46 protein-coding genes (1 of these 46 running past the window's edge) are annotated in these 57,671 nt (G+C 69.8%); 24 read left to right on the top strand and 22 right to left on the bottom strand.

The annotated features are described in order from the left end of the window. The 3 genes from ACFXJL_RS30885 to allB form a co-directional block, all read right to left on the bottom strand. Positions 1 to 102 carry the 5' end (the start) of a dihydrofolate reductase family protein gene (locus tag ACFXJL_RS30885; protein WP_329024688.1) on the bottom strand. Its footprint begins 513 nt before the window's first position, so the window shows 102 of its 615 coding nt (coding positions 1-102); it begins with the start codon at positions 100 to 102; its stop codon lies beyond the left edge, outside the window. Between the two features lie 173 nt (positions 103 to 275). Further along, positions 276 to 1,418, bottom strand: a complete 1,143-nt coding sequence (alc, locus tag ACFXJL_RS30880; RefSeq protein ID WP_384697866.1) for an allantoicase — start codon at positions 1,416 to 1,418, stop codon at positions 276 to 278. Between the two features lie 71 nt (positions 1,419 to 1,489). Further along, on the bottom strand, positions 1,490 to 2,836 hold the full coding sequence (allB, locus tag ACFXJL_RS30875; protein WP_384697863.1) for an allantoinase AllB: 1,347 nt from the start codon (positions 2,834 to 2,836) through the stop codon (positions 1,490 to 1,492). A 476-nt stretch (positions 2,837 to 3,312) separates the two neighbouring features. Here allB and ACFXJL_RS30870 point away from each other — a divergent pair, with 476 nt between their 5' ends. After that, positions 3,313 to 4,113, top strand: a complete 801-nt coding sequence (locus tag ACFXJL_RS30870) for an IclR family transcriptional regulator (RefSeq protein ID WP_358877924.1) — start codon at positions 3,313 to 3,315, stop codon at positions 4,111 to 4,113. A 26-nt stretch (positions 4,114 to 4,139) separates the two neighbouring features. Here ACFXJL_RS30870 and ACFXJL_RS30865 read toward each other — a convergent pair whose 3' ends face one another. Both ACFXJL_RS30865 and ACFXJL_RS30860 read right to left on the bottom strand, forming a co-directional pair. Beyond that, the gene (locus ACFXJL_RS30865) at positions 4,140 to 4,832 is read right to left on the bottom strand and encodes an alpha/beta hydrolase (RefSeq protein WP_358877925.1); all 693 of its coding nucleotides are present in this window, start codon (positions 4,830 to 4,832) and stop codon (positions 4,140 to 4,142) included. A gap of 141 nt (positions 4,833 to 4,973) precedes the next feature. Continuing rightward, entirely contained in the window at positions 4,974 to 5,258 is a 285-nt protein-coding gene (locus ACFXJL_RS30860) for a DUF5955 family protein (RefSeq protein ID WP_329024680.1), read from the bottom strand. 267 nt (positions 5,259 to 5,525) lie between these two features. Between ACFXJL_RS30860 and ACFXJL_RS30855 the strand changes: the two genes are divergently transcribed. From ACFXJL_RS30855 to ACFXJL_RS30835, 5 genes are all read left to right on the top strand, one after another. Then, the gene (locus ACFXJL_RS30855) at positions 5,526 to 6,131 is read left to right on the top strand and encodes an NTP transferase domain-containing protein (protein ID WP_384697859.1); all 606 of its coding nucleotides are present in this window, start codon (positions 5,526 to 5,528) and stop codon (positions 6,129 to 6,131) included. A 204-nt stretch (positions 6,132 to 6,335) separates the two neighbouring features. Continuing rightward, complete coding sequence (gene aceB / locus ACFXJL_RS30850) at positions 6,336 to 7,961, top strand: malate synthase A (RefSeq protein WP_384697856.1); 1,626 nt, start codon at positions 6,336 to 6,338, stop codon at positions 7,959 to 7,961. 44 nt (positions 7,962 to 8,005) lie between these two features. Beyond that, positions 8,006 to 9,229 (top strand): FAD-dependent monooxygenase, encoded by a 1,224-nt coding sequence (locus ACFXJL_RS30845; protein WP_384697853.1) that lies wholly within the window; start codon positions 8,006 to 8,008, stop codon positions 9,227 to 9,229. Between the two features lie 571 nt (positions 9,230 to 9,800). Then, positions 9,801 to 10,664, top strand: a complete 864-nt coding sequence (locus ACFXJL_RS30840; RefSeq protein ID WP_329024673.1) for a helix-turn-helix transcriptional regulator — start codon at positions 9,801 to 9,803, stop codon at positions 10,662 to 10,664. Further along, positions 10,634 to 10,840: a DUF397 domain-containing protein gene (locus ACFXJL_RS30835; RefSeq protein ID WP_384638718.1), complete on the top strand. Its 207-nt coding sequence runs from the start codon at positions 10,634 to 10,636 to the stop codon at positions 10,838 to 10,840. The genes ACFXJL_RS30840 and ACFXJL_RS30835 overlap by 31 nt, the downstream gene beginning before the upstream one ends. Positions 10,841 to 11,058: 218 nt before the next feature. Here the strand turns inward: ACFXJL_RS30835 and ACFXJL_RS30830 are convergent, their stop codons facing one another. Together ACFXJL_RS30830 and ACFXJL_RS30825 are read right to left on the bottom strand one after the other, a co-directional pair. Next, positions 11,059 to 12,009, bottom strand: coding sequence for a fibronectin type III domain-containing protein (locus ACFXJL_RS30830; protein WP_358877931.1), 951 nt, complete (start codon positions 12,007 to 12,009; stop codon positions 11,059 to 11,061). Positions 12,010 to 12,237: 228 nt separating this feature from the next. After that, entirely contained in the window at positions 12,238 to 13,776 is a 1,539-nt protein-coding gene (locus ACFXJL_RS30825; protein WP_358877932.1) for a YfcC family protein, read from the bottom strand. Between the two features lie 394 nt (positions 13,777 to 14,170). Here ACFXJL_RS30825 and ACFXJL_RS30820 point away from each other — a divergent pair, with 394 nt between their 5' ends. Further along, positions 14,171 to 14,773 (top strand): TIGR03086 family metal-binding protein, encoded by a 603-nt coding sequence (locus ACFXJL_RS30820; protein ID WP_384697850.1) that lies wholly within the window; start codon positions 14,171 to 14,173, stop codon positions 14,771 to 14,773. Positions 14,774 to 15,099: 326 nt separating this feature from the next. On the opposite strand, the gene ACFXJL_RS30815 is transcribed toward ACFXJL_RS30820, so the two are convergent. From ACFXJL_RS30815 to ACFXJL_RS30785, 7 genes are all read right to left on the bottom strand, one after another. After that, positions 15,100 to 17,235 (bottom strand): HEAT repeat domain-containing protein, encoded by a 2,136-nt coding sequence (locus ACFXJL_RS30815; protein WP_384697847.1) that lies wholly within the window; start codon positions 17,233 to 17,235, stop codon positions 15,100 to 15,102. A gap of 106 nt (positions 17,236 to 17,341) precedes the next feature. Further along, positions 17,342 to 18,718, bottom strand: a complete 1,377-nt coding sequence (locus ACFXJL_RS30810) for an 8-oxoguanine deaminase (RefSeq protein ID WP_384697844.1) — start codon at positions 18,716 to 18,718, stop codon at positions 17,342 to 17,344. Positions 18,719 to 18,871: 153 nt separating this feature from the next. Then, on the bottom strand, positions 18,872 to 19,780 hold the full coding sequence (gene pucL / locus ACFXJL_RS30805) for a factor-independent urate hydroxylase (RefSeq protein ID WP_358877936.1): 909 nt from the start codon (positions 19,778 to 19,780) through the stop codon (positions 18,872 to 18,874). A 5-nt stretch (positions 19,781 to 19,785) separates the two neighbouring features. Then, positions 19,786 to 20,193: a hydroxyisourate hydrolase gene (gene uraH / locus ACFXJL_RS30800; RefSeq protein WP_358877937.1), complete on the bottom strand. Its 408-nt coding sequence runs from the start codon at positions 20,191 to 20,193 to the stop codon at positions 19,786 to 19,788. Positions 20,194 to 20,311: 118 nt separating this feature from the next. Next, entirely contained in the window at positions 20,312 to 20,851 is a 540-nt protein-coding gene (uraD, locus tag ACFXJL_RS30795; protein ID WP_384697840.1) for a 2-oxo-4-hydroxy-4-carboxy-5-ureidoimidazoline decarboxylase, read from the bottom strand. A gap of 293 nt (positions 20,852 to 21,144) precedes the next feature. Continuing rightward, positions 21,145 to 21,558 (bottom strand): helix-turn-helix domain-containing protein, encoded by a 414-nt coding sequence (locus ACFXJL_RS30790; RefSeq protein WP_358877938.1) that lies wholly within the window; start codon positions 21,556 to 21,558, stop codon positions 21,145 to 21,147. Further along, the gene (locus ACFXJL_RS30785) at positions 21,555 to 21,806 is read right to left on the bottom strand and encodes a thiamine-binding protein (protein WP_358877939.1); all 252 of its coding nucleotides are present in this window, start codon (positions 21,804 to 21,806) and stop codon (positions 21,555 to 21,557) included. The genes ACFXJL_RS30790 and ACFXJL_RS30785 overlap by 4 nt, the downstream gene beginning before the upstream one ends. A 528-nt stretch (positions 21,807 to 22,334) precedes the next feature. On the opposite strand from ACFXJL_RS30785, the gene ACFXJL_RS30780 reads away from it, so the two are divergent. Both ACFXJL_RS30780 and ACFXJL_RS30775 read left to right on the top strand, forming a co-directional pair. Continuing rightward, positions 22,335 to 23,159 carry a hypothetical protein gene (locus ACFXJL_RS30780; RefSeq protein ID WP_358877940.1) on the top strand — a complete coding sequence of 275 codons (825 nt, stop codon included), beginning with the start codon at positions 22,335 to 22,337 and terminating at the stop codon, positions 23,157 to 23,159. 120 nt (positions 23,160 to 23,279) lie between these two features. Next, positions 23,280 to 23,786, top strand: coding sequence for a GNAT family N-acetyltransferase (locus ACFXJL_RS30775; RefSeq protein ID WP_384638751.1), 507 nt, complete (start codon positions 23,280 to 23,282; stop codon positions 23,784 to 23,786). Between the two features lie 107 nt (positions 23,787 to 23,893). On the opposite strand, the gene ACFXJL_RS30770 is transcribed toward ACFXJL_RS30775, so the two are convergent. After that, the gene (locus ACFXJL_RS30770) at positions 23,894 to 25,540 is read right to left on the bottom strand and encodes an AMP-binding protein (RefSeq protein WP_384697836.1); all 1,647 of its coding nucleotides are present in this window, start codon (positions 25,538 to 25,540) and stop codon (positions 23,894 to 23,896) included. After that, the gene (locus tag ACFXJL_RS30765) at positions 25,537 to 27,216 is read right to left on the bottom strand and encodes an AMP-binding protein (RefSeq protein WP_358877942.1); all 1,680 of its coding nucleotides are present in this window, start codon (positions 27,214 to 27,216) and stop codon (positions 25,537 to 25,539) included. The genes ACFXJL_RS30770 and ACFXJL_RS30765 overlap by 4 nt, the downstream gene beginning before the upstream one ends. Positions 27,217 to 27,325: 109 nt before the next feature. On the opposite strand from ACFXJL_RS30765, the gene ACFXJL_RS30760 reads away from it, so the two are divergent. Then, on the top strand, positions 27,326 to 28,180 hold the full coding sequence (locus tag ACFXJL_RS30760; RefSeq protein WP_384697834.1) for a response regulator transcription factor: 855 nt from the start codon (positions 27,326 to 27,328) through the stop codon (positions 28,178 to 28,180). Positions 28,181 to 28,406: 226 nt separating this feature from the next. Next, entirely contained in the window at positions 28,407 to 28,805 is a 399-nt protein-coding gene (locus ACFXJL_RS30755; protein ID WP_384697831.1) for an SAV_915 family protein, read from the top strand. Positions 28,806 to 28,848: 43 nt separating this feature from the next. On the opposite strand, the gene ACFXJL_RS30750 is transcribed toward ACFXJL_RS30755, so the two are convergent. Beyond that, positions 28,849 to 30,057 (bottom strand): winged helix DNA-binding domain-containing protein, encoded by a 1,209-nt coding sequence (locus tag ACFXJL_RS30750; protein WP_384697828.1) that lies wholly within the window; start codon positions 30,055 to 30,057, stop codon positions 28,849 to 28,851. Positions 30,058 to 30,756: 699 nt separating this feature from the next. Here ACFXJL_RS30750 and ACFXJL_RS30745 point away from each other — a divergent pair. Continuing rightward, entirely contained in the window at positions 30,757 to 31,362 is a 606-nt protein-coding gene (locus ACFXJL_RS30745) for a response regulator transcription factor (RefSeq protein ID WP_358877946.1), read from the top strand. Between the two features lie 175 nt (positions 31,363 to 31,537). On the opposite strand, the gene ACFXJL_RS30740 is transcribed toward ACFXJL_RS30745, so the two are convergent. The 4 genes from ACFXJL_RS30740 to lanKC all read right to left on the bottom strand — a co-directional run bounded on the left by ACFXJL_RS30740 (position 31,538) and on the right by lanKC (position 38,303). Next, the gene (locus ACFXJL_RS30740) at positions 31,538 to 33,373 is read right to left on the bottom strand and encodes an ATP-binding cassette domain-containing protein (protein WP_384638761.1); all 1,836 of its coding nucleotides are present in this window, start codon (positions 33,371 to 33,373) and stop codon (positions 31,538 to 31,540) included. Then, the gene (locus tag ACFXJL_RS30735) at positions 33,370 to 35,244 is read right to left on the bottom strand and encodes an ABC transporter ATP-binding protein (protein ID WP_384697825.1); all 1,875 of its coding nucleotides are present in this window, start codon (positions 35,242 to 35,244) and stop codon (positions 33,370 to 33,372) included. Before ACFXJL_RS30735 ends, ACFXJL_RS30740 begins: the two co-directional genes overlap by 4 nt. Before the next feature lie 156 nt (positions 35,245 to 35,400). Beyond that, the gene (locus ACFXJL_RS30730) at positions 35,401 to 35,532 is read right to left on the bottom strand and encodes a SapB/AmfS family lanthipeptide (RefSeq protein ID WP_329024628.1); all 132 of its coding nucleotides are present in this window, start codon (positions 35,530 to 35,532) and stop codon (positions 35,401 to 35,403) included. Positions 35,533 to 35,564: 32 nt separating this feature from the next. Next, the gene (gene lanKC / locus ACFXJL_RS30725) at positions 35,565 to 38,303 is read right to left on the bottom strand and encodes a class III lanthionine synthetase LanKC (RefSeq protein ID WP_384697823.1); all 2,739 of its coding nucleotides are present in this window, start codon (positions 38,301 to 38,303) and stop codon (positions 35,565 to 35,567) included. 746 nt (positions 38,304 to 39,049) lie between these two features. Here lanKC and argC point away from each other — a divergent pair. From argC to ACFXJL_RS30690, 7 genes are all read left to right on the top strand, one after another. Further along, the gene (argC, locus tag ACFXJL_RS30720) at positions 39,050 to 40,078 is read left to right on the top strand and encodes an N-acetyl-gamma-glutamyl-phosphate reductase (protein ID WP_384697820.1); all 1,029 of its coding nucleotides are present in this window, start codon (positions 39,050 to 39,052) and stop codon (positions 40,076 to 40,078) included. Further along, the gene (gene argJ / locus ACFXJL_RS30715) at positions 40,075 to 41,226 is read left to right on the top strand and encodes a bifunctional glutamate N-acetyltransferase/amino-acid acetyltransferase ArgJ (RefSeq protein WP_384697817.1); all 1,152 of its coding nucleotides are present in this window, start codon (positions 40,075 to 40,077) and stop codon (positions 41,224 to 41,226) included. The genes argC and argJ overlap by 4 nt, the downstream gene beginning before the upstream one ends. 26 nt (positions 41,227 to 41,252) lie before the next feature. Beyond that, on the top strand, positions 41,253 to 42,248 hold the full coding sequence (gene argB, locus ACFXJL_RS30710; RefSeq protein WP_384697814.1) for an acetylglutamate kinase: 996 nt from the start codon (positions 41,253 to 41,255) through the stop codon (positions 42,246 to 42,248). Next, positions 42,245 to 43,489 carry an acetylornithine transaminase gene (locus ACFXJL_RS30705; protein ID WP_384697811.1) on the top strand — a complete coding sequence of 415 codons (1,245 nt, stop codon included), beginning with the start codon at positions 42,245 to 42,247 and terminating at the stop codon, positions 43,487 to 43,489. Before argB ends, ACFXJL_RS30705 begins: the two co-directional genes overlap by 4 nt. A 190-nt stretch (positions 43,490 to 43,679) precedes the next feature. After that, the gene (locus ACFXJL_RS30700; RefSeq protein ID WP_384638783.1) at positions 43,680 to 45,107 is read left to right on the top strand and encodes a lysine N(6)-hydroxylase/L-ornithine N(5)-oxygenase family protein; all 1,428 of its coding nucleotides are present in this window, start codon (positions 43,680 to 43,682) and stop codon (positions 45,105 to 45,107) included. A 35-nt stretch (positions 45,108 to 45,142) separates the two neighbouring features. Continuing rightward, on the top strand, positions 45,143 to 48,097 hold the full coding sequence (locus ACFXJL_RS30695) for a condensation domain-containing protein (protein WP_384697807.1): 2,955 nt from the start codon (positions 45,143 to 45,145) through the stop codon (positions 48,095 to 48,097). A 47-nt stretch (positions 48,098 to 48,144) separates the two neighbouring features. Next, positions 48,145 to 48,354 carry an MbtH family NRPS accessory protein gene (locus ACFXJL_RS30690; protein ID WP_358877956.1) on the top strand — a complete coding sequence of 70 codons (210 nt, stop codon included), beginning with the start codon at positions 48,145 to 48,147 and terminating at the stop codon, positions 48,352 to 48,354. A 110-nt stretch (positions 48,355 to 48,464) separates the two neighbouring features. On the opposite strand, the gene ACFXJL_RS30685 is transcribed toward ACFXJL_RS30690, so the two are convergent. After that, complete coding sequence (locus ACFXJL_RS30685; RefSeq protein ID WP_358877957.1) at positions 48,465 to 48,965, bottom strand: GNAT family N-acetyltransferase; 501 nt, start codon at positions 48,963 to 48,965, stop codon at positions 48,465 to 48,467. 293 nt (positions 48,966 to 49,258) lie between these two features. Between ACFXJL_RS30685 and ACFXJL_RS30680 the strand changes: the two genes are divergently transcribed. From ACFXJL_RS30680 to ACFXJL_RS30660, 5 genes are all read left to right on the top strand, one after another. Continuing rightward, on the top strand, positions 49,259 to 49,537 hold the full coding sequence (locus ACFXJL_RS30680) for a phosphopantetheine-binding protein (RefSeq protein WP_384644881.1): 279 nt from the start codon (positions 49,259 to 49,261) through the stop codon (positions 49,535 to 49,537). Positions 49,538 to 49,790: 253 nt separating this feature from the next. Beyond that, positions 49,791 to 50,732 carry an ABC transporter ATP-binding protein gene (locus ACFXJL_RS30675; protein WP_384697802.1) on the top strand — a complete coding sequence of 314 codons (942 nt, stop codon included), beginning with the start codon at positions 49,791 to 49,793 and terminating at the stop codon, positions 50,730 to 50,732. Further along, positions 50,719 to 52,194 (top strand): enterobactin transporter EntS, encoded by a 1,476-nt coding sequence (entS, locus tag ACFXJL_RS30670; protein ID WP_384697799.1) that lies wholly within the window; start codon positions 50,719 to 50,721, stop codon positions 52,192 to 52,194. The genes ACFXJL_RS30675 and entS overlap by 14 nt, the downstream gene beginning before the upstream one ends. A 99-nt stretch (positions 52,195 to 52,293) precedes the next feature. Beyond that, the gene (locus ACFXJL_RS30665; RefSeq protein WP_384697796.1) at positions 52,294 to 52,452 is read left to right on the top strand and encodes a hypothetical protein; all 159 of its coding nucleotides are present in this window, start codon (positions 52,294 to 52,296) and stop codon (positions 52,450 to 52,452) included. Positions 52,453 to 52,584: 132 nt separating this feature from the next. Next, a partial coding sequence (locus tag ACFXJL_RS30660) for an amino acid adenylation domain-containing protein (RefSeq protein WP_384697793.1) occupies positions 52,585 to 57,671 on the top strand: 5,087 nt, incomplete at its 3' end.

The raw sequence follows: 57,671 nt of genomic DNA, 5'->3' as shown, positions 1-57,671 counted from the left end.
ACCGCCGAGGTCGAACCCGCCGCTGGTGTCCTCGCCGGGCCCGCCGGGCGCCTGGACGACGCCGTCGAGGGTGAGGAAGGTGGTGATCGAGAGCTTGGCCATGGTGCGTTCCCGCTTCCCTTGCGCGTCCGGCGATGCCGGTGGTGATGTGGTCATCAACAGAGACCGGATACGTGCCCGAAATTCATCGGTGGCCTCCGACCGGCATCACGTTGGAACCCGAACGGGTGCGCCGAGGCAGGGATGGACCGGTGGTCGAGAGTCGTCGGCTGGATTCAGCCGCCGGCCTCCCGGTGGCAGGTGCGGAGACGGGCGGCGCCGTCCGCGGTCAGGGCGCCGTGCAGCCGCAGCCGTGAGATCCCGCCGTCGGGGTGGATGTCCAGCCGTACCCGGTGGCCGACGACGGGGTGGGCGAGGACGAAACGGTGGTTGGTGTCGGGCTGGAGGCGGATCCGCGGCAGGACCGCGGTCCAGGGCTGGTCGGGCCCGTCCTGGACGAACAGCTCGGCCCAGCCCGCACTGTTCCCCTTGAGATAGGCGGTGTCGATCTCCACGGCCCGCACCTCGGCCCGTTCGACGAGTCGGTAGCGGATCCAGTCGTGGCCGTCGTCACGGCGTCTACGGGTCTCCCAGCCATCGTCCATCTTGCGCGAACGACCGGGACGGATGGTGTGGACGGGCGGCGAGTAGAAGCGGTCCGACGCATCCTCGATCCGACCGCCGTGTTCCAGGGCGACGACATCGAAGGTGCCGAGCGCGGTGAGCCAGGCAGGGTCGGGGACGACCTCGCCGTACACCCGAAGGCGCGCGATGCCGCCGTCGGGATACTGCCTCAGCCGCAGATGGGTGAAGCGCTGTCCGCCGCGGACGTGGAAGGCGTTCGCCGCGTGTCCGCCGACGGGCGTGAGGGGGACGAGTTCGGTCCAGGTCACACCGTCGGCGAGGAGTTCCTCGGGGCCGGGGCAGCCCAGGACTGCGGTCGCCTGGACGCTGACCGCCCGGGGGTGATTGCCCCGGAAGTGGGCGGTGTCCACGACGATCCCGTGGATGGTTCCGGGGGCGCCGAGCCGGATGAGCGCCCAGTCGTGGTCGTCGGCGACGGGGTGCGGTCGCCCGGCGTCGGGACCGCGACGGCGACGGGTCTCCCAGCCGTCCATGACCTTGCCCTTGTGACCGAAGCGGGCGGGATCGAACTCCGCCGGACCGGGATTGAGGAGGTTCTCCCGTTCGGCGAAGAACTCGTCGTTGGCGGCGATGACCGCGCCGCCGAGTTCCCGCGCCGCCAGGTCAGGATGGTGGAGGAAGGGGTGGTCGGCCGTGCGGTAGTCGGCGTAGGGATCGCCGCCCCGGAAGGGCGCGGCGGCGCCGGTGTACACGGGCAGCGGCGGCTCTGGGGGCTGGGAGTGCGCGTCGGGCACGTTCCGGTTCCCTTCTGCGATGGCTGGATCCGTTGTGGTGGAAGCGGTCGCGGCAGGCGAGCCCGGGCAGATCAGCTCGGGCTGCGGCGGTCGAGCAGTCGGCCCGAGGCTGCCGATGTCGATCCGGTGTCGATGCGGCGACCGCGCAGCCAGGTCGACCGCACCACTCCGGCGAGGGTGCGACCGGCGTAGGCGGTGATCTGATTGCGGTGGTGGAGGCGCGCGGCGTCGACGGTGAAGGTCTCGTCGGGTGCGAAGACCGTGAAGTCGGCGTCCTTGCCGATGGCGATGGCCCCTTTGCGGTCGAGCCCGGCCAGCGCCGCGGGCCCCGCGGCCATCCAGCGGACGACGTCGGAGAGGGTGTGGCCGCGCTGGCGGGCCTCGGTCCACAGGGCGGGCAGCCCCAGTTGGAGGGAGGAGACTCCGCCCCAGGCGGTGGCGAAGTCCGAGGTCTTCAGGGTGTCGATGCACGGGGAGTGGTCGGAGACGACGCAGTCGATGGTGCCGTCGGACAGACCGGCCCAGAGCGCGTCCCGGTTGGCGGCCTCCCGGATCGGCGGGCAACACTTGAACTCGGTTGCCCCGTCGGGTATTTCCTCGGCGGCGAGGGTGAGGAAGTGGGGGCATGACTCGGCGGTGATCCTCACCCCGACCTCCTTCGCCTCGGCGATCAGGGGGAGTGCACTCGCCGAGGACACATGGAGGATGTGCACCCGGGCGTCGAGGCGCCGCGCATGGGCGATCACCGTGGCGATGGCGGCGTTCTCCGCGGTCCGGGGGCGGGAGGCGAGGAAGTCGTCGTAGCGCGGTCCGCCCCGCTGGGGCGCGGCTGCCAGTTGTCCCGGGTCCTCGGCGTGGACGATCAACAGCGCTCCGAGGGCTGCCGTTTCGGCCATGGTCCGACCGAACTGCTCCTCGTCGAGTTCGGGGAACTCCTCCACTCCCGAGGGCGAGAGGAAGCACTTGAAGCCGAAGACACCGGCGGTGTGGAGCTCCTTCAGGTCGGCGGTGTTGTACGGGATCGCACCGCCCCAGAAGCCGACGTCGACATGGGCCAGGGGTCGGGCGGTGTGCTGTTTGGTTCGCAGATGGGCCACGGTGGTGGTGGGTGGCAGCGAGTTGAGCGGCATGTCGATCAGGGTGGTGATACCGCCGGCAGCCGCGGCACGGGTGGCGGTCGCGAACCCCTCCCACTCGCTGCGCCCGGGGTCGTTCACATGGACGTGGGTGTCCACGAGACCGGGCAGCAGGACATCGTCGCCGAAGTCCTCGCTCGGTACGTCCGGTGGGGTCGGGGTGTCGTGGGGGAGGAGGCGCACGATCGTGCCCCGGGCCACGGCCACCGTTGCGGGTCCGATCGCCCGGGGGGTGAGTACCCGCGTCGAGCGCAGGAAGAGGTCGACTCCCCCGTCGTCCATGCTCATCCCCCCTCGGCGAGCTTCAACGAAATGTTGAACGAATCCTCATGGGGGAGATGTCGATCGTCAAGACTTCCTGTTCTGCTCAGCGAAAGAGAGATTTCACCGAGCGAGAGCATCCGGCCCTCTACCGCCGAAGCCCCGCCCGCGCGGCCGGAACAGTCGTTCGATCGGGGTTCGACGGTAGGTGAGAGCGATCTTCCAGCGAATAGCCATGAGCACGGCCGCGGCGAAGGCGGAAGGAGCCAGAGGAATCCGCGGACGGAGAAGGCATGGATCGGTTCCTACAACGGATCATCCAACGGATCACCCCGTCGAAGGCCATCGAGTCCCCTCGAACGCGTTCCCGCGGAAGGGCACGGGACCAGTCGCCCACTTCCCTGACCGGCGCCGGAGCCGCTCGAACGGCGAGCCGCCCGGCCGGAGCAGCCCGGTAGGCTGCTCACTTGCCCGTCTGCCCGAAAGGACCGCCACCCGTGCCGACGTCCAGCGCCAGCACCAACGACGCCGTCAAGACCGCGAGCAGCGGGGGCGTCCAGTCCCTGGAGCGCGCTTTCGATCTGCTCGAAAGAATGGCCGACGCAGGGGGCGAGGTCGGGTTGAGTGAGCTCTCCGCCAGCAGCGGTCTACCGCTGCCCACCATTCACCGCCTGATGCGCACCCTGGTGGCCTGTGGCTACGTACGTCAGCAGCCCAATCGCCGCTACGCCCTCGGCCCCCGTCTGATCCGCCTCGGCGAGTCGGCGGCGCGGCTGCTCGGCACCTGGGCGCGCCCCCATCTGGCCCGACTGGTCGAGGAAACCGGCGAGACCGCCAACATGGCGCTCCTCGACGGTGATGAGATCGTCTACGTGGCGCAGGTGCCGTCCAAGCATTCGATGCGCATGTTCACCGAGGTGGGCCGTCGCGTGCTGCCGCACTCCACCGGCGTCGGCAAGGCCCTGTTGGCCCACACTCCCCCCGACGAGGTGCGGGCCCTGCTCGCCCGGACGGGCATGCCCGCGGCGACGGAGAAGACCATCACGACGCCCGAGGGGTTCCTCGCCGCCCTGGAGCGGGTACGGCGCGAGGGCTACGCCATGGACGACAACGAGCAGGAGATCGGCGTGCGTTGCCTGGCCGTCTCGATCCCCAACTCCCCCACGGCGGCGGCGATCTCCATCTCCGGCCCCGCGGGACGGGTGACCGAAGCGGCGACCGAGCGGATCGTGCCCGTGCTCCAGCAGGTGGCCGAGGACCTGTCCACGGCCCTGGCCACCTCCGGAACCACCGGCTGACACCCGCGCACGGGCTGACGCGCGGCTCAGGCGGACCCGCTCGCTGCCTCGTCGATCAGATCGGCGATCGCCTTGGGCTGCGATGCGAGCGATGCATGACTGGCGTCCAGTTCGATGATCTTGCGTGGTGACATCCGTTCGGCCATCCGACGCTCGTTGTCCGGGTGGATCATCCGGTCCTGCGTCGAGACCTGGTACCAACTGGGCTTCTTCCGCCACGCCGGATCGGTCACGTTGTCCCCGAAGGTCGAGGCCAGCGGCGCCTTCTGGGTCACCGCCATCACCAGCGCCTCGTCGTCGTCCAGGTCCTGCCCGAAGCTCCAGTGGAACTTGTCCTGCTTGACCCAGAGGAAGCCGTCGGAATCCGGGGCGAGGTTCTCGAACGCGGCCGGCGGCAGCTCCTGGCTGATCTGTCCGGGGCTCTCCCCCGCATCGGGTGCGAACGCCGCGATGTAGACCAGTCCGACGACATTGGGCAGGTCCCCGGCCTCGGTGATGACCGCGCCGCCGTAGGAGTGGCCCACGAGGAGCACCGGACCGTCCACCTGTTTGATCATCTTGCGGGTACGCTCGGCATCGTCGGCCAGCGAGGTGAGCGGGTTCTCCACCGCGTACAGCGAACCGTAGCCGCGGTTGCGCAGCTCGACGATGGCCTTCCCCCAGTGGGCGGCTCCGCCCCAGAACCCGTGCACGAGAACGACGGTCGGCTTGTCGGCCATATCGGTTTCCCTAGTGTCGTGGGTAGTCGCTTTTGACACGATTCCTCCACGCTAGAGCGACGAACGGCTCCCCGCCATCGGGCCAGGGTGAACCACCGCGACACCCCGTTGGATCACGGCACCCCGCACCTGATCACTGCACTACCGCGGCACGCCGCCGAAGAGGTCCACCGCCGAGCGCACCTCCATCAGGGCCGGACCGAGCGCGCTGACCGAGCCGATCGCCCCCGCGATCAGCAAGAGGGAGCGCCGCATCCGGGCGACGTCGGGGCGATGCTCGGCGACCATCGCCGCCAGTACCGCCAACTCGTCCTCCGCGATGTCCCGATCCGAGAACTGCGCCGGATGGCCGGCGAGCTCCCGGCGCAACCGCGACACGGCCACGCCCAGCGCGGAGACCCTCGGGTCCTCTTCACGTACCGCCATCTGTGACTGCTCCACACCCCGCAACACAGCACTCCCCCCTCACACCCCGGGACCGATCCGACAACGGTAAGTCCGCGGCCAACCACCCAGAGTTGCGGGCAAGTTAACGCCATACCGCGCCATGCGCGCCACCCAGGACGGCTAATTGGTAAATCCGGCTGCAACTACCCCATGACATGGCGCGAAAGGGTCACAACGGCCACTTCGCGCCTGGAGCACGCTCCGCCTGGGGACGTGGCGGCGGCCGGAATGCGATATGCAGTCGCCATGACACCTCCAGGGGAGCCCCCCGTCATCGCCGGACTCCTGTTGGCCGCGGGAGGCGGGCGACGACTGGGCGGACGCCCCAAGGCGCTCCTGCGCCATCGTGGTCGCCCGCTGGTCGACCACGCCGTGGCGGCGCTGCGCGACGGGGGGTGCGGACCGATCCATGTGGTGCTGGGCGCGGCGGCGGCCCGGGTGCGCGCCGAAGGAGCACTCGACGGGTGCACGGCGGTCGACAACGAACACTGGGAGCAGGGCATGGGTTCGTCCCTACGGGCCGGCCTCGCATCCCTGGCCCTCTCGGGCGCCGATGCAGCCCTGGTGCACCTGGTGGACCAGCCAGGCATCGGCGGCGCGGCCGTGGCGCGGGTGCGGTCCGCTTACGGCTCGCACGACACCCTGGCCGCAGCGACGTACGACGGTCGGCGTGGGCACCCGGTCCTGCTGGGCGCCGCCCACTGGCCCCCCGCGTCGGCGGCGGCCGTGGGGGATCAGGGTGCGCGCAGCTATCTGTCCGCCCTGGCATCCACCCTGACGCTGGTGGAGTGCGGCGACGTCGCAACCCCCGATGACATCGACACGGCGGCGGATCTGTTCCGGCTGGAATGAACTCGGGAGTGGACCGGCACGCAGGGAGCACACCCCGACGAGAGCGGACCGAACGAGCCACATCCCGGCCGTCGAGGCCCGAGAAGGAATCTTGTACTTCCACGATGAGGAAACTACTATCCAGAAATCATCCGTAGATCTGAGTTCTCCCGAGCCCGTCGTCGCCCATGCTCGGGGCCACCTCGCCGAAGGAAGTGACAGCCGATGTCCACACCAGCGACATCCCCGCTGGCCGTCGTCGACGCCGGGCCGGTGCCGCGTCAGGACGAGGTGCTGACCGAGGCGGCCCTCGCCTTCATCGCCGAACTGCACCACCGCTTCACACCCCGCCGTGACGAACTACTCGCACTGCGGGCGCAGCGGCGCGCGGAGACCGCCCGCACCGGGACGCTGGACTTCCTCCCCGAGACGGCGGCGATCCGAGCCGACCGCACCTGGCGGGTGGCCACCGCACCGCCGGCACTCGAAGACCGGCGGGTGGAGATCACCGGCCCCACCGACCGCAAGATGACCATCAACGCCCTCAACTCCGGAGCCCGCGTCTGGCTCGCGGACTTCGAGGACGCCTCCTCCCCCACCTGGGAGAACGTCATCGGCGGACAAGTGAACCTGATGGACGCCTATCGGCGCCGCATCGACTTCACCGATGAACGCAGCGGAAAGCGCTATGCCCTACGGCCAGCCGCGGAGTTGGCCACCGTGGTGATGCGCCCGCGCGGCTGGCACCTGCCGGAGCGCCACCTCCAGGACACCGAAGGCCGCCGGGTGCCCGGTGCCCTCGTCGACTTCGGGCTCTACTTCTTCCACAACGCCCGGCGCCTACTGGACCTCGGCAAGGGTCCCTACTTCTATCTGCCCAAGACCGAATCGCACCTCGAAGCCCGGCTCTGGAACGATGTCTTCGTCTTCGCCCAGGACCACTGCGGCATCCCGCAGGGCACCGTCCGGGCCACGGTACTGATCGAGACCATCACCGCCGCCTTCGAGATGGAGGAGATCCTCTACGAGTTGCGCGACCACGCCTCCGGGCTGAACGCCGGCCGCTGGGACTACCTCTTCTCCATCGTGAAGAACTTCCGCGACGGCGGTGCGAGGTTCGTTCTGCCCGATCGCAACGCGGTCACGATGACGGCCCCCTTCATGCGTGCGTACACCGAACTGCTCGTCGCCACCTGCCACCGGCGCGGCGCACACGCCATCGGCGGCATGGCCGCCTTCATCCCCTCCCGACGCGATCCCGAGGTCAATCGGATCGCCCTGGAGAAGGTCACCGCGGACAAGGACCGCGAGGCCGGTGACGGATTCGACGGATCCTGGGTCGCTCACCCCGATCTGGTGCCCGTGGCGATGGCCTCCTTCGACGCCGTGCTCGGTGACCGCCCGCACCAGAAGGACCGGTTGCGCAACGAGGTCTCGGTGACGGCCGCCGAACTGCTCGCCGTCGACTCACTGGAGGCCGCACCCACGTTCGACGGGCTGCGCAATGCGGTCCAGGTCGGCATCCGGTACATCGAGGCGTGGTTGCGGGGTCTGGGCGCGGTGGCGATCTTCCATTTGATGGAGGACGCGGCCACCGCCGAGATCTCCCGCTCCCAGATATGGCAGTGGATCAACGCCGGAGTCGTCTTCGACAACGGCGAGACGGCGACCGCGGAGCTGACGCGCGAGGTCGCGGCAGCCGAACTGCTCAGTCTGCGTACGGAGTTGGGGGACGAAGCCTTCCGAGCAGGAAGGTGGCAACAAGCCCACGACCTGCTGCTCCATGTCGCCCTCGACGAGAGCTACGCCGACTTCCTCACCCTGCCCGCGTACGAGCAACTGAGCGGCTGAGTCGCACCGCTCGCAGGGCAGAGCGCGCTGCCATGATGTGCCGCATGAGCGGATCGCACGCACTCAGGGGATTACGCGCCGCCGTGGTCGGCGGCAGCATCGGGGGGTGCGCGGCGGCCCTGGCCCTGCACCGGGCCGGCTGCCGGGACACCACGGTGTACGAACGCACCGCGGGTGTCCTCGCCGACCGCGGAGTCGGAGTGGCCGTACACGCGGCGCGCTACGCGGAATTGGCGGCGGCCGGCTATCTCGACGCCTCGATGCCGTGGGTCCGACTGGCCGAGCGCCACTGGTACGTGCGCGACGAGCGCGTCCCCCTTGGAAGGATGCTGGGGAGCAACGCCTTCCCCTTCCGTACCTACAACTGGGGTCCGCTCTGGCGCGAACTGCGGGCGCGAGTCCCGGAGGGGATGCGCTTCCGGAGTGGAACGCCCGTGCTCTCCGTCGCCGAGTCGGGCGCAGGGGCGGCCGTTCACACCGAGGACGGGAGCGAACCGTACGACCTGGTGATCGGCGCCGACGGATATCGGTCGGTCGTCCGTGCGGCTGTCTGCCCCGCAGTGGAGCCGCGGTACGCCGGATATCTCGCCTGGCGCGGAGCGTACCCGGAGAGCCGGCTTCCCGACTCCGGATCCTGGCCGGAGCACTCGTGCGCCTACGTCGTCTTCAGCGGGGGCCACGTCGTCATCTACCGCATTCCGGGGGCGGACGGAGACGTACGCGTCAACTGGGTCCTCTACACCGCAGTGCCCGTCGGCCCGGGCATCCGCCGCGACGACCCCTCCTCGGTTCCGCCCGGAGCTGTGGACGCATCGGCGCGGACCCTGTTGTACGAACTCGTGAAGACCCGACTGCCACCGTTCTGGGCGACCCTGATCACCCTCACCCGCGCCGAGGAACTCTTCGTCCAGCCGATGTATGACTTCACGGCGACGCCGGGCGTGCGCGGCGGTCTGGCCCTGCTGGGGGACGCGGCGACCGTCGCCCGTCCGCACACCGGCGCGGGCGCGGTGAAGGCGCTCCAGGACGCCAGCCTGCTGGAGACGGCCCTGCGAGGGTCCGATGGTGATCTGTTCGGCGCTCTGGGCCGGTACGACGCCGCGCGGTCAGCAGCGGGGAGCAGCATGGTGGAGCTGGGCAGGCAGTTGGGGCGGGCACTGGTCGAGGCCACCCCGGAGTGGGGCGCGCTGAGCAGGAACGAACTCGACGCGTGGTGGCACCGGGCGGATGCGGCCGGGGTGTTCGGGGGACGCCAGCTCAAGGAGTAGGACGGCCGGGCGCTCCGGAGGCTTCCCGCGCAATGGCCCCCCACCGGCACCCCCACCGCCACCGCCACCTCATCGGGCATCGGGCATCGGGCATCGGGACGAGGAGAGCACCCACGACCGAGGAAGTGGACTCATTCATCCGGAGGCGGCCCGCCGTCACTCGCCGTCCACAAGTCCACCCATGTGCGCAGAACCGGAGAAGCGGGCACTTTCCTGCCCCTGTGACGGGTATGAGGTATCGAACGGCTCAATCACCCCGACGGACTTGGACGACGCGACGGCACCGCGCTCCCCGGGACACCGGACGGATCGGGCGGTGATCAGGCATTCCAGGGTCGGCAGGGTCGGCTGCTCGTGCGTCTGCACGAGCAGCCGCCAGACCCCGGGGTGCTGCTATATGTACGGGACGCCCCCGGTAGGGGGAATTGCTCGCTTCATACGGAAAACCCCCTTGGTGCGTGCGTACCTTGGCCCCGAGGGACGCCCCGGTAGGCACGGGCCGTACCCGTCGGGAACGCCGTTGTGAGCGACGCGGAGCGGGACCGGCTCCGGGGCGGGAGGTTCGGGGGTCATGAACGATCAGCAGCCGGAGCGCGATTCCGAGTGCGAGCCGGGAGCCGGAATCCTGTGTGTCTTTGGACAACAGCTGAAACTGCTCCGGGTACGAGAAGGGCTTGAGCGACCGGAATTGGGAAGGCTGACCGGATACTCGGCATCCACGATCGCCTCCTTCGAGCAGGGCCGGCGCATTCCACCCGGGAAGTTCATCGACCGGGCCGATGAAGTGCTCAATGCGGGTGGGGTCCTCAAAGCCAGCAAGGACGAAGTCGCCCGGGCGCAGTATCCGGCGTTCTTCCGGGACGCCGCTCGACTTGAGGCACAAGCGGCCGATCTCCATGTGTACGCCACCCATGCGGTCCCCGGTCTGCTCCAGACGGAGGACTACGCCCGGGCGGTGTTCGCCATGTGGCGCCCGCTGCTGGGAGAGGAGGTCATGGAGCAGCGGATCTCGGCCCGCCTCGCCCGGCAGGAACTCTTCTCCCGCCTCCCGTTGCCCATGCTCAGTTTTGTGATCGAGGAGACGGTCCTGCGTAGACCCCTGGGCGGGGTGGAGGTGCTGCGCGGCCAGTTGGAGCAGATCCTGCGCCGCGGCCGTGAGCGCCATGTCGAGATCCAGGTCATGCCGACGGACCGGGAAGAACACGCCGGATTGGGTGGTCCCTTCAATCTGATCGGGGCAAGGGAAGGAAACCGAGTGGCCTACGTCGAGGCGTATCCCGACAGCCGAATCCACTCGGAGCGCAAGGCGGTCCGGGAGTTCGAGGAGCAATACGGACTGCTGCGAGCCCAGGCGCTCAGCCCGGGCGAATCTCTGGCCTTTCTGGAGAAGTTGCTGGGAGAGAGATGGATGTCCAAGCGACTGTGTGCACCGTGACCCGTCCTATCTGGTTCAAGAGCAGTCACAGCAGTGGGAGCGGCGGGGAGTGCGTGGAGGTGGCGGCCTGCCCCGGGACGGTTCGGGTACGGGACTCCAAGGACGCCGCGGGCCCGGTCCTCTCCCTCTCCCTCAAGGTGTGGGCGGCCTTCGTGATGTTCGCCGCCCGGTACTGAGGAACCGACGAACGGTGCAGCGGCGAAGCCGACCGTTCGGGCACGAGCATCGCTCCACCACGGCCAACGGGCCGGCACCGCCGCGTACGACGCGCCGTTCGGCCGGCGTCCGGCGCGTCGTACGGAAATGCGGGGGCAGGGTGCCCGCCCTTCGAGGGCGGAACGACGGTCGTCGTCGAACACCCCGCCGAACCACGCGTACGGGTTGACGGCCCGAATCAGCGCACGATCACCGTCCGTTGTACGGAGAAGTCACCCCACTTGCCGTCGGGGAGCTTGGCCCGAAGTTTGATGCTGAGACGGGTGCCAGGCGGATCCGGGACGACCATCTCATGAGTCACGGTCTTGCCTTCCGGTATGACGCCCCAGACGATCGTCGTCGCCAACTTGCCGTTGATGTGGAGTTCGTGCGTCTCGATCGGCCCGTCCACGTCAGGTGGCATCCAGCTCAGATCGACGACGCCCTTGCGGACGGTGAACTTCAGATCGGTGGGTGCCGTGTTGGCGCCCTTGCCGGGTGCCGCCGCAGTGGTGAGATCGACGGGGTTGCTGTCGGGCGAGGAGTTCTCCCCGGCGTCGCGTGCCCGCACGGTGAAGGAGTAGACGGTACCCGGCCGCAATCCGGGCACCAGGGCCTTGGTCTCGGTACCCGGCACGCTGTGGATGCGGGAGTCCTCCTGGTAGATGTCGTAGGAGGTCACCTTGGTGTTGTCGCTGGCTGCCTGCCACTCCAACCGGACCTGGGTCTTGCCGTCGAGTGCGCCCGTGAGCTTGCCGGGACTGGTGGGGGGCTGCTTGTCCTCGGGTGTCGGCTCGGGGGTGGTGACGGCTATGGCAGGACTTGGCTTGGAGAGGTTGCCCGCCGCGTCGCGGGCGCGGACGGTGAAGCTGTAGGCGGTCTTGGGGGTGAGGCGGTTGATGTCCACCATGTTCTTGGCCGCGGGTAGCTCTTTGACCCGCTTCTCGCCCTCGAACACCTCATAACCGGTGACGGCCTTGTCATCGGAGGAGTTCTCCCACATGACGTGGACGGACGTGGCGCTGCTCGCCTGCGCGGTCACCCCGGAGGGTGTGGTGGGGGCCTTGGAGTCCTTGTCCTCGCCGGCGCAGGCGGTGAGGACGAGTGCCGCCGCGCAGACCAACGCGGGGAGTGTGGGGGGACGTTGCACGGTCTAACCTCCGCAAGGAGACGGAATGGTCCAGACCTATAGTGCATGGTGAGAGGCCGTTTTCAAGCCCGATTGACGTTCAACGGGGAATGCACCCGCACGGTCTGAGGGCCTTGCAGGGCATCGGTCCGGCTATGTCCGTCGGCTCGATACCGCCCTGCGGTGGGATCGCTTCCGCTTCTTTGGGACCGCGTCCGTGTGATGGAGATCCCGACGACCCGCCGTCGATCAGGTCAGCGCCGCGCCGGCCACCAGGAACCCGCAAATCAGTACGGCCAGGATGGCGAGCAGCGGCCAGACGAAGCGAAGGTAGCGGTCGTAGCCGACCTTGGCGAGGGCCACGCCACCGATGGTGACGGCGGTCGTGGGCACCCAGAGGTTCATCCAACCGCTCGCGGACTGCCAGGCCGTCACCACCACGGCACGGGAGACCCCGGCGAAATCGGCCAGCGGGGCAAGGATCGGCATGGCGAGGGTGGCATGACCCGAGGTGGACGGGATCAGGAATGCCAGGGGCAGATTCACCAGAAACACGATCACGGCGAAGGCGCCGGACGACGTTCCCCGGACGACGCCCTCGATGGAGTGCAGCACGGTGTCGGTGACCATCGAGTTGTTCATGATCACGGTGACTCCGCGGGCCAGCACGATCACCAGTGCCGGGGAGATGAAGTCCGCCGCCCCCTGGGTGATCGTGGCACTGAGCCGCTGCTCCCCCATCCGGGCGACCAGCCCGACGAGCACCGAGGCGACCAGGAACATCGCCGCGAGTTCCGGAAAGGACCAACCGAGCTCAAAACCGTACGGAGTGGCCTGCGCATCCCCGGTGAGTGCGCTCGCCCAGGGGACGACGGAGAAGATCATGAAGGTGAAGACCAGGGTGACGACCACCAGGACGGTCTTGTGGAGTGCGGTGAGGTCCGGCGGTTCGGACGTCTCGGCCGTGGCCCGCTCGCGGTCGCCTGGCAGGAATCCGGAGAGCGATCTACTCGGGTCGCTGCGCACCCGGCGCGCATAGCGGATGACATACGCAATGGTCACGGCGGTCAGCACCAGCCACATCGCGGCGCGCAAGGCGATGCCGTCGCCCAGGGAGATGTCCGCCGCCGAGGAGGCGACCCCCGTCGCGAACGGGTTCACGGTGGAGCAGAGCACTCCGACACCGGCACCGAGGATGATCGTTCCCGTGGCGGTCATCCGGTCGTATCCCAGCGCCAGCATCAGGGGGACGATCAGCCCGTAGAAGCCGAGGGTCTCCTCCGCGAAGCCCTCGACGGTTCCGAGCAGGGAGAAGACGAGCATGACCGCGGCGATCAGCAGCGCACCGCGGTCCCGCAGCCGATGGGCCAGCCGTGCGATGCCCCGGTCCAGGGCTCCGGTCGCGAAGACGACGGTGATGAAGGCGCCGATGGCCAGAACGAAGAGGAACACTCCTGCGCTGCCGTACAGTTCGCCCGCGAGATCGGGGCCGACGACGCCGGTCGACTGGTCCTGGATGCCGTAGAGGCCGTTGACGGGTGCGAGGAACAGGTCGTTGAGGCGGTCGACGAAGCTCTGTCCGCTGTCGACCCGGTGGTAGGTGCCCTCGATGGGCGCGCCGTCGTCCGTGCGGTCGTAGGCGCCCGGCGGAATGACGAAGGCCAGTGCCCAGACCGCGATGGTGACCACGGCGAGGACGGTGAGAGCGCTCGGGAAGGCGAAACGCCGCTTCGGTTCGGGTCCATCGGGTGGCTCAGGGGCAGCCTCCCGGACTTCGGGGGTACTCATCGCCACACCCGGCAGGGGATGTGCGCCAACGGTCGGGACAAGGCGACAGAGACACCATGAACTGCGGGAACTGCGGGAACTGCGGAAACTGTGGGAACTGCGAGCACTTCGCGACCCGGAAAAGCAGCGCGGACAGCGAAAGAAGTGAGGGCAGCGAAAGCAGTGAGGGCAGCGCAGACATCAGAACCATCGGTTCCGGCTTCCGCACTCATCGCTCGGGCCCCGTCTCTGTCCCGGCCCCGCGGCTGGTCGATGGAGTGCGGGTACCGGGATTCAATGGATCACAGGGGCAGCCGGGTCGCACGTCGGCTTGGGCCGTGTTTGAGAGCAATCGGTCGATCGGTCGATCAGCAGCCGGGCGATGAGTTCGAGCGGTGCGAACAGTCTTCTCTGCATGACGACGAACCCGACGAACCCCCTGCACGATCTCCACCCCGCCGCCGAAGCGGTCGCCCGGCTGGCGGAAGGCGTCGCGGACGCGCGTCTCGACGATCCCACCCCTTGTCCGGACTACGCCGTGAAGGAACTGCTGGGACATCTGATCGGCCTTGCGGGCGCGTTCCGTGACGCCGCCCGCAAGGAGCTGGGGGCCACGACGGACACCGATCCCCAGTCGGCGCTGCCCACCTTGCCGGGCGATTGGCGGACCGCGCTGCCGCGCAGGCTCGACGAGCTGTCCCGGGCCTGGTCGACGCCATCGGCCTGGGAGGGGCAGACCCGTGCCGGAGGCATCGATCTACCCGCGGCCATCGCAGGTCAGGTCGCCCTCAACGAACTGGTGGTGCATGGCTGGGACCTGGCCCGGGCCACCGGTCAGCCCTATGCACCGGACGAGGCGAGCCTGCGCGTGTCGTACGCCCTGCTGGAGCCCACCGACGGAGATGGTGGCAGTGGCACGATCTTCGGCCCGGCCGTCGACGTGCCCGAAGACGCACCGCTGCTGGATCAAGTGGTGGGGCGCAGCGGTCGGCGCCCCGATTGGCATCCCGAGGCATGACCGCATGGTCGGGGTGCTCCTGGGGCGCACCGCGACCGTACTGGCCTCTTCACTGAAGAGGGTCGTTCTCCCGCCCGGTCCGGCACGGGGCAGACCGGGCGGGTTCCCACGCGGGTGGCGGCACTCGCCGACTGGGCGACTCATCGTCCGGCTGACGGGTCGGCCATGGACAGCGGTACGGACAGGGCTCCTGACCGCAGGGGGACATGCGTGCCCTGTCACGGGGGCGGTCACGATCACGGACAGGGGACTGGTCATCGCTTCCCCGTCAGGAAGATGGGGTCAGGGAGACGCGAAGACGGGGTCAGGAAGGCGCGGTCATGAGGTCATCCGGGGAGCAGTGCTCGGGCGGAGGTCCGCAGCCTCTCGTCGGCGGCGACGATCTCCGTCCGACGGCCGGAGATCGCCACCCTGAGATCGCCTTCGGCCAGGGCCGTCAGCCGGGTGATCACTGCCGGAGCAAGGGCCCCCGGCCCCAGCGTTCGCAGGGCTTCCAGGGCCCCTATCGGGTCCGCGTCGAGCTCGGCGGAGGTCACCAGAAGATCGGCGGCCCGGTCCGCCTGGAGCGGGTGGCCCACCGACCGGAGCGCGAGCACCGCCCCGGGGACCTGCACCGGGTCGCTGAGCAGCGCTTCAAGGGCGGGGATGAGCGGTTTGGCGGCCGGTCCGATCTCGGCTGCGGCCCGCGCCGCACTCGTCCGTGTCCTGCCGCTCCACATTCTCTCCGCGGTCTCCGCCAGCACCGCTCCGACCACGTGCACCGACTGGTCGCCGTCGCCCGTGAGCCGCCAGAGCGCCAAGGCGATCTGTAGGTCCGTCTCCAGCTCGAAGTTCGTCCGCCCGACACCCGCGGAGGTCAGGGCGGACCGCAGCTCCGCGACGAGCTCACGGCCCGCCGCCCCCAGCCGTCCGGCGGTCTCGACCAGATGTGGGGCGGGGCTGCCCTCGCGCAGGGCCGCTTGGAGGGCGACCACCAAGGGGCCCGTTTCACCCGTGAGCCGCCAGAGGGCCTCCGCTGCCGCACAGCGGGCCTCCACCTCACCGGCCACGGCCGCCCGACGCAGCAGTTCGGCGACGGCCGCGGTGCGGTTCGGGGGACAGATCGCCACGAGCGCGGCCGGCACCGAGGTGGGGAACGCGTCCAGGGCCCGCGTCAGTTCCGGTAGGGCTGCGGCGGCCCGTGTCCCCCAGCCCGCGAGCAGTTCGAGCAGTTCCACGGGTCCGCGGCTCGGTGCCTCGTCCGCCGTCGCCAGATGGGACAGGCTGATGCGGATCGCGTTCAACAGCTCGGGCGCATAGGGCAGGCGATGTCCGGGGCGCAGCCCCCGGGTCCCCGTGACCGAGGCGAGGGTGATCGTGCGGTTCTCCAGGTCCCGGGCGAGCAGCAGGGCGGCCTGCTCCGGAGCGATCCTGGCGAGCACCGCCAGCGCCCGGTCCCCGAGGTCGCCGTCCGTCGCGGCGAGCTCCGCCAGTGCGGGCGCAGCGGGCGCGGCATGGCTGCCGAGCTGGTCCAGGATCGGCAGCAGGGACGCGACACGGTGGAACGAGGGGTCGCCCAGCAGCGGGACCAGTGCGGGGGCGAGCCGTCCCGGGGCACTGCGCGAGATCGTGCAGGCGTGCTCCGCGGCCCACAGTGCCTCGTCCCTCGCCGCGGGCTCCGTCAGTCGGAGCGCGGCTTCGACCAGGGCGAACGCCGAGGCACGGTCTTCATCGGTGTCACGCCGCAGCAGGACGTCGACCACCTGGCGCAGGGGCTCCGTCCGTTCCTGGTCGCAGCGGTCCGCGATATGCGGTGCGGCCGGAAGGAGGGACACCAGAACGCTCTGGTGCGTGGTGGAGAACGGCATCCCGGCGTCGACGGCCGCCATGACGGCGGTGACCCGCAGCACCGCCGGTTCCGCCGCGTCCAGGGCCGACAGCAGCTCTGGAGGGGTGCCCTCCGGGTCCAGCTGCGCCAGGGCCGCCAGGGTCTCCGCGCGGACACCTGGATGCCGCTCGTGCGGGTCGGCCCACAGCCGGCGAAGCGCCGACGCCGCCGACACACAGCCGGTGCGGCCGACTGCCCAGGCCGCCGTCCGGCGCACATCGACGTCGTCGGAGGCCAGCAGGTCCAGGATCAACGGGAGCTGCTCCACCACGGCCGCCCGGCAAGCACCTGGCAGGGGCGCGGCGAACTCGTCCTCGCTCTCGGCTATTCCGCCCAGGAGCAGCAGCATCTCCACGGTGCGCACGTCCGCCGCGGCGAGACGCGCCAGATAGGGCACGGCCGCCACTGTCGCTCCGTAGACGGTGCCCTGGTGCAGGATGCTGGCCCCCAACTCCACCAAAGCCTCGGTCGACTGCTCCTGGTCACCGGTGAGTGCGCGCAGCAGGTCCGGTAGGTCGTCCGCCTGCCCGTAGGCGTGGTCCAGATCGGCCCAGGGCACGCCGTCCAGATCTGCGAAAACCCGTTCAAGATCCATGCCTTGAGGATGGCATGCGGGTCTGACAGTGGGGCCCGTGGAGGATCGGCCGGCCGTGCGAACCGCACGGCACGAGTTGTACCCACCCGCCTCGGCTCACCTGGAATCAACGGGGCCCGGCGATGCTCATCAGGCGTTGCGCCTCGGTACGGGTGGTGCGCGCGATCTCCTCCTCGTCCACCGTGATCAGCCGGTTGTCCTCGACGACCGGCTTCCCGTTGACGAGTGACAGCGTCACGGGAGCTGCGGCGCCGAGGATCAGCGCGGTCACCGGATCGGCGATCGAGGCATGGGCGAGCGTGTCCATCTTCCACAGCACGAGGTCGGCGAGCTTCCCCACCTCCAGGGAGCCGATCTGCTCCGCGCGCCCGAGGACACGGGCGCCGCCGTGCGTGCCCAGCCGCAGCGCTTGACGGGCCGTCAGCGCTGCCTCGCCATGACGGCCGAGGCGGTTGATCAGGAGGGCGTTGCGCAGTTCGGTGTGGAGCTCGCCCGATTCATTGGACGCGGTCCCGTCCACGCCAAGACCCACGGCGATACCGGCCGCCAGCATGTCGGGCACCCGCGCTATCCCCGCGGCCAGTCGGGCGTTGGAGGAGGGGCAGTGGGCCACTCCGGTGCCGGTACCCGCGAAGGTCGCGATGTCCGCATCGGCCATATGGACACAGTGCGCCATCCAGACATCGGGCCCCAGCCAGCCGGTGGACTCGAAGTAGTCCGTGGGCCCCATTCCGAAGAGTTCCTTGCAGAAGCGCTCCTCCTCCACCGTTTCCGAGCCGTGGGTGTGCAGACGAACGCCCTTGCTGCGGGCGAGGCGTGCGCCTTCGCGCAGGAGGTCGGTGGAGACGGAGAAGGGCGAGCAGGGGGCGACGGCGATCTGCGTCATGGCGTCGCTCGCGTCGTCGTGGTGGAGGTCGATGGTCTCTTCGGTTGCTGCGAGTGCGGCGTCGAGCGTCTCCACGGCGAAGTCCGGGGGCAGTCCGCCGGCCGATGTCCCGCGGTCCATCGAACCCCTGGCCAGGGTGAACCGGACGCCCATCTCCCGGGCGGCGCCGATGATCGCACCGGAGAGGTCGCCGCTGCCACGTGGATAGATGTAGTGGTGGTCCATCGCGGTGGTGACCCCGCCCCGCGCCATCATGGCGAGTGAGCCCCGTGCGGCGGCCCGCACCATCTGTTCGTCGATCCGCGCCCAGGTCGGATAGAGGGCGACCAACCAGTCGAAGAGGTTGTGGTCGGTGGCCAGACCACGGGTGATCCACTGGTAGAAGTGGTGGTGGGTGTTGACGAGGCCCGGGGTCGCGAGATGGCCCCTGGCGTCGATGCGCCGGACGACATCGCGCAGTCCGGCCGGCGCGGCTCCCGCGCCGATCGACTCGATGCGGTTCCCCGCGACCACGATGTGCCCTTTCGGGTACTCGGTGTCGACCGGATCCACCGTGGCGATGGCACAGTTCTCGATGACGATGCGGAAAGCCGTCATACGGCCATGTCCTCTCTGCTGTGGTTCTCGCCGTTCCCTGCCCAAACGATCCACCCTGACCGGTGCACCCGACGCTGTCAGGGCAGGGTCAGGGGGTGATCAACTGCTTGAACCTCCACCGTTAGGCCCCCGGATGTGCGGAAGGCAGTCCCGTCACACGGCCGGCAGATCGACCGGAATAGCCGCGACGGCCCCGTTCCTGAGGACCGTGGCCTCGATGAGCCCGTACGGGCGGTCCGCGGCGAAGTAGACCTCGTGGTCATTGCTGAGGCCAAAGGGTTCCAAGTCGACCAGGAAATGGTGCTTGTTCGGCAGCGAGAACCGGATCTCCTCTATGCCCGGGCTCTCTTCGATGACCGAGGCGCCCATGGCGTACAGCGTCTGCTGGAGCGAATAGGAGTAGGTCGTACAGAACGCCCGGAGGATGCTCCTCTTGACCCGTTGATAGGAGTCGTCCCACGAGGGCACGGGCTGTTCATCGGATTCCCAGGAATGGCGCCACCGGGCGGACACTTCGGTGGCGAGCATGCGGTCGTACGCCTCTTGGAGGGTCGTGTACTCGTCCTTGGCGTAACCCCAGAACTCGGAGTCCGTCGAATTCATGACCGTCAGGTCCTGGAGGCCGGAGATGACCTGCCAGCGCTCGCCGTCGTAGGTGATCTGGCAGACCCTGGTCTCACAGCCGCGGCGGACGAAGGAGTGACCGCCCGTCGCATCGTCACCGATGTCCGAAGCCCCGATGCGCTCCCAGCCGAATTCCTCGATACGGATGCGTGCGCGGTGTATGGGCGGTTGAGAGTGCACGAAGTGCCGGGCAAGACGTATGCCGAACTCTTCGGCGGATTCGATCCCGTGTTCCTTGGCGAAGGCGTACACCGTGTTCTTCGCGGTGTCCGTGGGGAGCACATGGGTATTGGCACCGAAGTGGTGCACATCCGCCATGTCGCCGGAGAGTGCTATGGAGACGTTGAGGTCCTTCAGATGGTGAACGGCACCTTCCCTCACCACGCGGACGACTCGGACCTCCGCCTTTCCGTACTGGTTCTGGCCGAGAACGGGCATCGGTGCTAGCTCCCTCGGTAGACGGAGTAGGAGAACGGACTGAGCAGCAGGGGTACGTGGTGGTGCTCCCCCGCGTTGACGGCGAAGGCCACCGTCACCTCCGGGAAGAACACGGCTTCCCTCCGGTCGGCGCCGGAAGGGGCTGCCCCTCTCGGAGCGGGTTCGCCCGCGTAGTACTCCTCGGTCCGGAATTCCAGGCGGACGTGAGTCGTGCCCGCCGGTGGGACGGGGAGGTCCTGGCAGCGGCCGTCTCCGTCGGTCGTCGACCCGCCCAACACCTGCCAGGCGCCGTCCGTCGACGATCGGAACGCCAGCAGCACGGGTACGCCCTGAGCGGGACGTCCGACGGCGGTGTCCAGGACGTGTGTGGACACCGAGGCAGTGGACACCAAGGCAGTGGATTCGCTCCTCATCGCCCCTCATTCCCTACGCGGTTCGGGTCTCCGGCCGGGCGTCGCGAGCGCCACCGTCATACGTCGCCAACCAGGCTGGAAACAGAGGTCGGGTGGGGCTGCCGTCCGGGCAACAGCTCTAGTGCCCGGCGGTGAGCCGAAGGAACCGAAGCCGGTTGATCTTTCCCAACTCGGCTCGCACGACGTCGTGTTCTCGTTCCCGATCATTCACCAGCCGACCGCGGAGGGCGTCCCTCAACTGTTCACCGCTCAGCCCGGTGGCACAGATCAGGAAGACATGACCGAACCGCTTCTGATAGGCGAGATTGAGTTCTACCATCTCGGCCTTGAGGTCGTCGCTCGCCTCGCCCATGCCCCGCTGCTCCCGTGCGGACACCGGATCTGCCGGTGTGGGCCGGCCGATGGGCGGGTGCCCGGCCAAGGCGTCGGACAGGTCCTCGACGGTCAGGCTCGCGGTGATCGTGTCATTGGCGCTCAGCAGGGCTTCGGTATCCGGGTAGGGGCGCCCGGCGATGATCCCACTCACCCAGCGGGGGCTTGCGCACACCTCGCGCAGGAGGTCGAGCGCCTCGGGTTTCGCCAGGCTGTTCAGCCGGGTGAGTCCCGGCGGCTGCGTTGGTGCCGCTCCCTCCGGAGGGCGCAGTGGGCTCGATGGCACGAGGTCTCCCTGGACGTCGTTCGCAGGAGCATGGAACCGGCCTGCGCACAGCTAACGCCCCCGACCGACGGGCGTCAACAGTTTGTTGAAATCTAACGAGGGCGGCCATGCGTCGACGAAGAGCGGGCGAGGACCCCGCAGTCCGGGACAGCGGTCGCGGACCTCGGCGATGTCGTCGCGATCGCATCCACCCTGGCGATCGCGCGCAGAGCCTGATGGACCCGGTGCCACCGATGACCGCGACGCCACCGCCGGACTCCTTGCCCGGCGCGGACCTCGGGAGCGGGTTCCGATCAATCGCCCCGCGGCGCGGCTTCCCCGGCCCCCCGCGCCTTGGCCCGCTGCTCATTGGCGTGGTTGACGTAGTTGTAGATGGTGAAGCGACTGACGCCCAACGCACTCGCCACCGTCTCCACGCCATGCCGCACGGAGAAGGCGCCCCGCGTCTCCAAGGTCCGCACCACGTCCTGCTTGGTCTTGCGGTCCAACTCGGACAGCGGTCGTCCGTGGTGACGCTCCAGAGCCGCGAGAATGCGGTCAAGTGATTCGGACAACCCCGGCAGCCGTACGGCGATGACTTCCTCGCCCTCCCAAGCGAGGAGTACATCGTCGGCAGCGGCCCGCGCGGGGACGATGAACTCGGCGCCCAGGGCATCGACGAGTGGCCGTACCGCGGCCAGCAGGGGATGCTCGGCCGGCCCGGTCATTCGCCCGCCTCCCGCACGACGTTGAGCTGAACGGAGACCCGGGTGGCCCCCGCTGCCACAGTGCGGCGCAGTACGTCGTCGAGCACGGCCAGCACCGCATCCGATGCGCCTTCCACCGTGTTGCCGAACGGCCCGACCTCCACCACGTCCAGGGGAGCGGCTTCTATCACCGCACGGGCGACCGTTGCATGAGCGGGTGGCTCGTCCAAGTCAAAGGGTTCGGTGGTGAATTCGACCCTCAGTCGCACTGTGCCCCCATTGCATCCATACCGAACACTCGTTCTCCCCCGGCGCTCCCCCAGCGACTCCTACGGGAGGGCTCCGCGGGGCTGCTCCCCACCAAACAGCGCTCCGGGACGTCTGCGCCCGTCCCCCACGCCCCGGTCGCAGGCCGCAGATGGAGGGCGGTCGACACCGTCACGGTGACGACGCACCCGGGGTGTTCGCGTATGACCATAACGGAATCATCCCGGCGACCAGCGTCCCCGTGAGAGCGCACTACCCGGCCCGGACGGGCACGGAGCACGGTGTGGCCACCCGGTCGCCGACGCCGGCGCGACCGTCCCCGCTTCCGTATGTTGAACACGCGAAGCAGGGCCGTTGTCCGGGAACGGCCACCGGTCGTACACGGCGTCAACACCCGCCGATCTCCCCCATCATTGCGGCATACGGGAGAAAAGACTCGCCATTCGGACGGCAACGTAAGAATGTGGTTGCTTCCGAGTCAAGGGATGGCCGAGACCCTCCCCAAACCCCCCTCTACTGGTGGACGATGGATGAGCACATTGCAGGGCAACTGCCGGGATGAGCCAGGATCTGGGGGCAACTCGATGGCCGAATCACTGCGGGTGCGCTGTCCGTCGTGCCTGCGGGACCACCAGTTCGCGGCACCGGTCTACCCGTGCGTCTGCGGAGCCTCCCTCTCCCCACCCCTGCAGCACGGCACCGCGCCCGAGAGGTTCCTCCGTCGCACCTGGGCCGAGGACTGGGTACAGGTCCGTTGCGAGCAGTGCGGACGGCTGGACCACTGGCCGCAGCCGGAACTGGGCTGCCCCTGCGGAACGCTGTTGCGCATCCCCGTGAGGTCCGCGGAGGACGCCGGCACGGGCTCGTCCGGGGCGCCCCAGAGCGCTCCCCAGCCCTCGCACATACCGCTTCCGAGGACCGCGAACTCACCCCGGCCCGCCTTCCGTCCGATCGCCATCCGCACGGCGCGCGACGCCGTGACCATGGCGGAGCTCTATCTCAAGTGGCTGGGCTTCCGCGAGGTGGTCCAACAGGACATCCACCTCCCTGAGGCCCGGCCCGAACCCCCCGTCGACACCCCCCTCGCGCCGGCCATAGACCTCCGTGGCCCGGGTCTCACGGCACAGGTCAATCCGTCCACCCAGCCGGCCGCACCGCGCGATGTGGAGTGCCTCTGGTTGACCGGACTGACCGCGGCGGCGGAGACCACCGTCTACTTCTCCCTCGCCGGCTACGCGGGGGACGCGCGCACCCGCGCCGACGACCTCGGGGTCGCCCTCTTCAGCATGGACCTCACCGGTAGCCCCCAGCCGGTCAACACCCAGGCGGCCGAGTTGGTCTCCACCGGGGTCTGACACCGGAAGGGCCATGGGCGCATGGCCGAGCGCAGGCAGTGCGGGCGGGCCCTGCGTACGGCCTCGGGCCCGGGCGCACCCGCAGATCGCACCGTCCCCGCGCTCAGCGATACTTCCCCCATGCGCATCCGCCCCGCCACGGCCGCAGAGCTCCCCCGCCTCCAGGACATCGAGAGGGCGGCGGGAGAGCCCTTCCGCGCCCTCGGGATGACGGAGATCGCGGACGACGATCCCCCGAGCCTTGAGGTGCTGGAGGGCCACCGACGGGCTGGGGGCGCCTGGGTCACGGTCGAGGACGACGGCCCACCGCTGGCGTACCTCCTGGACGAGGTGGTGGACGGCGCGGCCCACATCGAGCAGGTGTCGGTCCATCCGAGCGCCGCACGGCGAGGGCTCGGCCGGCTGCTGATCGAGGCACTGGCCGAACGGTCCGCCGCCGCCGGACTGACCGCACTGACCCTGACGACCTTCGCCGAGGTCCCCTGGAACGCCCCGTACTACGCGCGGTTGGGCTTTCGCCCGCTCCAAGAGGCGGAACTCAGCGAGGGACTACGGCGGATCAGGCGTCAGGAAAGGGAACTAGGGCTCGACCGGTGGCCCAGGGTCTGCATGCGGCGGGCCATCTGATCCGACTCGCCCCGGGATGAGGACCACTGCGGGCCACGGACTGAACGGTGCTGAACCGTCCCGGAAGGTACTGAGGGGTCCTGCGGGCAACGGGCCGGTGCAAGCGGTCAGCCGTACCGCTCCCGCAACTCCACCTTGCGCACCTTGCCGCTGATGGTCATCGGGAAGCCGTCCAGGATCTGGAGCCTGCGCGGGATCTTGTAGTGCGCGAGCCGGTCGCGGCAGTAGGCGGTGAGCTCGTCCAGGGCGGGCGGATCGGTCGGGTCGCAGGGTATGACGCAGGCCAGGATCTCCTCGCCGTACCGCTGGTCGGGGACGCCCACGACCTGTACGTCGGCGACCTTCGGATGGGTGTGGAGGAACTCTTCGATCTCCCGGGGATAGACGTTCTCGCCACCCCTGATGATCATGTCCTTGATCCGGCCCACGATCTGCACATATCCGTCGTCGCGCATCACCGCCAGGTCGCCGGTGTGCATCCAGCGCCCCGGATCGACGGCTTCGGCGGTTCGCTCCGGTTCGCCCCAGTAGCCCAGCATCACGCTGTAGCCGCGGGTGCAGAGCTCACCGGCCTCACCCCGGGGCAGGGTCGTCCCGGTCGCCGGGTCGACGATCTTGACCTCGACATGGGGCATCACCCGGCCGACCGTGCCCGTACGGCGCTCCAGATCGTCATCACGGCGGGTCTGGGTGGACACCGGGGATGTCTCCGTCATGCCGTAGCAGATCGACACCTCCCCCATGTGCATCTCGCTGACCACCCGTCGCATCACCTCCACCGGGCACGGCGAACCGGCCATGATCCCGGTGCGCAGGGAGGTGAGGTCGTACGAGGCGAAGTCGGGGAGGTTGAGCTCCGCGATGAACATCGTCGGAACCCCGTACAGGGCGGTGCAGCGCTCCGAGGCCACAGCCCGCAAGGTCGCCCCGGGGTCGAAGGTGGGAGCGGGAATCACTATGCACGCCCCGTGGGTCAGGGCCGCCAGATTGCCCATCACCATCCCGAAGCAGTGGTAGAAGGGGACGGGAAGGCATATCCGGTCCAACTCGGTGCACCCGAGGGTCTCGCCCACCGAGTAGCCGTTGTTCAGGATGTTGTGGTGGGAGAGGGTGGCCCCCTTGGGAAATCCGGTGGTTCCCGAGGTGTACTGGATGTTGACCGGATCGTCGCAGGACAACTCCGCTTCACGATGGGCGAGTTGCGCGGGCGCCACGGTGTGCGCCGCGTTCAGCAGGTCGTCCCAGGATCCATCGCCGATGAAGTGGACCGCGCGCAGTCCGGGACAGCGGTCGCGGACCTCGGCGACGAGGGCACGATAGTCACTGCTCTTGTGTTGCTGTGACGCGCACAGCACGGATATGCCGGCGTGCCGCAGGACGTACTCCAATTCATGGGCGCGGTAGGCCGGGTTGATGTTCACCATGATCGCTCCGACCCGGGCGGCGGCGTACTGCACCAGGACCCACTCGGGGCAGTTCACGGCCCATATGCCGATCCGGTCGCCCTTGCTGACGCCGATGCCGATGAGGGCACGCGCGAGCCGGTCGACAGCGGCCCCCAACTCGGCGTAGCTGAAACGGGTGCCGCTGGCCACGTCGACCAACGCCTCTCCGTCGGGACGGGCCGCGACGGCCCGGTCGAGGCGCTGCCCGATGGTCTCCCCGAGCAGCGGGGTCGCTCCGGTGCCGTGGGCGTACGAGAGCGGGGCGTCGGCGACGCCCCGCTCCCTGGAGGGTGCCTCGGTCAGACTCATCGGAAATCTCCCTCGTCGTACTCGGTGGTGATGGAACCTTTCGCCGTGCGCTCCCGCAGTTCGATGCGGCGGATCTTCCCGGAGACCGTCTTGGGCAGTTCCGCGAACTCCAGCCGCCGCACCCGCTTGTACGGGGCGAGCACCGAGCGGGAGTGGGCGAAGAGGAGCTTCGCCGTCTCCGGGCCCGGCTCCCAGCCGTCGGCCAACACCACGTACGCCTTGGGCACCGCGAGCCGCAGCGGATCGGGCGCGGGGACCACCGCCGCCTCGGCCACCGCCGGGTGCTCCAGCAGGGCGCTCTCCAGCTCGAACGGCGAGATCTTGTAGTCGGACGCTTTGAAGACGTCGTCCGAACGGCCGATGTAGGTGATGTATCCGTCGACATCGCGCGCCCCGATGTCACCGGTGCGGTAGTAGCCGCCCGACATCGCCTGTCCGGTGAGTTCGGGGTCGCCGTGGTAACCCGCCATCAAACCGACCGGAGCGGTGGTCAGGTCCAGGGCGATCTCTCCCTCCGCGGCGCCCGGTGCGCCGGTGACGGGGTCGAGCAGTTCGACCCGGTAGCCGGGACTCGGCCGGCCCATCGACCCCGCTTTAAGGAGTTGGCCGGGGCTGTTGGAGACCTGGACGGCGGTCTCGGTCTGCCCGAAGCCGTCCCGCACGGTGACCCCCCACTCCCTGCGGACGGTCTCGATCACTTCCGGGTTGAGCGGCTCGCCCGCCGCGACCACCTCCCGTGGCGGGTTCTCCAGTCGGGTGAGGTCGGCTTGGATCAGCATCCGCCAGACGGTGGGCGGGGCGCAGAAGCTGGTGACGCCCGCCCGGTCCATCTCGGACATCAACCGGGCCGCGTCGAACCGCGTGTAGTTGTGGATGAAGACGGTGGCTTCGGCGTTCCAGGGCGCGAACAGATTGGACCAGGCGTGCTTGGCCCAGCCCGGCGATGAGATGTTGAGGTGGACGTCCCCGGGTTGGAGCCCGATCCAGTACATCGTGGCGAGATGGCCGATGGGGTAGGAGCTGTGGGTGTGCTCCACCAGTTTGGGCCGGGCGGTGGTGCCGGAGGTGAAGTACAGCATCAGCGTGTCATCGGATCGGGTGACACCGTCGGGTACGAAGACGGGGTCGGCGGAGCTTGCGTCCCCGTAGGGGAGCCAGCCGTCGACCGGCGCCCCGACGGCGATGCGGGTGTATTCGCCCGGCACATCGGTGAACTTGTCGGTGTCCTCGGAGCGTACGAGCACATGCCCGGCCCGACCCCGCTCCACTCGGTCGCGGAGGTCGGCGGAGCCCAGCAGAGGGGTCGCGGGGATGACGACGGCCCGCAGTTTCATGGCCGCGAGGGCGACTTCCCAGAGCTCGTACTGGTTTCCCAGCATGACGACGATCCGCTCACCTGCCCGGACGCCCTTGGTCCGCAGCCAGTTCGCGGTACGGGCGGAGCGGACGGAGAGTTCGGCGAACGAGAGGCGGGTCTCCGTGCCGTCCTCCTCCACGATGTGGAGCGCGGTCCGGTCGTTGCCCCGTGCGATAGCGTCGAACCAGTCGAGGGCCCAGTTGAACTGCTCGGGCCGGGGCCAGACGAAGCCGTCGTAGGCGTGCTGGTACTCCTCCCGGTGCCGCAGCAGGAAGTCCCGGGCCACCCGGAACTCCTCGGTCGTGCTGCTTGCAGCCATGTGCCCTCCTCATTGCCACACCACTCAGTAGCATCGTGTTAGCAGTGACCTACGTCTCACCACCCCCGATCGGGGGTGGTGAGACGGAAACAGAGGGAGTGGAACGGTGTTGTCCGAGCCGACCGAGGCGGTGGAGATGCGGGCGGCGCTGGTGCGCCTGCGCCGCGCGACGGGTCTGCCGATCGCCTTCGGTGGACTGCTGCACGATGCCCAACGACTGCGGATCGCCCAACTGAGCGGAGCGCAGACGAGCGCGCTGCACGGATTGTCGATCTGCACGGGCAATGGTCTGGGCGGCAAGTCCATGGCCCTGTCCCGGCCCTGTGCGGTGACCGACTACCGCGAGGCCCGGCACATCAGTCATGAGTACGACTCCGCGGTGTCCACGGAGGGCCTGCGCTCGGTCCTCGCCGTACCGGTGGTCGTCCGGCGACGCGTTCGGGGGGTGCTGTACGGGGCGCTGCGGCGGCCGGTGCCGCTGGGTGACCGGACCTTCGACGCGGCGGTCGCCGCTGCCCGCGACGTGGAGCAGGCCCTCGTGGTCCGTGACGAGGTCCAGGGCCTGTTGGCCGTGGCCCGGGAGCCGGTGGCGGGGCGGGGTGCGTGGGAGGAGGTCCGTGAGGTGCACGGTGAACTGCGCGCACTGGCCCCGAAGGTGGCCGACCCGGAGCTTCGGCAGACGCTGCTGGCGGTCTGCGGGCGGCTGGCCGAAGCGGGGGTGCGGTCGGATGCCGCGCCGAGCAGCGGCACCAGACGGTCCGTGCAGTCGGTGGGGCTCGCCCCCCGCGAGGTCGACGTGCTGGCCTGTGTCGCGGCGGGGGCGACGAACGCGGCGGCGGCTGAGCGGCTCGGGCTGCGACCGGAGACGGTGAAGGGCTATCTCCGCGCGGCCATGCGGAAACTGGGGGCGCACACCCGGCTGGAGGCGGTGGTGGCGGCACGACGGGCCGGGGTGCTGCCGTAACCGGCGGATCGCCGCGGATGCCGGCCGCCCGTGCCCGGGTGCTGGGGAGTCGTCAAGGACGGGGGCTTCGGCGTCAGCGGCGCATCAGGGCCCGTACCCGGAGCATCCGATGCGGCTTAGCGTCGCACTGACCGGTCGACGTTCGTGCGTCGACCGGGAGACGGCCCCCGGCCTGCTGGGCCGGGTCGTGGTCGTCTTCGGTGCGATCAGAGCTGCAAGGAGAACCATGTACACAGCAGATGACGGCGAGGGTGATCGTCCGGGGCCGGTAGCGGCGCTCTACGTCCCGGTGCGGTTCGGTCGGGTCGCGGGCCATCACCTGTGCTTCCTTCGTACGCCGCTCGGGGTGCGGACCGCCGTGGGGTTCACCAGCCGTGAGCGGCTCGCCGCGGTTCTCGGTGCGGAGCAGGCATGGATCAGGCTCGCCGAGCCGGTCGTACGTGCGCTCGCCGAACCTTTGGGCGTACTGACCCTCACCATCGATCCGCAGCTGACGGCCCCGGGGCCGGCACGAACCGTGGCGAAGACGCCCGGGACGCCTTCGTGTGCAAGGCGGTTGATCGACGCGCCCGGCGAGCGTCCCGCGGCGGAAGGGACCCTGCGGGCGGCGACGGCCGCCGGTTGAGTTCTCGCGTCCGGGCGCCTGAGGCGACCGGGGGGCATCGTCCTCAGTCGAGGAATCGGCCGAAGCGGATGTCGTACGTCGCCGCTGAGGACAGTGCGCTGAGTGTCCGCTCGGCTTCCTCGGCCACCTCTGCTCGCTGTGCCTTGCCAAGGGGTGCGAAGAGCTGCACGGTGAGGGTCGCCCTGTTCGCCCCTGCCTCGCCGGTCTCGCTGACCTTGCTGGACTTGCTGGACTTGCTGGACTTGCTGGACTCGCTGCCTGCCCTGCCTTCGGTCTGGGTGAGCTGCCAGATCCCGGCGAGGAAGCCGTCCACCAGCAGCGTGGGGTACGACTGGTTGCCGCGCCAGGTCAGCGACTTGTGTTCGTCCTGGGCGACGACCCGGCTGCGGTCGGCGTGCGAGAGCAGGAGGTTGTCGTACTCGGGCAGGAAGCGCGGCGGTGCCGGGGTGCTCGGGTCGGGGCGGGACGCGTCGGGGAGGTCGAACAGCTCGACTCCCTTCTCATCGCGGAAGACCAGCAGCCGGGGGCGCAGCCGGACGAAGACCTCCCGCATCCGGGTCAGCCCGGACCAGGTCTGCATGTCCTTGACGGAAGCGGGCCCGAAGGCTCCGAGGTAGCGCAACACCAGGTCGTCCACGGTGGCCGCGGGATCTGCGGTCCGTCCGAACCAGTGCTCCGCCGTGGTCAACCTGACCTGGCCGCTGCTGCCCCACAGGCCGCGGGGCGTGATCTGCACCAGCGGGAGCAGACAGCGGGCGGCGATGGAGAGGGACTGCGGGTCGGCGTGCGGCCATCGGGCGAGGAGCGCTTCGCGCAGTTGCTTCATGGTTCGGGGTTCGCCCTCGACGAGTTCGCGGGCCAGGACGGTCAACTGGTCGAGATCGACTCCTTGGAGCCCGCCCTGGAACATCCGCAGCTCACGGGCGGGGCCGCCGCTTTGGACCAGCTGACGCAGAACCAGGGCGTCTGCCGCCGAGTGGGTGTGGATGGTCGATCTCATCGTCACCAGCCGGCCCACCTCACGCGAGGCCATCAACGCGGAGAGCTCCTGTGGGTCGAAGTCGGCAAGTCGAGCGGCAAGGGCGACGTACGGGGGCTTCACGTTCTGTGCCTGGAGGCCGACGAGGTGCTCGATCGCGCCGAGGACCGACATCCGCGCCCGCGGTGAACGACGCAGGAGGAGTTGTCGGTCGAGGGTGGCGCGGTTGAGAGCGCGGGCAGTGAGCACGGGAGGCTGTTTCGCAAGGGCCATGACCCCACGGTAGTCAAAGTTGCGGACAGCTTCGGTCCGCAATGGAGGGGGCGGATAGGTCGGGTGGTACGGGTGACGTCTCGTACAGCGGGCATGAACGGCGATCCGAACGGGATGCCCGACGACCACGGTTCAGGTGTGCGGGGCTCGCGGCCCGGGAAGCAGGGTGCATATCCCGCCATCTCCTGGTGTTGGCGCTTCATCACAGGCCACAGGGCATGGAAGGCGGGCAGCTCCTTCGTTCGGGGATGGGTCGACGACCGACGTTCGAGCGCGGGCGGCCATGGGCCGCGGGGGTGTTCGAGGTGGCGGAGGGGTGCGCCGAGGTACGGCTCCGCCCCTGTCTTCGCACGTGGCGCCGGTGTCGAGCGCCCCCGTGCCTCAGCTGGAATGTGCCCGTGGCACACCTCGGGGCGCACACTGCCCACCTGGTGAACCCGAACGACCAGCCAATGGATTTTGGCGAGGTTCCACCCCTGGCTGAGTGGTCTGCCCGGTGTCGTCATCACAGGCGCGGGCAGACGCAGCAGGGGCGCACGTCTGACGATCCCCGTGCGCTCTCACGCCCCCCTCGCGTCCCCCCTTCGGGGGTATTAGGCAGATCGTCAGTGTCGCGGCGCTCGGCTGCGGTGAACTGGTGATAGTTGCCCACCGAACGTACGCAGCGTACGTACACGTTGACAGCTGAAGGAGCAGCACATGACGACGGTTCTGCTAGTACACGCGGTATCACTGTGGCGTGCATCGTTGGCTTGCCTGCTCAGCAAGCACCACGGCATCCAGGTGCACACGACCGACAAGGGGGGCGTGCGAGCGGCCATGAACGAAAAACCCGCGGACATACTGCTGACGGATCTCGACTGTCCGGATTCCGTGGAAGTCCTCACCCTCTCGGAGTCGCTGCGGCGTTCCGCGGAGCAGCAGACGGCCCTGGTGGTGCTCGCGCGAGGGGATCGAGCCGGTGATTTACGCAGAGCGTCGGATGCGGGGGCGAGAGGATACATAGACAAGTTCGGCCCGGTGGACAATCTCTGCGACGTGGTGCGCAAGGTGGCGTCGGGCGGTCGGCACATCGACCAGTCCTTGGCCTTCGGACTGTTACAGGCGACTGAAGTACCACTGTCCCCGAGGGAGTTGCACGTGCTGTCCATGGCCGCCGAGGGCGAGTCGGTCTCGTCCATCGCCAACGCACTCCATCTGGCGAGCGGCACGGTCCGCAACTATCTGGCGGCGGCGATACGGAAGACGGGGGCACGGAACAGACTCGACGCCATAAGACTCTCGAAGGAATTCGGCTGGCTCTAGGCCCGGGTCGGCCACTTCTCCAGCTCCAGTTCGACACGGCGGGGCCGGTTCTCGGCCTCCTCAGCCGCTGATGTCCCCGGGCGGCGACGATCAGTCCGCCCAGGCACACCGAACGGATGCCCCCGGGACACCCTCCGTCGCGCTTCCGCAGGGACGCACGGCACCGGGGCCGGGGTCATCCCTGCCGCATCGTGCTCACGGCACGTCCCGATGGATCAGACGACTCCGACACCTCTGATCCATCCGGTGCAGGGGCTTCGGGGGTCGGGGACCAGTGCCCCATCAGATCGCGGTACAGCGCCGACTGGGCGGGGAGCTCGGCCGGCGTTCCGCAGACCGTGTGCGTACCGTCCATCACCAGTACCCGTCCCGCGCGCCCGGCCGATGACAACCGGTGGGCGATGACCACCAAAGTCTTCCCCCGCTCGGCCAGCGCCACTTCGGCACGCGCCTCGGCTGCCGGATCGAGATGGCTGGTCGCCTCGTCCAGGATCAGCAGGGGCGTAGTGGTGAGATGGGCCCGGCACAGGGCGATGAGTTGGCGTTCCGCGGGCGAGAGTTGCTGTGGGTCGACGGCGGCGTCCAGTCCCCCGAGCCGCTCCAGCAGGGCGGTCGCGCCGATGGCCTCGATCGATCCGATGAGTTCGCGGTCGTTCGCCGTGAGCCGCAGATAGCGGAGGTTGTCGCGCAGGGTGCCGGTGAACACGTACGCCTGCTGGGGCAGCAGGGTACGCAGTGCGGTGGGCTCCCACTCCCCGGTGGCCCGGCCCAGCCAGCGCACTTCCCCCTCGGTGGGGGGCACCACCCCGGCGAGAACGGCTGCGAGCGTGGACTTGCCGCTGCCGCTCGGTCCCACCACCGCCAGGTGCTCCCCCGCTCGTAGCGTGAGGTCCAACCGATGCAGCACGGGACGGGCGCCCGGACCGTACGCGAAGCTCACGGAGCGCAGTTCGGCGGTGTCCGCGGACGGAGAGTGATGTGGGGGCGGCGCGGTGCCCGGCTGCGGAGGCAGGGTCACGGTTCCGGTGAAGCGATCGAGCACCACCACCAACCGTCCGCCCGCGGTGCCCAACACGCTGAGCAGGGCGTGCACCGCGGGGGCCAGCGAAGCGGTCAGATAGGTGAACGCCCCGACGAGCGCGCCGCTGGTGAGTCCCTGTCGCATCAACCAGGGAGCGGCGAGGAGCAGGAGCAGCGGTGGGACGCGTGAGCACACGGCGAGGGCGACGATGCGTACGGCCGCCCAGCGGGCGAGCGACCGTGCGGCGGCGACCTGCTCGTCCGCGAGGTGCTCGGCACGGGTGAGGGTCGAGCTCACCGCACCCGTCGCCGCGATGTCCCGGAGCGCGGAGGCCGTGTGGCCCGCGTGCGCGGCGAAGGCTTCGTCGGATGCGAGGTAGGCGCTCTGGCGCGCGGCCATGGGGATGAGCGTGGCCAGGAAGAGCGCCAGTCCGATCAGGAGCGGCGGCAGGACGACCAGGAGCAGTCGCGGGGAGAGTGCGGCCAGGCCGGCGAGCGCGCCGAGCGAGGTGAAGACGAAGGAACGCAGGGAGAGTACGAGGCCGGCCCAGCCGTCCCGGGCGATCTCGCTCTGATGCGTGACCTGGGAGAGCGAACGGGTGGTGGCGGGGGTGGCCGCGGTGAGCGCCCCGGCCAGGGCGCGGGCCGTCGAACGTCGCACCAGGCCGTCGCGCAACGGCTCGACCAGATCGGCGAGTCCGGCGAACAGCCTGCGGGTGGCGAGCGCGGCCGGGAGGGTGGCGAGCGCGGCCACGGCGAGCCAGAGCAGTCCGGTGGCGGGCGCATCCGAGAGGAAGCCCCGGTCGATGGCGTGGGCGACGGCGTATCCGCTGATGAAGGTCTGCGCGAACTCCAACAGCGACCAGCCTGCGAGGCGGCGCATCGCGGCGGTACGGGCCCGGAGGAAGGGCACGCCTTCGCGCATGACCCTGCGCAGGGCGCCTCTGATCCGTGCGGGCTCGGGCGCGGTGGGGGCCGGGTCGGGCGTCATGGTGCCTCCGGTCCGGATCGCCGCTGTCGGTGGGGTGGTGCGGGTGGTGCGGGGTCCTCGGTGGGGCGCTGACTCGCCGAGACGGTGACGGGTACTGCTTCCGCTGCTCCGGGGTCCGTCAGCCCGCCCGTGAGCCGCCCGTGAGCCCCGTCAGTGGGCGGGAGCGGGGCAGCGGGCGGCTCGGGGGCGTGGTGGAAGACCTGTCGATAGTCGGGGTCGGCCCAGAGGTCGGTGTGCCGTCCCACCGCGCGCACCTCGCCGTCGTCCATCCACAGCACCCGGTCGGCTTGAACGGCCGATGAGATGCGATGGGCGACCACGATCCGCGTGCTGCGGCCCGTGTACCGGGCCAGGGCCTGCTGGACCTGCCGTTCGGTGACGGTGTCGAGGCTTGAGGTGGCGTCGTCGAGGATCAGCAGCCGGCCGGCGTGGGCGAACGCCCTCGCCAGGCCGAGGCGTTGGCGCTCACCGCCGGACAGGGGCGCCTGGTCGAGAGGGGTCTGGTAGCCGTGCGGGAGCAGTCGGATGAACCCGTCGGCGGACGCGGCTCGGGCGGCCGTGCGGATCCCGGTGTCGGTCGGGCGGACCGCACCGGCCGCGATGGTGTCCTCGACGGTCTCGCCCCACAGGGTGGGGCGGGCGAAGGCGTAGCCGACCTCGTGCCGCAGGAGTACCGGGTCGACCGTGTCCAGGGGGACCCCGTCAAGGCTGACGGTGCCGCCGTCGGGGTCCATGAGCCGGCCTGCGACGGCGGCGACGAGGGACTTCCCGGATCCGGACCGGCCGACGACGGCCAACGACGTGCCGCCCGGGACACGGAAGCTGACCCCGCGCAGCAGGTGCTTCCCGTCCTCCACCACATCGACGGCGCGCAGTTCCAGGGTGCCGGGGCCCTCGGCTGGCAGGGTGCGGGCGAGATGGGGCACCGGCGGCAGTGTCAGGAGGGGCTCAAGCCGGGCCGCGGCACTCCGCCCCCGGGCGATCGCGCCGAGGGCTCCGGTCAACGAGCCGAGGCCGATGGCGAGGACCGCGTAGCGGGAGACGGCGAGGAGATCGCCGACACTGATCGCCCCGGCGGCGAGTCTGAGCCCGGCCACGGCCAGCACCAGTACGGAGAGCAGCGGTAGGAGCACGGCACTGGTGCCCGCGGCGCTGCCGTGGATCTGCCAGGTGCGGCGGCCGTGCGCGGCGAGGGCCGTGAGCGGTTCGGTGATGCGCGCGTGTTCACGGGTGGCGGTGTGTGCGGCACGCAGGGTGGCCGCGCCGTCCAGCGCCTCGGTGAGTCGGGTGGCGATCAGGGCCTGTTCGCGCTGGTAGTCGGCGGCTGCGTCCGCGGTGCGGCGGATGAGGGTGCGCAGGAGGAGGACGAACGAGGGCGCGCCGACGAGGAGTGCGAGTCCGGTCCAGGGGTCGATGAGGAACAGCCCGACGATCCCGCCGAGGGGGAGGAGGACTCCGGCGACGGCGGTGGCGGCCGTGACGGGCACGGCTGCGGCGTCGGCGGCGTTGGCGGTGAGCCGGGTGGTCAGGTCACCGGGTGGTACGGCGCCGCCCCTGCGTGGCTCGGTGCGCACCACTCGATCGAGGAGGAGGGTGCGCAGTCGGGCGGTCAGGGCCGCGGTGGTGGTGCCACCGAGCAGGGCGACGAGCGCATCGAGGAGGACCTCGGCCGCGGTGAGCCCAGCGCACAGCAGCAGGGCCGACCAGGGGATGCGGCCTTCGGTGACGAGTTGGTCCACGGCGATGCCGAGGGCCGCGGGAAGGGCGACCGCGGCAAGTGCGGCGAGGGCCGAGCAGACGGCGACGGCCGCGAGGGAGAGGCGGCCAGTGCCCAGGAACCGTACCGACGTCGCCGACGGCGGGGATGGCACCGCTGGCCGACTACCTGTCACGGGGAGTCCCTTCCACTTCTTGCCGGGCACCGGCCAGCACGTACGGCCCCGGGCCGGAGGCCGCGGGACCGTACGGGGTGCCGGGAGGTGGGCAGTGAGCGGAATGCGGTTACCGCCCTACCCCCCGGCCTGGTGTCACGGGGTGCAGAGAACGACGCTCAGGGAGCTGTACTCACACACCAGCAGGCTGACCTGGCTTCCGGTGGCGACGTCGCCGTACGCCTCATCCTGCGGGGTCTCCAGGGCCTGAAGGTCGAGAAGCGCCATGATGATTTCCTTCCGTGGGGACGGTTGTTTTCTCATTGGTGCACGGTCCCTGGCTGGGACCGGTCTGTGGGCCGCGGTCGCGGCGAGAGGAACGGCAGTGCGGCGGGGGTGTCCCCGAGCGCGCTGCCGAGGGCGAGCAGACACCCTGCGGTGCCGGTGGCCAGATCCATGGATCGGCGCATCATCTGCTCACCGGGGAAGGCCAGTCCGCCGGCGTAGGGCACGGCGTGCAGACCGAGGAGTTCGATGTGGCGGCGGATGGTCCGCTGCCTGAGTTCCGGATCGCCGACGGGGGTGCGGCTGAGCTGGAGGATCAGCCCGGCGACGCCCCGGAAGAGTCCCGGTTGGACGTAGAAGGCGGAGCAGAGCGCGGGCAGCATCGCCTGGCGTGCCGTGGTGAAGGCGTCGTCCGGGCGGTGTGCGAGGTACTCGTCGAGCACCAGGGCGAGCCCTGCGCTGCCCGCTCCGAGGTACGGCATGGTCCGTTTGCCTTCGACGACCAGCAGGGCGTCTTCGGCGCCGGGACGGCAGCGGGCGAGGTCGCGGTGGAGCGCGGTGGCCGCGAGGTCGAGGAGTTGGGGATCGCCGGTCGACTCGTAGCGTCTGATGAACAGCAGCGCGAGTCCCGTTGCGCCATGGAGCAGTCCGGTCCGGGGTGAGGGTGGACCGCTGAGCAGGGCGCGGGCGGCGAGGGCGGTGCAGCGGTCGGCGGTGCCGGCGAGTGCGACGGCTTCCGTACCGGTGGCGGTGCGGGCGAGGTCGTCGAGGGCCAGGGCTATGCCGGCGTGTCCGCCGTGGAGATCTGCGGTGAGCCCTTCGACGGGCTGGCGGGCGATCAGTTGGGCCAGTTCCGCGGCTTGCTCGGGGTGGCCGATGCGACGCAGCGTCCAGGCGATGCCGGCGAGGCCGTCATAGAGACCGATCGGGGTGCCGGGTGCTGGCTCCTTGACTCGGGCGAGCAGCCATTCCACGGCTTCGGGGCTGGATGGCGCGCCCGTCTCGTGGAGCGCGTACAGGATTCCTGCGGCGCCGTAGCCGAGGGACTGGCCACCGGCCGGGGAGGCGAATTGGGCGATGTCGCCCGGAAAACATCGGTCCTCACGGTCGGGTGTACAGGAAGCGAGGATGGCCTGTGCCATGGAGTCCCGGCTGAGCGGCCACTCGCCCGGGTCGGGTATTCGCGCGGAGCCGGAGGTCGGCCGGTGCCCGGTGGAGCCAGGGGCGGTCGAGTCCTCGGTGCCGTCATCGGCGGATGTCTGCCGTGATTCCGCCGAGCGGATGGTCTGCTCGGGTGGCGTGGTGCCGTTGGCAGGGGCGCTGTCGCTCTGCCCGGCGTTACGCAGGATCTCGTCCACCGCGGGCCGGAGTTCGTCCTCCGTCACAGGGAAGATCCGGGCGGCTCCCCGGGCGAGCTGGGTGACCTTGCCCCGGTCGATCGCGAAGAGTGTGGTCAGCGGCAGGAGCAGGGCGAGGCGCAGACAGGCGAGGGCGTAGCGGTCGATCTCCACGCCCCGCCGGTCGGCGGGGGCGACGAAGGCCGGGTTGGCCACCACCTGGCGGCACCGGTCGGCCGTGCGGGAGGCCGCCTCGAAGTCGAGGAGGACGACTCTCGATTCGTCGTCGGAGACCATGACGTTGCTCATGTGGAGGTCGCTGATGACCACGCCGCGTTCGTGCACCGCCTGGACGGCGTCCGCCACCAGGGCGTACATCCTGCCGGCCCATTCGGCGTGCTCGGCCAGCTGCTCGCGGCTCGGCTGTGACGCGGAGAGGGGGAAGCGGCGGGCGAAAACGGTGTTCAGGGTGGTGCCTGGCACATGTTCCAGTGCGAGGAAGTGGTGTCCGCCGACCTCGAAGGTGCCGCGGAGTTGGGGTACGCACTCCAGTCCGGCCAGTTGCTCCAGGGCGGTGCGTTCGCGTTCGAGCCGGGCGACGGCATCGGCCCCGTCAGCGGCCAGACCGGCGTGCGGCCGGGCCTCCTTGAGGACGACGTCCTCACCGGTGCGGGGGTCGCGTGCCTTGTAGACCCCACCACCGTTGGAGAAGTGGAGCGCACCGCTGATCTCGTACGGCATCTGGTCCATGCCGACGGTGGTGCGGGCTTCGATGTGCGGCTTGAGGAAGGCCGGGGGCGTCACCCAGTCGGGGATGCGCAGGGAGGGGCCGCGGGGGTCCGGGACCAGGGTGCCCGAGGGGTTGGCGACGGCGGGCACGAGTCTGCCATCAGGCCCGGGGCAAAAGCGGGGGGCGAAGGCTCCGTACCGCACATGGACCGGTCCGTCGCCGCACCGCAGATCGCTGAGGATGTACGGGCCGGGTTCACCGTCCAGGAGTTCCATCAGATCGCCGCAGACCTCGGGGAAGCTCTCCTCCGAGTGCGGATAGACGGTGAGGAACTTGCCGCTGCCGGCGCGGTCCGCGTACTTGGCGTTGCGCAGCAGCAGCAGGGGCCGGGAGGGGATGAACTTCACCGGGATGCGTCGCGGAATGCAGTAGTCCAGGACGCGTTGCAGGACCGACTCCGCGTTGTCGAGGGTGGCGGAGATATGGATCTTCCAGCCCTGCTGGGGCAGTCGAAGGCCCCGGGGGCTGTAGGAGAGCCAGTCTCCGCGCCGGGAGCGCTCCCACCCCTCGGGGGCGGCTTCCTGTGCGGGTCCGAAGGAGCCGTTTCGGGCTTGGGAGCCGATGGTGTCCACGCCGTTGGAGGAGCGGTGGGGTACGTCGTAGAAATCACGATCCGCCTGACAGTACGTGGCGTACTCGGGGTTCATGTGTACTCCTTCCCGCTCGTCTCGGTCGTCGTTCCCGGCTGACGTGACTGAAGGTGTCATGCGCCGGTGGCGGCCGGACAGTCGCTGCTGTCACCAGTTCCGCATGTGCCTGGGTATGCGATTCACATGGGTGTCGCATGGCCCTGTACTGCGTGGATGTGTGCGAGAAGCACATGTGCGGGGCGAGGGGCGTATGCATCGCACCTGCCGGGACCCGGGCAGGTGCAGGACAGGAGTGGTGCGGTACGCGCTCGTGGTGCGCGCCCTCCGCACTGCCGTGGACGGTCGGCGGCACCACGCCTGGGGCTCTGCGAGGCGCTGGCGGTGTGGGCCCTGTCTACTTCTCCTTCTACGGGCGGTCTGCGCCCTGTCTGCTTCTCCTTCTACAGCGGGTGCCACCGGGCCCCTGGAGGGACTTCTCCTGCTGCGAACTCCTGCGTGGGCAGGGTGGGTCGGCCATCCGCCGGGCACCTCGGCGTACGCCGTGCGCACTCGGCACCGGGCGTTGTGCCCCGGGCGGGGAAGGGAGAGAACCGCCAGGTGGGTGCGTCGAAGGCGCCTGCGCCGAGGGTTTCTCGATGGTGGGAGCGCCGCCGCAGGCACCGTGGGGCGGGGGTCTTCTTGAGCCTTCGACAGCGCCGCCTCGAACCACCGACGGGAACATTAGGTTAGGCTAAGCTAAGTTCCTGTCGGCGGAGCTGGGGTGCACACCGTGTCACCAGCGATCGGAAGAGAAGACTCCTGAGATGACGTTCCGCGTGGCAGTGGCAGGCGCGAGTGGATATGCCGGGGGTGAGGTTCTGCGGCTCCTGGCCGACCATCCGGACGTGGAGATCGGCGCCCTCACCGCACACAGCAGTGCGGGCAAACGCCTCGGTGACGTCCAACCCCAACTGCACTCCCTCGGCGACCGGGTGCTCGAAGCGAACTCCGCCGAGGTGCTCACCGGGCACGACGTCGTCTTCCTCGCCCTCCCCCACGGACAGTCGACGGCCCTCGCGAACGCCCTGGGCCCCGTCGCGCTCATCGTGGACTGCGGCGCGGACTTCCGACTGCGCGACCCCGACGACTGGAAGCGGTTCTACGGCACGCCCCACGCCGGTGTCTGGCCGTACGGACTCCCCGAACTGCCCGGTGCACGGGCGGCGTTGTGGCAGACCAGACGCATAGCGGTACCCGGGTGCTATCCGACCGCCGCCACGCTGGCGCTCTATCCCGGCTACGCCGCCGGGCTGCTGGAACCCGAAGCGGTGATCGTCGCGGCGAGCGGAACCTCCGGCGCAGGTCGGGCGCTCAAGCCCCATCTCCTCGGCTCCGAGGTCATGGGGTCCATGACGCCCTACGGCGTCGGCGGAGGGCACCGGCACACACCCGAGTTGGTGCAGAACCTCTCCGACACGGCGGGAGAGGCGGTGGCCGTGTCCTTCACCCCGACGCTCGCCCCGATGGCCCGGGGCATCCTCGCCACCTGCTCGGCCCGGGTGCGCCCCGGAACGACGGCCGGCGCACTGCGGACCGCCTACGAGGAGGCGTTCGCAGCGGAACCGTTCGTACGTCTCCTCGGCCCCGGGCAGTGGCCCGCCACCGCGTCCGTCATCGGCTCCAACTGCGCCCACGTACAGGTCGCGTTGGACGAGAGCACCGGACGACTCATCGCCGTCAGCGCCATCGACAACCTCACCAAGGGCACCGCCGGCGGAGCGGTGCAGAGCATGAACATCGCCCTGGGGCTGCCGGAGACCCTGGGCCTGCCCCTGAATGGAGTCGCCCCGTGAGCGTGACCGCTGCCCAAGGATTCCTCGCGAGCGGCATCGCCGCCGGGATCAAGGAATCCGGAGCACTGGACCTGGCACTGGTGGTGAACGGCGGGCCGGCATACGCGGCGGCCGGTGTCTTCACCCGCAACCGGGTGCAGGCAGCACCGGTGCGCTGGTCACGCCGGGTGCTGCGCCACGGCCGGACGGCGGCGGTCGTCCTGAACTCCGGTGGTGCCAACGCCTGTACGGGTCGACCCGGCGACGAGGACACCCGTCGCACCGCCGAGTTGACCGCACAGGCTCTCGGGCTGCGCACCGACGACGTGGCGGTCTGCTCCACCGGTCTCATCGGGATCCGACTGCCGATGGAGAAGCTGGCCACCGGGATCGCCGAGGCCACCGAGCAGTTGACACCGCAGGGCGGTCAGGACGCCGCCGTCGCGATCCGGACCACCGACTCGGTGGAGAAGACGGCACAGGTCTCCCGGGACGGGTGGACGGTCGGTGGGATGGCCAAGGGCGCCGGGATGCTCGCGCCGTCCCTCGCCACCATGCTGGTGGTGCTCACCACGGATGCCGACGTCGAGGCCGAAACCCTGGACACCGTCCTGCGGGAGGCGGTCCGTACGACCTTCGACCGCGTCGACTCGGACGGCTGCACCTCCACCAACGACACGGTGCTGCTGCTGGCGTCGGGGGCGTCCGGCCTCACCCCCGAGGCCGACGCCTTCGCCCGGGCGGTCCACACCGTGTGCCTCGATCTCGCCCGACAGCTCATCGCCGACGCCGAAGGCGCCAGCAAGGAGATCGAGGTGGAGGTGGTGGGCGCGGCCAGTGAGCAGGACGCCGTCACCGTGGGGCGCTCGGTGGCCCGCAACAACCTGCTGAAGTGCGCGCTCCACGGCGAGGACGCGAACTGGGGCCGGGTGCTCTCCGCGATCGGCACCACCGACGCCGTGTTCGACCCGGACCAACTCGACGTGGCCATCAACGGCGTCTGGGTGTGCCGCGACGGAGCGGCGGGCGAGTCCCGGGAGAAGGTCGACCTCTCCGGGCGCCGGATCACCCTGACCGTCGACCTGCGCAGCGGTCAGGAGTCCGCGGTGATCTGGACCAACGACCTCACCGCCGAGTACGTCCACGAGAACAGCGCGTACAGCTCATGAACGCAGCGGGTACGACGGCCGCAGCGATGGATCCGACGAAGCCGCCTTCCCCTCCTCCGTCGCGCGGAACGCTCCCGCGAGCGCGCACGGTGATCGAGGCTCTGCCCTGGTTGGAGACGTTCCAGGGCAAGGTCGTGGTCATCAAGTTCGGTGGCAACGCCATGGTGGACGAGGAACTGAAGCGGGCTTTCGCCCAGGACGTGGTCGCACTGCGCTACGCCGGGCTGCGACCGGTGGTGGTCCATGGCGGCGGTCCGCAGATCAGCTCGCTCCTGGGCCGCCTCGATCTGGAGGTCCGGTTCGCAGCCGGTCTCAGGGTGACGACGCCCGAGGTCATGGATGTGGTCCGGATGGTGTTGGCCGGGCAGGTGCAGCGGGAGATCGTGGGGCTCATCAACGCCCATGGCCCCTTCGCCGTCGGGCTGACGGGTGAGGACGCCCACACGATGACGGCCGTGCGCAGGCCGGCGCAGATCGACGGCGAACCGGTCGACATCGGTCTGGTCGGCGAAGTGGTCCAGGTCGATCCCGACACGCTCCGGGCGCTGCTCGATCGGGGGCGGATCCCCGTGGTCTCCCCCATCGCCCGCGGCGAGGACGGCCAGGTCTACAACATCAACGCCGATCTTGCGGCGTCCGCGCTGGCCGTCGCACTGGATGCGGAGAAGTTGGTGATGCTCACCGACGTCGAGGGCCTGTACGCGAATTGGCCGCACAGCACCGAGGTCATCGACGAACTGACGGCGAGCGCCCTGGAGCGACTGCTGCCCTCGCTGGCGAGCGGGATGGTGCCCAAGATGGAGGGCTGCCTCCAGGCGGTGCGCGCGGGAGTGCGCAGGGCCCATGTACTGGACGGACGGGTGCCGCACTGTCTGCTGCGGGAGGTGTTCGCCGACGACACCAACGGAACCACCGTGGTCCCCGATGCACACGACCGCCGGGGGCCGACCCCCGCTCCACACCGGGCCGATCGCGCCCCCGACCCCCGGCCCACCGATGTGAAGGCGGAGGACGCCAGATGACAACGGACACAACGCCCGAAGCCCATGACACCGACGACGTGCCCCAACACGGTGACACGGAGGTGTCTCAACACGGTGGCACGGCGGCGCTGACCCAACGCTGGCGTGCCGTGATGATGGACAACTACGGCACTCCCGCCATGGCGCTGGTGCGCGGAGAGGGCAGTGTGGTGTGGGACGCGGACGGCTCGGCGTATCTGGACTTCACCGGAGGCATCGCCGTGAACTCCCTGGGCCATGCGCATCCCGCGATCGTCGATGCAGTGAGCAGCCAGGTCGCCAGGCTTGGCCATGTGTCCAATCTGTACGTGGCAGAACCCCCGGTGGCGCTGGCCGAACGGCTGTTGCGGCTCGCGGGCCGCGAGGGGCGGGTGTTCTTCTCCAACTCGGGCGCGGAGGCCAACGAAGCCGCGTTCAAGATCGCACGCAGGACCGGCCGGCCCCATCTGGTGGCCACCGAGGGCGGCTTCCACGGGCGGACCATGGGCGCGCTGGCGCTCACCGGCCAGCCCGACAAGCGGGCGCCCTTCCTGCCCCTGCCCGGCACGGTGACGCATGTGCCGTTCGGTGACCCGGACGCCCTGCGCGCCGCGGTCACGGAGGAGACGGCCGCGGTGCTGATCGAGCCGATCCAGGGCGAATCGGGGGTGGTGCCCGCACCGGGCGGCTATCTCCGCGCCGCCCGGGACATCACCCGCGCCATGGGCTCGTTGCTGATGTTGGACGAGGTGCAGACCGGTACCGGACGCACCGGCCACTGGTTCGCCCACCAGGCTTCACCCGGTGTGGACCCCGATGTGGTGACACTGGCCAAGGGGCTCGGCGGCGGGCTGCCCATCGGTGCCACCCTCGCCTTCGGAGCCGCGGGGGCCCTGTTGACACCCGGACAGCACGGCTCCACCTTCGGAGGCAACCCGGTGGCGTGCGCGGCGGCCCTCGCCGTGCTGGACACCATCGAGAACGAAGGTCTCCTGGCCCAGGTCCTCAGCAGTGGCGCACGGCTGCGGCACGGCATCGAAGCCATCGGGCATCCCCTGGTGCGCCAGGTGCGGGGTGCCGGACTGCTCCTGGCCGTCGAGTTGGAGCGACCCGTGGCGCCACGGGTGCAACAAGCTGCCCGGGAGGCCGGATTCCTGGTGAACGCCGTGAATCCGACGACCGTACGCCTGGCGCCGGCGCTGACCGTGAGTACTGACGACGTGGATGCACTGGTGGCGGCCTTCCCCGCCATCCTCGGCTGACGCCTCAGGCTCCTTCGAAAAGCACTGAAGAGCACTGACGACTACTGCCAAGCGCCGACAAGCGCCGACAAGCACTGGCGACTACTGCCAAGCGCTGCCAAGCACCGACAAAGCCTCAAGTAGCTCTGCCAAGCCTCGACAGGCACCGCCGAACCCCCCATACCACAGGCCACCATGAGTGAGGACGAACATGCCGGCAGGTCACGCGAGCATCGCACAGCGGAAGACCCCCATCCACGATGTGGTGGGCATCGGCTTTGGCCCGGCCAACCTCGCCCTGGCCATCGCCGTGCAGGAACACAATGAACGCTCCGCCCCCGAACAGCGGCTGCGGTCGGCGTTCCTGGAGCGACAGCCCGGGTTCGGCTGGCACCGCGGCATGCTCATCGAAGGGGCGACCATGCAGGTGTCGTTCCTCAAGGACCTGGTCACCATGCGGGACCCCGGGAGTCGCTACACCTTCCTGCGCTACCTCCACGAGCGAGAACGCCTCATCGACTTCATCAACCAGAAGAGCTTCTTCCCCACCCGGGTCGAGTTCCACGACTACCTCGCCTGGTGCGCAGCCAGCTTCAGCGAGCAGGTGTCCTACGGCTGTGAGGCACTGTCCGTACGGCCCGTCGAGCAGGACGGCGGGGTGACGCACCTCGATGTGGCCCTGCGGACGGCCGGGAGCGCATCGGGCGAGACGGAAGCCTCGCTGAGGACCCGCAATGTGGTGCTGAGCACCGGGCTGCGCCCACGACTGCCGGAGGGCGTGTCATTGGGCGAGCACGTCTGGCACAACCGGGACCTCCTCTTCCGTACCCAGGAGCTGAAGGAGCGCCCGCACCGGAGGTTCACCGTGGTGGGGGCGGGGCAGTCGGCCGCCGAGACCGCGGACTATCTGTACCGCACCTTCCCGGACGCCGAGGTGTGCGCGGTGTTCACGCGCTACGGCTACAGCCCCGCCGATGACAGCCCCTTCGCCAATCGGATCTTCGACCCATCCGCGGTGGACGATTTCTACGAGGCGCCCGAGGCGGTGAAGCGCGCGCTGCTCGGATACCACGGGAACACCAACTACTCCGTGGTGGACGGCGAGTTGATAGAGCAGCTCTACCGCACGGTCTACCAGGAGAAGGTGGCCGGGACCGAGCGGCTGCGCATCCTGCGCACGACCGCCCTCACCGGGGTCGAGGAGATACCCAACGGCTCCCGGGCGATCGTGACCTCCCTCACCACGGGTGAGCGCTTCCCCCTGGACTCCGACGCAGTGGTGCTGGCCACCGGCTATCGCCCCCATGACCCCAGGGAACTGCTCGGGCCGCTCGTCGACCGCTGTTTGACCGACGGCCAGGGGAGGTTGCGCATCGACCGCGACCACCGTCTGTTGACGGACGAGCGGATCACGGCCGGGGTCTACCTCCAGGGCGCCGTCACCGAGCACACCCACGGCATCACCTCCTCGCTGTTGTCGACGCTGGCCGTGCGCTCAGGCGAGATCCGTGACGCGCTCGTGAGCCGCACGCCCGCCGGGCCGCCGGTGGAGGCCCGGGCAGAGGCAGCCGAGCTCCTCGACGACCAGGCGCTGGCACCGAGTGGAGCCGAGGCGGCTGGCGTCGCCCCCGGCCGTTGACCCCACCCGCTCGGACGACTCCCCAGGAAGGCGAGATGTCTCACGCGACGCTCACCCCGGCACCGCCGCAGGAACTGACGGCCGCACAGGCGCACGTGCTGTCCGCGCAGCGGACCGACCCCCACCACGCCGGCTACAACGTCGGCCAGTACATCGAATTGATCGGCCCCATCGACGTCGATGCGCTCCAGGACGCACTGCGGCACACCTTGGCCGAGGCGCCGGGGCTGCACTTCCGGATTCGGGAGGAGGGCGGGCGGCTCCTCCAGGAACCGGTGCCCTTCGACGCGGCGCACTGGCGGCTGCCGCGGCTGGACACCACGGGAGCGGCCGATCCGACGTCGGCCGCCGTGGAGTTGGTCCGTGAGCAACTCGCCTGCCCGCCGCGACTGGACCTGCTGTTCGGAAACGGCACCGGCACCGTCCCGCCCGCGCTGACAGGCGCGGTCCTGGTCCGGGTGGGGGCGCAGCACCACCTCCTGTTCCAGTACTTCCACCAGTTGGCGGTGGACGGCTACGGGGTGGCACTGCTGACCCGTCGGATCGCCGAGGTCTACACGGCCGTGCTGCGCGGTACTCCCCTGCCCGACTCGCCGTTCGCACCGGTGTCCACCCTCGTGGATGCCGAGTCCCGGTACACCGCGTCCGCGCAGTACGCGCGCGATCGTGCGCACTGGGCGGCGAGGTACTGCGACGGGCCGCAGCTCACTCCGGTGCGCGGACGGTCCGCGCCGCCGTCCGACACCGCCCTGCGCCGTACGGTGGTCCTCGACCGGCAGACCGCCGCCGCGGTGGTGTCCACGGCCCGGGCGTCTCGATGCACCTGGGCGGAGACCATCGCGGCCACCGTCGCCGTACAACTCCACCGAGAGACCGGTACGCGCGATGCGGTGCTGGCCATGTACGCCATGGCCCGCACCGCGCCCGGCACCTTGAGGGTGCCGGGTATGGCCGTGAACATCCTTCCGGTGCGGGTGGCAGTGGGCGACGAGGACACCTTCGCCACCGTGTTGGAACGCATGGCCGCCGAGTTCACGGCCGTACGCACCCACCAGCGCTTCCGTGGCGAGGAGATCGTCGGCGAACTGTGGCCGGGGCGTACGCGCGCCCACTGGCCCGGACCGCTCCTCAATCTGCGGCCGTTCGACACCGAGGTGGACTTCGCGGGGGTGCCCGGACACATCGTGACGCTCGCTTCGGGGCCGGTGGAAGGACTCTCGATCTCCGCCGTGCGGTACGCGGACGGGCGGCTGAGGCTCGACTTCGACGGCAACCCCGCACTGTACGACGCGCAGGGGCTCGGGGAATGGGCCGAGCACTGTGTTGGACTGCTGCGCCAACTCTGCCGCGAACCGGGGCGCGCGCTGTCGGCTCTGCGCGCTCCCGATGTCGTGGAGACGATCGCGCCTCGCCGGTCCGGAGCGGGCCTGTCGGTGGCCAAGAGCCCGCCTTCGGGGAACATGCCGGCCGAGGAAGCGGGCGGGTTGCCCCTGCTGCCCGTGGCCCACCGGCTCCGGGAGTCGGGCGCTCCCGTCGAACGGCGGCAGGAGTCGGCGCTGTGGGAGGTTCCCGCGGGCCTCTCGGCTGTGGTGTTGCGCCGGGCGGTGGCCCGGCTGGCCCGCGCCCATCCGGCGCTGCGCCTCAAGCTGCACCGGCTGGGTGGGGCCGCCGGCGAGGTGTGGACGCACGAGGTCCTGCCGTCGGCGCTCGCTCCGGCGGTGATCGACACGGCGACGGTACGTCGGGTGGTCACCGGCCGGGCGACGGGAGCCCAGTTGTCGGCGCTGATCGCCGGTGAGGCACGGCGGGCCGCCCTGGCGCTCGATCCCTGGACGGGCACCGTACTGCGTCTGGTCTGGTTCGACGCGGGGCCCGGCGGGCCGGGGCGGCTGCTGCTGATCGCACATGTGACGGCGGCGGACGATGCGTCATGGCAGGTGATCGTTCCGGAACTCGCCGCCTCCTACCAAGCCCTGCTCGTGGGCGGGGGGCCCATTCACGGAACCGACGGAACCGACGGATCCGACCGATTCAGCGCAGCCGACCGGTTCAGCGGAACCAACGGACTCGGCGGAACGGCTTCGGAGGGCTTGCACGGTTGGACGCGGCGGCTGCTGGCCGAGGCCAACGAGCCCGAGCGCGTGGCGGAACTGCCCGCCTGGTCGGCACTGTCGGCCCGCCGAGGCATCGCCCTGCCACCCAGGCCTGAGCACTCGTTCCCGACCGCTGCGGACGGCTGCCACGATGAGTTGACCACGTACGTCGCAGCTGGCAGCACCGGTACCAAGACCAGCACCGACACTGACACTGACACCGATGGTGCTCGGCGCGGCGCGGACGCCCACGGCCTTGAGGTCGCGGTGCTCACCGCGCTCGCCGTTGTCGCGGGCGATGAACCGCGGTTGCGCGGAGACGGCTTGGGCCCTGAACTGGTGGTGGAACGGGAGTTCTCCGACCCGACCCGTCCCCTGCGCATGGCGGGTGGGTTCGGCGTGGTCCATCCGGTCCGCATCCCCGCTCCGGGAGCCTCCCCCACCGGCGAGGCCGTGGGGCGGGCCCTGTCCCGTACCGCCGGGGCGTTGGCCTCGGTGCCCGACGGGGGGCGAGGGCACCAACAACTGCTGCACCTCAATGCGCAGACGGCGTCGTTGCTGGCGGACGGGGCTCGCGACGTGGTGCGTGTGGTCCATCGTGTGCGCCCCGGAGCCACGGCCGGCGCTGTCGACTGGAGACCCGCTCCGATCTCGGAGTGCACAGCGCTACGGGCCGCGCTGGCCGCCCTGCCCGGGGCCGAACCGCCGCTCACCGGGCCGCTGGAAGTCACGCTCGTCGAGGACGGCGGCTCGGACGCGGGTCCGAGAGCCGAGTTGCGCTGGCGCTGGGCCGCACACGTCTTCAGCGAGGAGGAGGCCCGCCGGTTGACGGCCGAGCTGACCAGGCTGATCACCGACTTCCTGCCCTTCTCCACCGACCCTGCCCTATCCGCCTGACCTGTCATCACCCATCCGCACAGCACTCACCACGAGGAGAGATCACCATGACCGCCACCAACCCCTTCGAGGACGCCGACGGAAGCTACTTCGTGCTGGTGAACGAGGAGAACCAGCATTCGCTGTGGCCCTCGTTCGCCGCGGTTCCTCCCGGTTGGACCGTCGTGCACGGCGAGGACACCAAGGAGGGATGTGGCCAGTACGTGGACTCGCACTGGACGGACATGCGCCCGGCAAGTCTGGTCGCGCGGTCCTGACCCTTCGCCCGACGCCGAGCGGCCGGTCCTGAAGGGCTCCTCCAGGACCGGCCGCTCGGCGTGCCCCGTCCCGGTACGGGCCGGGGGCCCGCATCCGGGAGTCGGCCGCGTCAGAGCAGGGTGCGGGCGAGCACGGTGGACCCGCGCCGGGGGTCGAGCGCGTTCACCCAGGCGAGCGGGGCCAGTTCGGGGGCGATCGGAGTGAAGCCGTGGCGCAGGAAGAGCTCCCCGCCACCGGTCGTCGCCGTGAACACCGCTCGCAGGGACCGGGCAGCGGCCTGGGCCAACGCGGAACGCAACAGCGCGGATCCCACTCCACGGCCTTGACTGGCCGGGGAGACACAGAAGTTGTAGAGCACCGCGGCCGGCCCCCGGGGCTCGTCGGGGTGGATGCGCAGCCCCAGACAGCCGGCGAGGACGTCTGCGGGGAGTTCGGCGACCAGGAAGTCCGCGGCTTCGGCGGCGTAGTGGCCGCGTGGGCGCTCCCGCAGGGCGCCGCAGTGGAAGAACTGCCGGGACAGGGCGTGCAGGGCCGCAGCGTCCAGCACACTCGCCTGCCGCACGGAGGCGGTCGAGAGCTGGACGGCGGGACGCGGCAGAGCCGTGGTCAATGGGTTCCCTCTCCTCGGTCTTGCGGAACGCCCGGGGTCACGCCGTACGCACCCGTGGACACTCACCAACAGACCGGTGACACTTAGGCAAGGCTTGCCTAATTTTCAGCCACAGTACGACACGGCAGTCGCCACCATCCCATCACCCGCACGGACAGGGGGAGTTGGACACCCGCAGCCGATGTCCGCGCGAGCCGCCGGCTTGACTTAGGATGACCGGAAGTAGTTAGGTAAGCCTAACCTAAACTCTGCTGATGGGTTGCGGAGTCCAGCCAGGGAGAGGAACACCGACGATGGCCGACACGGCCCATCCAGAGACTTCCGGACCACAGGCTTCCGGCCAGAGCACCTTCGCTCTGGAGCGACTGGTGCGCGATGTCGCCGAGATGCTGTACGTCGACGCGGAAGACGTACTGGTCGACGAGAGCCTCTTGGACCAGGGACTCGACTCCATCCGGCTCATGACGCTCGTCGAGACCTGGCGCGCCGACGGCGCCCGGATCAGCTTCGTCGAACTCGCCGAGCGACCGACGCTCAAGGAATGGGCCGTCCTGCTGGGCGGCGGAACCTGAGGCACGCTCCCCGACGGCCGGTCAGCACACCGGCGACCCCACCACGTGGTACCGACCGTCAGATTCAGTGCCGAACCTGACAGCACCGGCCGGCCCACCCGTTGTCCCACCGCCCGTGGTGGACGACGAGCCGGCTGCGACAGGCGTTTTCGAGTACCCCCAGCGGCACGGCCGCTCCCTCGCACGGAAGCGTTCGGGCCCGCGCCCACGCGGCCGGGTACGCCGCAGGGAATCGACGGAGGAAAGACAGATCATGGGTGAGAGGCTGCGGGCCGACGACCTGCTGCGGACGTACGACCCGAGTGCCGCGGCCGAACGGCTCGGCGTCAACGTCCCCGAAGCATCGCTGACGGCGATCGTCGGCCCGCACACCAGCGGCAAATCGGCCCTGTTGCACGCGCTGGCCCGGCTCGTCGACCCGCCCCAACGCGCAGTAGTCATCGGCGGTCGACCCATCGCCACTCTTCCCGCCACGGTGCTCGCCCGCCGACTCGGGCTGCTCCCCGCGTCGACGGCCACATCGAAGGACATCACCGTCGTCGACCTCGTGGCCCGGGCACGCTTCCCCGACGGACGGCTCCTGCGGCCGTGGTCGGCCGAGGACGACGAGGCCGTGCGAACGGCCCTGCACACCGCCGACGTCGCCGAACTGGCCCACCGCCACGTCGACGACCTCTCCGGTGGGCTGCGTCAACGCGTCTGGGTCGCCGTGGCGCTCGCCCGAAGGACTCCGATGCTGCTGCTCGACGAACCCACCACCCTGCTGGACCTCGCCCACCAGGTGGACGTACTCGACCTGTGCGCCGAACTCCGCGAGGCGCACGGACGCACGGTGGTCGCGGTACTGCCCGACCTCAACCAAGCCTGCCGCTACGCCACCCATGTGATCGCCATGCGGGACGGCAGGGTCATCGACCAAGGCCCCCCGGCGAGGATCGTCACCACCGATCTCGTCGAGGACGTCTTCGGTCTGCGCTGCCGGATCATCAACGACCCCGAGACCGACACCCCACTGGTGCTGCCCCTGGGCCGGGCGTTCCGGCGGGAACCGATGCAACCGCCCGCCGCGCGCACCCGGACCACCGCTTCCACCAAGATCACGGACAAGCCAATGGATCACGCCCAGGACCACCGCGCTGCTGCCGGGTCGACGAGAGAGAACGCCACGACGGGAGCCCCCCGTGTCCGTGCGTGACTACCTCATCGACATCGAACCCCTGCGCACCAGCCCCGATTTCCGCTCCATCTTCGTCGCCCGTGTCGTCTCGCTCTTCGGCCTCGGCATGGCCAGCGTGGCGCTCGCGGCCCAGGTCTACGATCTGACCGAGTCCATCTTCCAGATCGCCGTGACCAGCATGATCATGAGCGTCACGGTGTTGATCGGATCCCTGTGGGGCGGGGTGATGGCCGACCGGATGGATCGCAAGCGGCTCATCGTCTACGCCCGGGGCGCCGCCGCGTTCGCGTTCGCCGGACTGGCCTGGAACGCCCTGGCGCCGGACCCCAAGGTGTGGGTGATCTTCCTCTGTGTGGCCTGGGACGGCCTCGCCACCGGTGTCAGCGTGACGGCCCTGATGGCCGTCGCACCCACGCTCGTACGGCCCGACCAACTGCCGGCCGCCGGTGCCCTGATCTCGCTCACCGGCGAGATCGGCTCCATCGCCGCCCCGCTGCTGGGCGGAGTGCTGCTGGCGCTGTGGGGGCCGGGACCGGTGTTCGCGTTCGCGGCCGTCACCACGGCCATCACGACCTTCCTCATCTCCCGCATCCGTCCGCTGCCACCCGTTCGGGACGACGACCCCGACTACCTCAACGATCCCGACGATCACAACGATCGCAACACAGTCGGCGCGGAGGACTCCGGATCGCTCCTCGTGGCGTTCAAGTACGCCTGGCGCAACAAGGTCGTGGGAGGACTCCTCACCCTCGGAGGAGTGACGGCCCTGTTCACCATGCCGGTCGTGGTGTTCCCCGCCATGGTCGACAAGGAGTTCGGGGGCGGCGATGTGATGCTCGGCGTCCTCTACACCGCGTCCGCGGTCGGATCCGTCATCGTCTCCGCAACCAGTGGCTGGCTCACCCGGGCCGCGCGCCCGGGCCGATTGTTGCTGATCGCCGCCTTCGTCGGCGGGCTCTCGATGATCGGTTTCGGCCTCAGCGGGAACATCGTCGTCGCCGTGGTGATGCTCGCCATCTGCGGTGGCGCGGGCACGGTCTACGAGATCCTGGAGTACGCCCTGGTCCAACACAACACCCCGGATCAACTGCGTGGACGCATCGTCAGCGTCATCACGACCCAGGACACCGCGGGAGACATCGTCGGCGACGCGGAAGTCGCCCTGATCGCCAAGTGGTTCAGCCCGTCGGGTGCGGCCGTCGTCAATGGTGTGATCTGCGCGATCACCGCCGTGGCCATCGCGGTCACCGTACCGGGCTTGCGCCAGGCGACACTCCCCAAGGAAGCGTGGGAGGACGACAACGACGACCCCGACGCCCCCGACAACCCCGATGCCCCCGACGACCGCGATGCAGATGCCGACCCTCATGCAGCCGACGGACCCGGTGAAGTCAAGGGGTCCGACGGGGGCAGCGCCGCGCCCGCCCCGGTCAGCCCCGAGGTGACGACCGTCGAGAAGGCCCGGCCGATGGGCGGCTGATCGGACCTCTCCGCGCGCCACCATCGTGCGCCACCCCACCAGTAGTTCACCAGGAGCGCGCCGGGCGACCGGAAGCGTGGACCGAGGAAGGCAGGGCACGTGCTCCGCACCCGTACGCACAGCACATTCGACACACGACGTCCGGGCAGTCGGCTCCGTCAACTGCGCAGGGCAGCTGCCTCCCTGGTCGCAACGGTCGCCGAACGCCTCGACCCCGCGCCCGAAGCGTTCGAACAGCCCCTGAAACACCGTCCCTAGGCCGGGTGGGGGTGCGTCGCTCCGGACGGTCGACGCACCCCCACCCACGGGGCCTCAGTGCCCGCCCCCGTCAGCCATCCCCGACCGCTCCCCACCGATCCCGCCGCGTCCGACCCCTGGAGCAAGATCCCCATGACCGAGCGTGCTTCCCAGCGTCTTCCTCTCACCGGGGCCCAGACCGGCGTCTGGTACGGCCAGCGGCTCGACGCCCTCTCCCCCGTCTACAACGTCGGTCAGTACATCGAGATCGACGGCACCGTCGACAGCACGCTCTTCGAACGTGCCGTGCGCCGAACGATCGCCGAGACCACGGCGCTGACCGTACGCTTCGCGGAGTCCCACGGTGAGGACGGCGAACCGCACCAACTCCCGCAGAGCGCCCACCACTGGCGGGGACTGGACGTCGTCGACCACACGGATGCCGCGGACCCCGTGGCCGCGGCGCTGGCCTCGATGCGCGCCGACATGGACACTCCGGCGGACCCGGCGACAGAACCCCTGTTCCACTTCGCGCTCCACCGCGTCGGCCCCGACCGCACCTGGTGGTACCAGCGCGTCCACCACATTGCCCTGGACGCCTACGGCTTCTCCCTGATCAGCCGTCGCACCGCCGAGATCTACACGGCCCTGGTCTGCGGCGATGAACCGGCACCGAGTCCCTTCGGCCCGCTCAGCTCCGTCATCGAGGAGGAGCACGCCTACCGGAACTCGCCCCAATGGGCCGAGGACCGCGACTACTGGCGCACCCGCCTCGCGGACCGTCCCGAGCCGGAGCCGCTCAGCGGAGCCACCTTCGCCGCCTCCCACGCCTTCCGTCGGGAGACCGCCACCCTCTCCCCCGAAACGACCGCCGGACTCTTCGCCATCGCCCGCGCTGCCCGGTCCAGCTGGGCCGATGTGGTCACCGCGGCCTTCGCCGCCTATCTGCACCGCGCCACCGGCAGTCGTGACGTCCTGCTCTCGCTGCCGGCCATGGCCCGTCTCGGCTCCGTCGCGCTCAAAGTGCCCGCGATGGTCGTCAATGTGCTGCCGCTGCGGATCGCCGTCCGTCCCGACACTCCCCTGTCCGCACTCGTCTCCGAGGTCGCCGCGGACATCAGGGCCCTGCGCCGCCACCAGCGCTACCGCGCCGAGGACATCCACCGCGACCTCGGGCTCGTCGGCCGGGAGCGGGGCCTCCTCGGCCCCATGGTCAATGTGAAGGCGTTCGACAACGCCCTCGACTTCGCCGGCTCACCCGGCACGGTCCACAACGTGGCCGCCGGGCCCGTGGACGACCTCACCCTCGGCCTCTACCACGACGCGGCCGAACGGCGCCTGCGCTTCGAGTTCGACGGGAACCCCCGGGCGTACGACGCACCGGCCCTGGCCGCACGGTGCGCCGAGTTCGCACACTTCCTGGACGAGATCGCAGCCGGACCAGCGGACGCGCCCGTCGGCAGCCACGACCTGGTACCCGCCGCCGACCGCGCCCAGCTGATCGACGCCTGGAACGCCACCGCACACCCGACGACCGAGCGCACGGTCGTCGACGCCTTCGACGAACAGGTCATCGCCCAGGGCGAACTGCCCGCCGTCATCGCGGGCGACACCACCCTCACCTATGCCGAACTCGACGACCGCTCGGGCCGGCTCGCCGCACTGCTCACCGCCCGGGGGGTTGGCCCCGAGTCGATCGTCGGGCTCGCCCTGCCCCGCAGCGCCGATCTGCTGGTGGCCGTACTCGCCGTCCTCAAGGCCCGGGGCGCCTACCTTCCGCTGGATCTCGACTACCCCGCCGACCGGCTGGAGTTCATGGTCGAGGACTCCCGTCCGGTGTGCGTGCTGACCACCCTCGACTCCGCCGCAGCCGCCCCCGACGTACGGGGGGTGGACACCGTGGTCCTGGACGCACCCGACACCCTGGCCGAGCTCGCCGACCGAAGCCCGGCACCCAGCGCACCGGTCCACGGCGACCACCCCGCCTACGTCATCTACACCTCGGGCTCCACCGGACGCCCCAAGGGAGTCGTCGTCCCGCACGGGGCGCTGACCAACTTCCTCCAGATGCAGGCCGAGGAACTGGCCATGGCGGCGGGCGACCGGCTGGTCGCCGTCACCACCATCTCCTTCGACATCGCCGCACTGGAGATCTACACACCTCTCATCAGCGGCGCGACCGTGGTCCTCGCGGATCGGGACACCGTTCGCGACCCCGCGGCCCTGTCCTCGTTCATCGACACCCACCGACCCAGCGTTGTACAGGCCACCCCCTCGCTGTGGCACGCCCTGTTGGAGGACGGCGGCCCCGCCACACTGGACCGGATCACGGTCCTCGTCGGCGGTGAGGCCCTACCCGCCGACCTCGCCGAACGACTGGCCGGATCCGCCCGTTCGGTCACCAATGTCTACGGCCCCACCGAGGTCACCATCTGGGCCACATCCCGCACCCTCGAAGCGGAGCACACGGGCGTCCCCGACATCGGCAGCCCGTTCTGGAACACCCGCGCATACGTCCTCGACGGCGCCCTGCGCCCCTCTCCGAACGGCCGCCCCGGGGAGCTCTACCTCGCCGGGGCCCAGTTGGCACGCGGATACCTCGGACGGTACTCACTCACGTCCGAGCGCTTCGTCGCCGACCCGTACGGGCTGCCGGGCAGCCGGATGTACCGCACCGGCGACCTGGTGCGGCGACGCGTCGACGGTCGCATCGACTTCATCGGCCGCGCGGACGACCAGGTGAAGGTCCGGGGGTTCCGGATCGAACTGGGCGAGATCGAGAGCGCCCTCGGCTCTCCCGATTCGGTGGGACGCGCCGTGGTCCTGGTGCGCGAGGACCGGCCCGGAGTACACCATCTCGTCGGCTATGTGACCGCTGCCGACGGTGCGGCCCTGGAACCCGCCGCACTGCGCCAGGTGGTGGCCGAGCGCCTGCCCGAATACATGGTGCCCTCCGCGGTGGTCGTCCTGGACGCCTTCCCGCTCACCGCCAACGGCAAGATCAACCGTCGCGCGCTGCCTGCGCCGGACCTGGAGGGGTTGACGAGCACCACGGGCCGCGGGCCGCGCGGCGCCCGTGAGGAGATCCTGACCGGGATCTTCGCGGACGTGCTCGGGGTGGAGGGAGTCGGGCCCGAGGACGACTTCTTCTCCCTCGGCGGGCATTCGCTCCTCGCCGCCCGGGTGATCGCGCGGACGCGTACCGCGCTGGGCACCGACTGCACCATCCGCGATGTGTTCGAGGCACGGACGGTCGCCGCACTGGCACTGCGACTGGGTGAGCGCTCCGCCGCCGGCCGCCCCGCCCTGACGCCCGCCACCGACCGGCCGGAACTGTCGCCCCTGTCCTACGCACAGCAGCGGCTGTGGTTCCTGAACCAGATGGAGGGCCCCAGCGCCACCTACAACATCCCCTTCGTCGCCCGGTTCGACCAACCGGTGAACGCCGTCGCCCTCAACGCGGCCCTCTGGGACGTGGTGTCCCGCCATGAATCGCTGCGCACGGTCTTCGTCGATGTGGACGGCGAACCGCGACAGCGTGTCCTGACCATGGCGGAGGCCGCGGTGGAACTGCGGGTCGTGGAGACGCCGGCCGCACGGTTCGACGAGGAGTCCCGCATCGCGCTGGGCCATCTCTTCGATCTGTCGGCGGAGCCACCGCTACGGGTCACCTTGCTGCGGGACACCGACGCCGGGGCCTACGCCCTGGTGGTGCTGATGCACCACATCGCGAGCGACGAATGGTCGATGGGGCCGTTCCTCGGCGGTCTGGAGCGGGCCTATGCGGCCGGGATCGCCGGCACGTCGTCCAACACCACCGCCTTGCCGGTCCAGTACGCCGACTATGCGGTGTGGCAGCGGGAGCTACTCGGCGACCCCACGGACACCCTGTCGCTCGCAGCCCGACAGATAGCCTTCTGGCGCGACGAACTCGATGGAATACCAGCGGAGTTGACGCTGCCCACCGACCGTCCCCGGCCGGCCGTGGCGACGAACGCCGGCGGCATGGTGCACCGGACGGTTCCCACGGAGCTGGCGGCCGGGGTGCGGAAACTGGCTCGGGAGAGCGGCAGCAGCGTCTTCATGGTGGTGCACGCGGCGGTGGCGGCCCTGCTGCACCGACTCGGTGCGGGCGATGACATCCCCCTCGGCAGCCCGGTAGCCGGCCGCGGCGACGAAGCACTCGACGGACTCATCGGCTTCTTCGTCAATACGGTGGTCCTGCGCACCGACCTCGCCGGCACCCCGACCTTCACCGAACTCCTCGACCGGGTCCGCACCACGGATCTCGCCGCGCTCGATCACACGGATCTGCCGTTCGACAGTGTGGTGGAGGCGCTGAACCCGGAGCGTTCACTCACCCGGCACCCCCTTTTCCAGACCATGGTGTCGCACAGCACCGTCACCCAGGACGTCCAACGACTGTTCGGCCTCGATGCCCGGGTGGATCGGGTGGACCCGGGTGTCACGAAGTTCGATCTGGACATCACGTTCTCCGACTCCGCCCATGGCGATGAGCTCGACCTTGAGGTGTTCTACGCCTCGGATCTGTTCGATCGGTCGACGGTGGAGGGGTTGGCGGACCGGCTGCTGCGGCTGCTGGGCCAAGCGGTCGCCGACCCCGGCCAGAAGATCGCCGACTTCGAACTGATCAGCACAGCCGAACGGGCACTCCTGGCCGAGTGGAACACCACCGAACACCCCATCCCACCCGGAACCGTGCTGGACGTCCTCGCCGACCAGATCACCGCCACCCCCAACGAAACCGCCATCGTCGCCGGCACCACCCGCATGACCTTCGCCGAACTCGGCACCGCATCCGACCAACTCGCCCGACACCTCATCAACCAAGGCATCGGCCGCGAAACCATCGTCGCCCTCGCACTCCCCCGCAACGCCGACACCATCATCGCCACCTTCGCCGTACTCAAAGCCGGCGCCGCATACCTGCCACTCGACCTCGACTACCCCACCGAACGACTCCAGTACCTCCTCACCGACGCCAACCCCACCCACATCCTCACCACCACCGCCACCACCCACCAAGTACCAGGATCGATTCCACAACTGATCCTCGACGACCCCGACACCGTGGCCACGCTGTCGCACCTCAACGAAGGACCGCTCGGGAACATCCACCCCGACCAGGCCGCGTATGTGATCTACACATCAGGATCCACCGGGCGCCCCAAGGGAGTCGTCCTCCACCACCACGGACTCACCCACCTCTACCGAGACCA

This window comes from Streptomyces sp. NPDC059256, from assembly GCF_042753785.1.
In the GTDB taxonomy this organism is placed as follows: Bacteria; Actinomycetota; Actinomycetes; order Streptomycetales; family Streptomycetaceae; genus Streptomyces.
This window is presented reverse-complemented; position numbering and strand designations above follow the sequence as displayed.

Coding starts and splice junctions, on each gene's coding strand:
- ACFXJL_RS30780 (WP_358877940.1), top strand. CDS start 22,335: ATGAGCACATTGCAGGGCAACTGCCGGGATGAGCCAGGATCTGGGGGC.
- allB (WP_384697863.1), bottom strand. CDS start 2,836: ATGGACGACGGGGGAGTCGACCTCTTCCTGCGCTCGACGCGGGTACTC.
- ACFXJL_RS30770 (WP_384697836.1), bottom strand. CDS start 25,540: ATGAGTCTGACCGAGGCACCCTCCAGGGAGCGGGGCGTCGCCGACGCC.
- lanKC (WP_384697823.1), bottom strand. CDS start 38,303: ATGAACCCCGAGTACGCCACGTACTGTCAGGCGGATCGTGATTTCTAC.
- ACFXJL_RS30810 (WP_384697844.1), bottom strand. CDS start 18,718: ATGACGGCTTTCCGCATCGTCATCGAGAACTGTGCCATCGCCACGGTG.
- ACFXJL_RS30705 (WP_384697811.1), top strand. CDS start 42,245: ATGACAACGGACACAACGCCCGAAGCCCATGACACCGACGACGTGCCC.
- ACFXJL_RS30765 (WP_358877942.1), bottom strand. CDS start 27,216: ATGGCTGCAAGCAGCACGACCGAGGAGTTCCGGGTGGCCCGGGACTTC.
- ACFXJL_RS30835 (WP_384638718.1), top strand. CDS start 10,634: ATGGATGTCCAAGCGACTGTGTGCACCGTGACCCGTCCTATCTGGTTC.
- ACFXJL_RS30855 (WP_384697859.1), top strand. CDS start 5,526: ATGACACCTCCAGGGGAGCCCCCCGTCATCGCCGGACTCCTGTTGGCC.
- ACFXJL_RS30825 (WP_358877932.1), bottom strand. CDS start 13,776: ATGAGTACCCCCGAAGTCCGGGAGGCTGCCCCTGAGCCACCCGATGGA.
- aceB (WP_384697856.1), top strand. CDS start 6,336: ATGTCCACACCAGCGACATCCCCGCTGGCCGTCGTCGACGCCGGGCCG.
- ACFXJL_RS30690 (WP_358877956.1), top strand. CDS start 48,145: ATGACCGCCACCAACCCCTTCGAGGACGCCGACGGAAGCTACTTCGTG.
- ACFXJL_RS30750 (WP_384697828.1), bottom strand. CDS start 30,057: ATGGCCCTTGCGAAACAGCCTCCCGTGCTCACTGCCCGCGCTCTCAAC.
- ACFXJL_RS30675 (WP_384697802.1), top strand. CDS start 49,791: ATGGGTGAGAGGCTGCGGGCCGACGACCTGCTGCGGACGTACGACCCG.
- ACFXJL_RS30680 (WP_384644881.1), top strand. CDS start 49,259: ATGGCCGACACGGCCCATCCAGAGACTTCCGGACCACAGGCTTCCGGC.
- ACFXJL_RS30845 (WP_384697853.1), top strand. CDS start 8,006: ATGAGCGGATCGCACGCACTCAGGGGATTACGCGCCGCCGTGGTCGGC.
- ACFXJL_RS30820 (WP_384697850.1), top strand. CDS start 14,171: ATGACGACGAACCCGACGAACCCCCTGCACGATCTCCACCCCGCCGCC.
- uraH (WP_358877937.1), bottom strand. CDS start 20,193: ATGAGGAGCGAATCCACTGCCTTGGTGTCCACTGCCTCGGTGTCCACA.
- ACFXJL_RS30730 (WP_329024628.1), bottom strand. CDS start 35,532: ATGGCGCTTCTCGACCTTCAGGCCCTGGAGACCCCGCAGGATGAGGCG.
- ACFXJL_RS30775 (WP_384638751.1), top strand. CDS start 23,280: ATGCGCATCCGCCCCGCCACGGCCGCAGAGCTCCCCCGCCTCCAGGAC.
- argB (WP_384697814.1), top strand. CDS start 41,253: ATGGATCCGACGAAGCCGCCTTCCCCTCCTCCGTCGCGCGGAACGCTC.
- ACFXJL_RS30695 (WP_384697807.1), top strand. CDS start 45,143: ATGTCTCACGCGACGCTCACCCCGGCACCGCCGCAGGAACTGACGGCC.
- ACFXJL_RS30700 (WP_384638783.1), top strand. CDS start 43,680: ATGCCGGCAGGTCACGCGAGCATCGCACAGCGGAAGACCCCCATCCAC.
- argC (WP_384697820.1), top strand. CDS start 39,050: ATGACGTTCCGCGTGGCAGTGGCAGGCGCGAGTGGATATGCCGGGGGT.
- ACFXJL_RS30865 (WP_358877925.1), bottom strand. CDS start 4,832: ATGGCCGACAAGCCGACCGTCGTTCTCGTGCACGGGTTCTGGGGCGGA.
- ACFXJL_RS30790 (WP_358877938.1), bottom strand. CDS start 21,558: ATGACCGGGCCGGCCGAGCATCCCCTGCTGGCCGCGGTACGGCCACTC.
- ACFXJL_RS30745 (WP_358877946.1), top strand. CDS start 30,757: ATGACGACGGTTCTGCTAGTACACGCGGTATCACTGTGGCGTGCATCG.
- ACFXJL_RS30840 (WP_329024673.1), top strand. CDS start 9,801: ATGAACGATCAGCAGCCGGAGCGCGATTCCGAGTGCGAGCCGGGAGCC.
- ACFXJL_RS30815 (WP_384697847.1), bottom strand. CDS start 17,235: ATGGATCTTGAACGGGTTTTCGCAGATCTGGACGGCGTGCCCTGGGCC.
- ACFXJL_RS30740 (WP_384638761.1), bottom strand. CDS start 33,373: ATGACGCCCGACCCGGCCCCCACCGCGCCCGAGCCCGCACGGATCAGA.
- ACFXJL_RS30755 (WP_384697831.1), top strand. CDS start 28,407: ATGTACACAGCAGATGACGGCGAGGGTGATCGTCCGGGGCCGGTAGCG.
- ACFXJL_RS30860 (WP_329024680.1), bottom strand. CDS start 5,258: ATGGCGGTACGTGAAGAGGACCCGAGGGTCTCCGCGCTGGGCGTGGCC.
- pucL (WP_358877936.1), bottom strand. CDS start 19,780: ATGCCCGTTCTCGGCCAGAACCAGTACGGAAAGGCGGAGGTCCGAGTC.